Raw genomic sequence first — 57671 nt, forward strand, 5'->3', positions numbered from 1 at the left:
GCGCTATTCAATGCACATCGGTCTGCGTCGCCCGCTCTATTGCACGGCTGCGGGACGCGTACTGCTGGCCCACGCACCGGACGCTTTCGTTACCGATTACATGAAGTCGGTCAAGTTCGAGCGCCGCACGCCGCAAACGATCGCAACGAAGAAGGCGCTGCGTGACGAACTCGATCATATTCTCCAAAGCGGCCTGTCGGTGAGTCGCGGCGAACTGCTGCCGGATTCCGCCGGTGTGTCGTCGCCGATCTTCGGGCCGAATGGCAATGTGATCGCGGCGATGGCGATTGGTGCGCCGCTCGAGCGCTTCGACCGCGAACGTCATCGACTCGAAGAGAACATGATCAGAGTCGCTCAGCGGGCGTCCGCGTTGGGGCAAGCAGAAGAGGAGTGACTGGCCAGGCGGTCGGCTGCGCGGTGAAGCGCGTGCTTCACCGCGCAGTGGGCGTGGCGCAGTTTGAGATGCGTTGCACCTAAGCCCAACGCATCGATCGAAACGACAATCAGTTGGTACGACGCTTCGGCAGCATGGAAGCGATCAGCAGTCCGGCAATCGAACTGCAGGCAATGTAGACGAATACCGAAACATAGCCGCTATCGGCGGGAAACGATGCACCGCTGTGTCCGGCCGTCGCGCTGCGCAGTAGTGAAAAGACCGCCTGGGCGCCTACCGCGAAGAAACACGAGAAGAACACGTAGAGCATGCCCGTTGCCTCGCCTGTCTGATGTGCAGGCGTCGTTTCCACGATCTGGTTGTACAGCGCAGTGCTCGTAAAGGCGAGGCCGAACGAGCACAGCACCGCACCTGGCACGAAGAGCAGCAGGTTGCGATGAAGCACGATCAGTGAGGCCCAGGCCAGGGCCAGTATGAGCATGCCGATCATGGCAGCGGGGCGGGCCTTGTAGCGGGCCGCAACACGGCCGCTCCACGGGCTTGCGACCAGCGCGACGATGTTGATGCTAAACATCAGCAGTCCAGCCGTCGTTGCGCTCAGCCCGAATCCGGCGTGCGTGCCGGCAGGTTGCTGGGCGAGCAGCGAGAAAACCTGTCCCAACTGCATGGCGCCAGCCGCGAGGAATGCCATGCATGCATTCGCCAATACGACTTCGCGCATTTTCAGCAGACGTACGTTGATGAGCGGATGACGGGCTCCGAGTTGATGGCGTGCCCAGAGTCCGAGCACGATCATCCCGCCAACGATCAAAGCCCATAGCCGCACATCGCCGAGTCCCCACGCGCGGATTTCCTGCACTGCGAAGAGGATGGCACACAGTGCCGGAGCGAACGCAAGGCCTCGAATGTAGTCGATCCGGACGCCGGGATTCGGCGGAGACGGTGGTGCCCACGCGCGTACGGCGGCGACGGCGACGACGCACAGCGCGACTTTGAACCAGAAGCCGCCCTGCCACGAATAATGATCCACGACGACGCCCGCGCAGATGTAAATCAGCCCCGCCGACACCATTCCCGCCGCACTGATCAATCCGACCGCGGCAGGCACCCTGGCGGGTGGCAGGTTCTCACGAACCAACCCGATTGAGAGCGGCGTGATGCCTGCCGCGATCGATTGCATCGCACAACCCGCGACGAGTATGCCGACGTCGGTCGCGCACGCCGCGACGACTGCGCCGACCGCAGCGACAGACATCACCACCAGCAGGATTCTGCGGTAGCCCAACAGGTCACCGAGTCGCCCACTCACCGCTGCAAAGGCGGCCGAGCCGAGCCAGTATGCGGTCACGGTCCAGCTCACGGAGTTCGACGCAGGAAAGGCCTTGTAGAGCGTGACCAGCACCGTATAGATGACGGTGATGCCAGACGAAGCCGCTACCGCGGCAAGCAGGATCGCGATCGTGAACCCACGTGGTGGTCCCGCTACGCGTTGCGCTCGGTGTGCCTGCGGGGAGAGTACTTCTGCTTGCATGAACGTCTCCGGTTGCATGTATCGTTTCGATTATACTTATATACGAACACTGTTCGCATTGATGTTTTTGTACGAGCGATCGATGCAGGCGACAAGGATGGTGAGGGCGCTCCCCGATATCAAATCGATATCGACGCTTTTGAGTTCGATATGAGAGTTTTTCGGTCGATGGCTTGACCCGATACTTCTCTCAAGGGCGCTCGTTCAGCAGCGCTCTCCACGATCAGGAGATAGAACATGCAAGCGTATCAAGGGAAGATCTACGACGCGGACACGCACTTCTACGAAGTCGAGGACGCATTCAGCCGCTACTTGCCCGAGCAGTTCAAGAAGGACTGGTCGTTTACCAGCCGCGTGACGGCAGACGGCAATCGCTGCATGTATGTCGGTGACCGCAAGGTGGAAATCAGCGAGGGCTACACCTCGGCCGAGGGGCACGTGCCGCCGCCGGGCAAACTGCATGAATGGTTGCGCGCGATGAAGGAAGGCAAAGATAACGTCGATATGCGGGTGCCCCCGACCCCGGACATGTTCAACCGCGACGCGCGTTTGCAGAAGATGGACCAATTCGGTGTCGAGGCCTGCACGATGTACATCGGCGAAATGGTCGCGTGTATTTCATATCTCAACGAGCCGGTCGCGGCCAACGCGGTTCTGCATGCGTACAACCGCTGGATGCTCGAAGACTGGGGTTTCAACTATAAGGATCGCATCTACACGACGCCGGTCATCACGCTCGACGATCTCGATGCCGCTGTCGCCGAGGCCAAGTGGCTCGTGGCGAACGGCGTGCGCGTGGTCCTGATGCCGATGGGGCCGTTCAATGGCCGTGCGCCGGCGGACCCGTACTTCGATCCGTTCTGGTCGATTCTGAACGAGGCTGGCGTGCGCGTGACGTTCCACGTGTCGGAAGCGATCTACATGAAGGATCACATGGCGGTGTGGGGCGAGCCGGTGCAGCAGTCGCGCCAGCGTCAGACCGCCTTCGTCTGGATGCACGGCTACGGCGAGCGTCCCGTGATCGAGACGCTGTCGTCGTTCATCTTCTATAACTTCTTCGAGCGTTTCCCGCGCGTCAAGCTGTGCAGCGCGGAAAACGGCGCGGAATGGGTGCCGTCGATGCTCGTCAAAATGGACAAGTGCCGCGGGATGGCGAAGAATGGTTACTGGCCGTGCGGTCAGTTGAAGAAACGGCCGAGTCAGATCTTCAAGGAAAACGTCTTCGTGGTCGCGTATCCGGAGGACAACATCGCCCAGATCATCGCTCAAACGGATTCGTCGGACTTCCTTTTGATGGGCTCCGACTATCCGCACGCGGAAGGGGTGCCGGAACCGAAGGACTTTGCGTCGGAAGCATGCAATGCGTTGTCCGAAGAGGACACGCGCAAGATCATGTACGACAACGGTCGCAGGTTCATTCCGCTGCACGTGTGACCGCTCTTGCGCTGGGCGCCGGGTGTGCGCTGGTCGGCGTCATGCATTCGCGCGGCAGCGCGAATGCAGCGTCCGACGACGGCGGCAGACTGTCCTGCCGTCCCGCCGGATTTCTTCATTGTGAATAGGTTAGCCATGAATATTTCGGACTATAAGGCGTTATTGCTCGAACGCGATGGCGGCATCCTTACCGTCACGCTCAACCGCCCTGAAACGTTGAACGCGTTCGACGAGCAGATGGACATCGAGATGTCGCGGCTTTTTCCCGATGTCGCCGAAGATGATGAAACCCGGGTCGTCGTGTTGACTGGCGCAGGGCGCGCTTTTAGCGCGGGTGGCGATATCGAGCACATGCAGCAGGTCATCGACAACCCGACGCTGTTTCTCGAAGGCATGCAGCGCGCGAAGAAAATTGTCTTCTCGATGCTCGATTGTCCGAAGCCGGTCATCGCAAAGATCAACGGTCATGCAATTGGCCTCGGCGCGACGATCGCGCTATTCTCGGATCTGAGCTACGCGGCCAATCACGCGAAGATCGGTGATCCGCACGTGAAAGTCGGCTTCGTGGCGGGCGATGGCGGCGCGGTGATCTGGCCGCAGCTGGTGGGCTATGCGAAGGCCAAGGAATACCTGTTGACGGGCGACCTCGTCACCGCGGAAGAGGCAGCACGACTGGGTCTCATCAATCATGCGGTGCCGGCCGACGAGCTGGATGCCGTGGTCGACGCCATGGCGAAGCGTCTCGCCAACGGCGCTTCGCGCGCGATCCAGTGGACCAAGGCGTCGATCAACATCGGCCTGAAGCAGCTTGCGCATTCCATTCTCGACGCGTCGATCGCATACGAGGCGTTGTCGAACCTGACGGAAGACCATCAAGAGGCGGTCAACGCGTTTCGCGAGAAGCGCGGGCCGGTGTTCAAGGGACGTTGAGCTTTTTACTGCGTCCGGTGTTAGCGATGTAGGCGGCGGGCGCGGGCAGGGAGATCTGACATGCAACGGGTTGTGGCGGTAACGGGGGGATTCGGCGCGCTTGGGCGCACGGTTGGTCGCGTGTTTGCTGAGAACGGCTGGGAGGTTGCGCTGATCGACAAGGCGCCTGCGCCAGAGAACGCGAGCGCGGAGCAATTGCACGCTTCGTGGTGGCGTGGCGGCGTCGAGCTAACTGATCTCGATTCGGCGCGCTCGGCGATCTCGGATCTCGTCGAGCAGCTTGGCAAGCTCGATGCGATCGTCAACATAGCGGGGGGCTTTCGCTGGGAGACGTTGGCGGACGGCAGTCTGGACACGTGGGATCTGATGTACCAGATGAACGTGCGCACGGCAGCGACTGCGTCGAAAGCCGCGCTCGACTATATTGCCAACAGCGCGGAAGGCGGACGCATCATCAATATCGGAGCCGGCGCTGCACTGAAGGCGGGCGCGGGCATGGGAGCGTATACGGCTTCGAAGTCGGGGGTGATGCGTTTGACCGAGGCGCTGGCCGAGGAACTCAAGGGCCGCTCCGTTACCGTCAACGCTATCTTGCCAGGCATCATCGATACGCCGCAAAACCGCAAGGATATGCCGGACGCCGACTTTTCCCGTTGGGTGCGGGCTGAAGAAATCGCCAACGTGATTCTCTTTCTCGCGTCGGGTGCCGCGTCGGGGGTAACCGGCGCGTTGATTCCGGTGACCGGGCGCACGTAAAAAAACCGCACGCGATGGTCCAGCGGGCAGTCAGGCGAGATGTCCCGAGCGTTTTCTGTCTCGCTGGATGGTCAAACAGGCCACACCAAATGCAGTTCAAGCATACCGTTGACTAGTCCGCTGCTGGCGACGGCATTCTTCGCCGGATCGAGGCGGACCTCCGGGATGGCCCTGGTCCACTCCTCGACCATGATCGCCACTTCGCTGCGCGCAAGGCCGGCGCCCGGGCAGGTGTGTACGCCTTTCGCGGCGTTCGCTCATCCAGCCTTGAAACTCAGTTGATCGATCTGACTTGGCCGCCATCGACACGATAGTTGGCACCGGTCATGTAACCGGATAGCGGACTGGCCAGCAGGGTGACCATGCGGCCGATATCCTCCGGCTCGCCGAACTTGCCGGCCGAATTGACGAAGATCTGGGAAGTAAAGCGGCGCTCCACCTCTACCCAGTCATCGACATCCCAACCCTGCTTCATTGCGAGATCGGTAAACGTACTTTTGACCGCAGGCGACATGATGATGCCGGGCGTCACGGTGTTGACCGTGATCCCTGTCGCGGCGAGTGTCTTGGCAAGCGATGCGCTCATGTTGACCATCGCCGCCTTGATGGCCTGATATTCGGCAAGATCGGGCTCCGCTTGTGTGGCGGCCGCGCTTCCGATATTGATGATGCGCCCGAAGCCGCGCTCCTTCATTCCTGGAACGAGCTTCTGGATAAGCCTGACGGCCGCGCCGACATTCTGCTCGAAGGTCCAGAGCCAATCGGTCCAAGGCGTCTCGAGCCAGGCTGGATTCATCGCACCACCTTTGCCGTCCATACGATGTGAGCTGGCACGGCCGCCGGCGTTGTTCACCAGGATGTCAACTCCGCCGAGCCGCTCGATGATCTGATCCGCGACGCCGTTGCAAGCCGCCTCATCGGATAAGTCACCCACGACATAAGAAACCTTGCCTCCGGCAGTCGTGATTGCTTCTGCCACGTTCCGGCAACGTCCTTCATTGCGGCCGTGCACGACCACGACGGCGCCCTCGCGAGCCAGGACTTTTGCGATGCCTTCGCCAATTCCAGAGTTGCTGCCGGTGACCAGTGCGCGCTTGCCTCCAAGCTGCAGATCCATTGTCAGTTTCTCCCGCTCATAGAAAATTTCCTCATCGTGTCGCCGCTTGCCCAGAAGCGGCGATCTCGGCCGCCGTGGGATTGCGCCGGAGCGTGAGTCCGCCAGTGACATGAGGGCAGTGCGAACAATGCACTTTAAGTTAGTCGTGCGAGCGAATCGTTGCTGAATCCGAGGAACGGCTCGCCAAGCCGCGCGCGCCGCGCCCAGTTTGGATCATGCAGAAGCGAGCGTCCTACGCCAACAAGATCGAATTCGCCGCGCGAAAAGCGATCGAGCAGAGGGGTGAGATCGGGCTGCGCGGAGGTCTCGTCCCCGGCCATCGAATCGTAGTAGCCCTTGTTAATGCCGATTCCACCAACAGCCATCGAAAGCCTGCCGGTTACCTTCTTCACCCAACCGGCGAGATTCATTTCTGAGCCCGGGAATTCCGCCCGATTGAAGTACCGGGTGCTCGCCTCGAAGATGTCGACGCCCGCGTCCGCGAGCGGGGCGAGGATCTGTTCAAGCTCGTGCGGATCGTTGGCGAGACGCGCGCGGAAATCCTGCTGTTTCCACTGGGAGAAGCGGAACGTGATCGGCATCGTGGCGCCGATCGCTTCGCGAATTGCGCGAACGACTTCGGTGGCGAAGCGGCTGCGCGCTGCCAGATCTTTGCCCCATTGATCCGTGCGCTGATTGGTTTCGGCCCACAGAAACGCGTCGATCAGATAGCCGTGACCACCGTGAATCGCGATTCCGTCGAAGCCGGCGGCCTTCGCATAGCGGGCGCTTCGACCATAGGCCGCAATGACGTCCGCGATCTCGGTGTCGGTCATCGGGCGAGTTGGCGTCATGACCCGCTCCATGTAGCCTGCGTTCAGCGATGTCGTTCGTCCCGCCGGTCCCCACAATCCGGAGGGGCGCAGCGGTGCCGCAGCCGGGAAGGGGCCCGTATTCGCTTCCTTCATCGGACCCATGTGCCACAACTGAGGAAAGATGATGCCGCCACTTGCATGCACTTCGTCCGTCACGCGGCGCCAGGCGGTAACGGATTCGTCGTCGACCAGCACCGGGATCGAATTTTCGCCTAGTCCCGCTTCGCCAAGTGCTGCCGGATGATCGACACCAACGCCTTCCGTGATGATGAGACCTGTCTCGCCCTGCGCACGGCGCTTGTAGTAGGACGCGACGTCACTGCCAGGCAGTCCATTGGGTGAAAAGCCGCGGGTCATGGGTGACATGACGATACGGTTGGCAAGCGTGACGCCCCGTACGGTGAGGGGCGTAAAGAGCGATCCGATATCCATGGGGCGTTCATATAATTGACTTTCGTGCGAATAATGATACGCTATCTTTGATTGAGGAAGAAAGAAAATCTGCCGCCGTGTTACATCCGGCGTCGAAGAGGAGAATTGCATTGGAGCAAACAGACGCACTGGCCGTCTTCTGCGGGCAAGCATATGACGAAGGGCCCATTCCAGAAGGATTTGCGTTGATGCCGGCGTTTGGGCCCTTCCATCAGATGTTCGGACCAACGTACTTTCGTAAGACCGAGCGCGGACACGTGATTGGGATGTATGTCCGCGAGGCGCATCGCAACCTCGGTCAGATGATGCACGGCGGCGCGGTTTGCATGCTCGCTGATACGGCCATTACATGGGCGAGCAAGCATTCGCGCGAGCCGGCGGTGAAAGTGTTGACGACGAGCTTGACCGTCAACTTCATGGGCAACGCTGAGCCCGGCGATTGGGTTGAAGCTCGTGTCGACGTTTTGCGTTCGGGAAGGCGAGTGATTTTCTCGGACTGTCAAATCTGGGCGAATGCAAAGTGCATTGCCCAGGCGTCGGGGCAGTTCCAGGTGATGGGGGCGTTTGACAACTAGTCCTTCGCGGGACTAGAGAATGTAGCGCCCCACGTTACGGCATTGATCTGCCCCGAACCTTGTCCAGAGTCGCCCGATATTTCCACGCCGTCAACACGAACCGATGAATGCGTTCGGCCCGGCGTTTGCGTTCTGCACGCGTGGTTTGTATCGCAAGGTGGACTTCGGGCGCACCGGTGACCAACGTCAGCAGATCGCGCGCCGAGTTCGCAGGGTCGTCGATCTCGATCACTCCGCTGGCCGCGGCGGATTCGAGCGCGCTCGCGAGGGGCGCCAGCATCGTAGCTGTGTATTGCAGAAATTGTTTTGCGATGTCCGGGAAGCGCATCGCTTCGCCGATCACCAGTCGGGAAGTGTGCATGCTGTCCGGCGTCGCCATGTGCTCGACGAGCGCGTCGATGAGGGATGCCAGGTTCGTCGAAAAATCGCGGCCCGGCTCGACATGCTGTGAAATCTTGCCGCGCAAATCAGCCATCCCGCGCCAGACGATGGCGCGAAACAACTCTTCCTTGGTTCCGAACTGACGGTAAATCGTCGTCTTGCTGACGCCCGCGATCGACGCGATTTCTTCGACTCTGGCAGCGCCGAAACCTTCTCTCATGAAGACCGATTTGGCGGCATCGAGGAGGCTCTCGCGCATCTGGAGCGCATCGTCGTGAGTGGGCCGGCCGGCCGTTCGCTGTTTGCCCGCGGCAGCGAGCCGCGAAGCTCCGTCGGGAGCAAGAACTGCCATAGGTTTGAACATCGGTGAGTGTTTTATGACGGATACAGGCCGCCAGTATACTCACGTGTCCCGGGGGGCGCCACTGACGGCGCCCCTCGGTTCCAAGGTCAGTGCGCGAGGCTCAAACGTTGATCATGCCGCGTACATACGACTCCATCGTACCTGCGCACGAAAGTTTGTCTTCGCCTTCTTCGAGATCCGCATACCGGCCGACCTGCCTGACTAGCGGTCCCCGCAGTCCGTCGGTGTTGCCGGTCGGCGAAAAGTCGACGGTGACCTTGTCGCCGGTAATGAAACCGCCCCAGTATCCTTCGGCCAGCAGATCGAAGAACGCGAACCGCCCTTCGACGACACCCTGACCATCGGAAGGATTCAGCAGGTGCTCACCCGATTTGTCGAGAACGAACGGAACGATCCACGGGCAGATAGCGTAGCCCTGCGCAACGTCCGACCAGGGACCGGTGCCGATCATCTCGGTCATGCCATAGCTGTTCTGAACGTTCTCCGGCCGGATACCGTAAAAGCGGATGATCTGCTCGCGGTAGTCGGCGGGCGCGGCAGTGCCTTTCAATCCGCCTCCGGCCGTGATCACCGTGTCGGGGTGGCAGATTCCATCCGCTATCCCGCGCTGGCGGGCGCGCTCCACGAGAGTCCAGTGCAACGACCAGTTGCCTTGCACGAGCACGGGGACTTCCCGGCGCGCGGTAAGCTTGTCGAGAAACCGGTCGATCATCGCGCCTGTGTGTCGCTGGCGTGCCACCGCCTGCTCCTGGAATGCCGCGACTTCACTTGGCTTGGCGGAGCCATCGGCCATTGCACGACGCATGCGGCCCATCGAGATCGTTGAAGATGCGAGCACCGGGTCGTCGAACATCAAGGTGCTTTCGGCGCCGAGTCGCTTTGCTGCGTTCAGTACCGGCTCAATATGCCGATGCGCCCCGCCCGGCGGCATCATCAGGAATACCGGACGTTTGCCGAAGTCTCTTTGGATCAATGCGTTGCCGTACACGCCCAGCTTCACGCAGGACTCGGTGACATTGTCGAGATCGGCTCGCGTCTGGCTGACGAAGCTGCACTTGCCGGACGTGCCGCTCGAGCTGAACACGTGATGACCTGCGTCGCGCAATCGATCCATCCACGCGTCGACGTTATTGACGCTGTTGACCTCGACGTCACCAACGCGTTTGCTCGATAGTGTCTGCAGCCAGACGGACAGATGCTTCCAGCGGCCGTTGTCGATGAACTGCTCAGGGTAGCTCTTGTAGATTTGATGCGCGAACAGCAGCGGCACCATGTCTGCGTGACGGTTGACGTCTGCGATGCCGACATCGTCCGCTCTGCGGCGCAGCAGCTTGATCTGCTCGCGGCGCTCGGCGAAGCGCTCTTTCATGGCTGCGAGCTGAAGCTCACGGAGATTCTCGGGGTGATTGCGGAAAGGGTCGCTTTCGCCACGAAGCATTGCGTAGAACGGGTCCAGAGCGGACATGTTGTCTCCTCTGCAGGAAATTGCTGCGATTTTATTGATCGAAATTGGTGGAACTCGAGACTTCAAGCCATGTTTCGAGGTTGTCCTGTACCGATGCGAGCTTTTTGCGGACGACGTCGACGGCGTCGGGACCGAGCGGCAGACGCAGCGGCGGCGCGTCTGCCGACACCGCGCGGACGATGGCCTCGGCGGCCTTCGCGGGGTCGCCCGCCTGGGTGCCGTGGTAGCTGCTCATATATCGGCGCATTTGCCCCACTGTCTCCGAGTAGTCGGGCAATTCGTTCTCGCTCCACTTCAGCGATCCACCCGCGAAGTTCGTGCGGAAACCGCCCGGCTCGACGAGGGTCACACCGATGCCAAACGGGTGGAGTTCCTGAGCCAGCGATTCTGAAAGCCCTTCGACCGCGTGCTTCGACGCGCAATAGAAGCTGCAGCCAGCGATGCCGATCACGCCGGCGACCGACGAGAAATTCACGATATGGCCGCGCTTACGCGCGCGAAAGTGGGGCAGCACCGCTCGTATCACATTGACCGTGCCAAAGACGTTGGTATCGAATAGTTCCCGCGCTTCCGCGTCGGAAACCTCTTCGAGTGCGCCAAACAGGCCATAGCCGGCATTGTTGACGAGTATGTCGATAGCGCCAGTGCGCTCGAGTGCCTGCCCAACGGCGCGTGGTACCGCCGCCGCATCGGTGACGTCGAGCAGCAGGCCGTGTGCGCGGCCGGGCGCAAGATTTTCAAAGGAGGCGATTTGCGTTTCATTGCGTACAGTGCCGACCACTTTGTCGCCGCGAGCGAGAACCGCCTCGGCCAGGGAGCGGCCGAAGCCGGACGAAACACCGGTGATAAACCACACGGCCGGACTTGTCGTTTGTTGTGTCATCGTTGAGCAGGTTCTGTAGATTTAATCGGGAGATAAGATCATCCGGCGGTGCGAGCCTCAGTCATGTCTGCTACTTCTCCGCGGACATAGGCGTCGATCGTTCCGGCGCAAGACAGCTTGTCGTCGCCGCCGGGCAGATCCTTGTAGCGAACGACGTCGCGAATGATGGGCGTGCGCACGCCGTCGATGCCATGACCAAACTCGACAGTGACCTTGTCGCCGCTGATGACCCCGCCCCAGCGACCATCCGCCAGCAAGTCGATCATCGCGAGCCGTCCTTCGACAACGCCTTTTCCATCGGGCGGATTGAGAAGTTCTTCGCCTTTGGAGTCGAGCACCAGCGGGACCAGCCACGGCGGTACGGCCCACGCCTTCGCTTCATGGAACCACGGGCAAAAGCCTGACACTTCGCCCATTCCGTAGCCGTCGTTGAAATTGGCCGAGTTGAAATTGAAGAAGCGTTCGCACTGCTGCTGGAAATCCTCGGGCAAGTTCGCGCCTTTTTTGCCGCCTCCGATACTGATGATCGTATCGGGATGGAACTCGCCGTCGGCGATGCCGCGTTCGCGGCCGGTGGCCACGATCTGGTACAGCATGCCCAGCATGCCCATGATGAACATGGGCTCACGGCGCCGGTCGAGCAATTGGTCGATGAAAAGCCGGAAATCGGCTTGTACGCGCTCGCTACGTTCCCGGCTCTCGTTCTGGAACGCCTCGATTTCACTTGGCAGCGCGGTACCGTCCGCGATCGCGCGTCGCATGCGTGCCATGCGCGTCGTGTGCGCGGCACTCTGCGGTACATCGGACATGTAGTGGAGGTCGCCGGGCACGGCAATGGATTCAGCGAACTTCGCCATCCGTTCCGTGCCGGTATAAGAGCCTGAAGAAGGCGTCAACAGAAACACCGGATAACGCCGCGACGGATCGCGCATGCCGCTCGCGGCCCACCGAATACCCTGGGCGAGCAGCCGCCATCCAAGTTCACGGTCGGCCTCGCTTTGGTATATGAAGGACTGCTTGCCCGACGTCCCGCTCGAACTCATCACGTAGTGTCCGTTGCGGCGCAACTCGTTGATCCAGTCATCGAGGTCGCGAATCGCGTCATATTGGAGTCCGTCGATCTTGCGCGTCGTGAGCGTTTGCAGCCACGCAGTGAGATGGCGCCATTTACCCTGCTCGATGAACGCATCCGGATAGCTTTTATATACGGCGTCGGCAAAGAGCAATGGCACGGCATCGCTGATGTTCTTCACTTCGGTAACGGCAGCCTCGCTGGCCCGCTTGTCGAGAATACGGATCTGCTGCCGTCGCTGTGCGAAGCGCTCGCCCACGGCCTGAAGCTGCATCGCGTGGAGGTTTTCGGGCGCATTCCGGAAAGGGTCGGCGACGTCCGTGAGTGGCAGTAGCTTAGAAAGGGCTTGCATCATCGAGTCCCCTCCTGATTCGGACCGGATTCCTCCGATACCCATTTCATGAATCGATGGATCGGGAACATGCCGTCATGGGGATAGCCGCCGACTCCGTCAGAAATCGATTCGCCCAGCGCCACCATGCGCTGGACACCAGCACAGGCGAGCGCATCGCGTACCTCCGTGACCCGGTGAGGCGGATAGATCCCCACCGTCTGCGTGGCGACCGTCGCGTGCCGCGCGCCATCGCGCAGGCTTGTTACAGGAACAACGTTGACGGTCTTGCAAATGGGGTGGAAATCCACCATTTCGTCAGAACGAATGACGAGCCCCTTGCCGTCATAGCCACCGAATACGCGATAGATCGGTTCCATTTCACGCAGCACGTCCACGGCCTCGCGAATGTCAGCGGGCACGAGCGGGCCTTGGCCGTCGCCGTACCGATAGTCTTCGCCGAGTGCGAGCGCTAGTTGCTCGCAGTAGCGGTCGGCGTCGTCTTCGTCGCCTTCGACGAATTGATACCGGCTAGCATTGCACGCGTCCTGATTGAACGACAGCACATCGGCTGCGCCCGCACGCGCGACCTCGCGCAGTACTTCGTCGGATGCAAAGGCCTCGCGGCCGATCAGCGAGATCGATACCTTCGGATCGAACGCGACCAGCTCGAGCCCGGGGCCGGCATAGCGCATCACATGCCGAACCGCGCTTTCGCCGCCCCACACGACGATTTTGTCGAAGTACTGCGGACGATAAAGAATCGACTCGACGTTTTCGTCGCCACCGCGCCAGTACGCGGCAGAGAACGACTGGGTAATCGGATGATCCGGGTCGATTTCGGCCATGGTGCGCAGGATTGCGGTGGCCGTGAAAAGATCGTTCGAAGGCAGCTTCAGCAGGTGAACACCCTTCGTCAGCGCCGCGCGCATGACCGTCATGGCTGCGACCATCGGCGAGTTGCCTGCGAGGATATGTACGAGGCGCGGGGGAAACGCGCGCAGACGACTCGGGCGCCCGCGCAGAGTACGTTCCACCCAACCGTCCACGAGGCGCGCGTCGCCGAGACTCACGCGCAGTTCGTCCTCGATCACTTCACGCAAGAAAAGATTGGGAATGTCGCGATAGCAGTTTTCGAGGATCCGTCGCCCGAGCGGACTGACCTTGATCATCGATTCGAGCGCCGCCTGCATCAGCGGATTGACGTCGAGGTGCAAACGCGGACCTAGTTCGACAAGAAAATCGATGATCTTCGCGACAGGAACATCGAAGGCAGGGCCGGATTCAGCGCGTGGCCACACCAAATCGTCTAATTCGATTTTAGGTGTGCAAAAGCCTTGCCCCAGATCGCGAGACACGTGTCTGAGCGCGCTTCCGGTGACGGTGCGCCCGCGGTATACGTGAGGAACCAGCAGCGGTGCGAGGCTGGCATCCTGCGCCGGGTCCGCGCTTTGCGTTACGGCTGCTTCGGTATGCTCCATGAACAACTCCTTTTCAGTAGCGGGTACGCGTCGACCTGAGCGCCGACGTGGATCGATCGGGGGGATCTGGCAGCTCAACTCAAGTTGGCGATCATCCGATCGAGCAGATTCCGGGCGGCTTCAACTTCATCCACTGTGAAGCCGTGAAGTTGGCGATTGCTTGTTTCGACGATGAGCGGCAGTGTCTCGCCTAACAGCTGTCGACCATCGTCTGTCAGTGCGAGCTCGACAGAACGTCTATCGGAAGTACTGCGGATCCGTTCAACCAATCCTCTTTTTTCGAGCGAATCGAGCTTGCGGGTCATGATGCTGCCGTCAGCGAGAAGTATTCGGCACAGGGCGGTAGGTGTACGAGCACGCTCGTCGAACAGCGCTTTCAAAATCCCCCACTGAATTGCAGAAAGTTTGCTCGCCGCGAGCTTCCGGTCGATTTCCGCGCCAAGCAGAAGATGAACCATGTTCATCTTGAACGCGACGCTTTCTTCTGTGCGGTACTCGTCCGGAGCAAGCGTATGCGCGAGTTCGGCGCTAGCCGGACGTCTCTGAAGTGCGGGGGATTCGAGTGGGGTCATCGATTACCTGCTAAAAAAATTTTTGCGTTTGCAAGCAACTATATGCACGTCATTCAAAATATGCAACGCACCGAGGGGTGTGGTTTTCCCCATGTTGCGACCGAATGGCTGTCTGCGCGACGATGCGCACGCGTCTTTCATCCGCAATATTCGGGAGGAACCTTGTCTGAATCTGGTGTGGTAAGTGACATGAAGTTGCCTGTCACTGTCGGGGAAGTGACGGCAGAGTGGCTTACTTCAGCGCTGGGATTCCGCTTCAGCGGCGTCGAAGTGCTCTCGTGCGAACACGTGGATGTACTGCCGGGCACGTCGACCAAGGTCCGAGTGGCTCTGGAGTACAACGACGCGGGACATGCGATGGCACTACCGTCGCGCATGATCGTGAAGGGCGGTTTCGAGGAACATAGTCCGTCGATGAAGGAGATGTATCGCAACGAAATGCGCTTCTATCGGGACGTACTGCCGTTCATAAACATGAACGCGCCGAAATGTTTTTATGCGGGCGCCGATCCTGACGCCTGGCAGGCGGTCGTAGTGATGGAAGACCTGGTCGAGCGTAACGTTCGGTTCTGTCGTGCTCAGCAGCCGCAGGGCTACGAACAGGTGGCTTTGCGTTTGAGCGCAATGGCGCGCTATCACGCGCAAACATGGAATAGCCGGGAGTTCGACAAGGGCGGGCGGCTTGATTGGGTTGGGGAGCGCTTTTCGGATTGGTCGTTGGAATATCAGAACCGCTACCTCGAGCCGGATGTCTGGGCGCACTACGTATCGCTGCCGAGAGGGGCCGCGGTAAGCCGGCATCTGCACGATCGCGACTGGATGGTGGCAGCGCTCGGGCGCATTGCGCGCGAACACAAGGGCAAACCGGTGTGTCTGATCCATGGCGATACGCACCTTGGAAATCTCTACGTCGAAGCTGATGGAGCGCCGGGTTTTTTCGATGCTCAGGTTAGCCGGGCGCCTTGGAGTCTCGAGGTCGCTTATCACATAGGGTGCGCGCTCGATATCGAAGACCGGCGCTCGTGGGAGCGGTCGCTACTAGAGCACTATCTTTCCCAATTGGCGATTAACGGGATTCAGGCACCAGACTTCGACGAAGCATGGGGCGACTATCGACGCGATCTCGCATACGGATTCTTCATCTTTGCGATCAACGAAACGCGCTTCCAGACCGAGGCGGTGAACACGGCGTATGCAGCGCGCTTTGGTGCGGCATTGGTGGATCATGGCGAAGTGGGATAACCGATTGGATCGAAGGCCAATAATGCAACTATATGTTGCATTATTGGCCTGACGAGACTAAGCTCAAGCATCAGTGACGTCCTCGCGAGCGAGGAATTGAGCGCTAACGAATACCCGCTCGATCGAACGCTCCAGACGACGATCGTTCTACCTCAACCGGCTACAGCATGCCCGCTCTGAAAGTCTTTCATCAACGTTTAAACGGCAAGATCGCGATCGTGACCGGCGCAGGATCGCTCGGTCAGGGTTTCGGCACGGGCAAGGCAATTGCCTGTCTTTTCGCCGCGGAGGGCGCGTCCGTCTGTCTCGTCGATCAGCAATACGAGCGGGCAGCGGAAACGCTCGCGCTGATCACGGAGGCGGGCGGCAGCGCGTTCGTCTCGACCGGCAATGTCACCGACGGTGCGGTCTGTGCGCGCATTGTCGACGAGACCGTCGAGAGGTACGGTGGCCTCGACATTCTCGTCAACAACGTCGGTATCTCGGGCGCGCCGGGGCGGTTGCAGGACGTCGACGAGGCGTCCTGGGATCGCGTGATCGACGTCAATCTGAAAAGTGCCTTCTTGATGAGCCGAAGTGCGGTGCCGAAGATCGTGGCGCGCGGAGGCGGGGCAATCGTCAACATCGGTTCGGTCGCGGGCATCCGCAGCCACGGGTCAGCCGCATACGGCTCATCGAAAGCGGGCATGGTCGGCTTTACGCGTGAACTCGCGGTGATGTACGGCCGCGATTATGTTCGTGCCAACGCGATTGCTCCGGGGCATATTTTTACGCCGATGGTCGAAAGCATGCTCAATGACAAGGCCCGCGAACGCCGCCGCAAAATCGCGCCCCTTCCTTTGGAAGGGGATGCGTGGGACGTCGCGGCCGCCGCGTTGTTTCTCTGCTGCGATGAATCGCGATTCATTACCGGCACGTGCCTACCCGTAGACGGCGGTGTGACACAGGTCGCCGCGCTTGCGGCATACGACCTGGTTCAACAATAGCCGTCGATCTGGCCAGTGTGCGCCTCGCCACGTGAAGCGTGTCTATTAGCACAGAGCTTACAGGGCGTGTTTTCTGGTAACTTAGCGTGGCTGAATTGACCCGCGTGACAGGAAACGGCACCTGTAGGGCGCTCGCACGGACCGCTGAGTCGCGGTCCATGCCGATCGCCTGTTTGCTCGACAACGCGTATTTGCTGTCCGGCAAGCGGGGGTCCGAACCAATCGATAATCGCATGGGTGCTCGCAAGACCGCAGACTCGCTATTCGCCGCGTTAGCGGATGCTTCCCGACGACAACTCCTGTCTCTGCTGAATGCGGGTCCTCAAAGCGCACCCTCATTGGCGCGTGAGCTGAAAATATCGCGTGCGAGCGTGATCGAGCACCTGAACGAACTTGGCGAGGCCGGCTGGGTCGACGTCGCTTTCGGGGACGACGGCGAGGCGTCCTATTCGAAACGTTCTCAAGCTGAAGCACAATTTCTGGCGGAATGCGAGGCGTTGCAGAAGCCCGTGTGCTCAGAGGCTAGCGATGCGTTGGACGAACAGGCTGCGGCTTGGGCGCGCGAGTGGCCAGCGGAAGACCCGAATGTCTATCTGATCGGGCAACGACTCCTACGACTATCTGCTCACATCGACCGGGCGCTCAAGGAAGCCGCCGCGAGTCAGGGCCTGCTGGCAGCCGAACTGTTGCTATTGGATGCGCTTCTGGTTTCCGGTCCGCCTTACACGCAGTCTCCGACGCAACTTCAAAAACCGCTGGCAATGACGCTGGGCGGCATCACGAAGTGTGTCGGCAGGCTCGAACAGATGGGCTTGGTGGAGCGCATGCCGGACCCGGCGGATGGTCGTGGAATACTCGTACGAATGAAGTCACAGGCACGCAAAGTATTGAGGAACATCCTCCATCAGGGGGCGTACGGCACTGACTGGGTGGCATCCAGTCATATGGCGCCTGAACGGCGAGCGGCACTCTCGACCTTGTTGCGGGAACTACATGTCTTTGCAGACGCGGAGGCCGCACGTCGGGGTGCCGAGCGCGGCTGACATAGCTTCGGTAATCACCATTTCGACAGCAAACCCCTAAGCCATCGTCATCGCTGCTCGCAATCAGCGCGCAAGACACAAAACCCATCCCGGGCCTGCGCTCTCAGCAGGCCTTCTCTCCCGTCTTTCGTTGCCATCGACGCATCCGGTGGCATATGGCCAATCCCGCATAACGCTATGTTCGTGAGCGAAAGCTCAGGGGAACACATTGGCGCGTTTGCTTCCAGTGCCGTCTCGGTATAAACACCTGGACACCGCAATTTACTTTCCCAGTAAAGTATATTTCAGATGTTCGATGACGGGCAGCACATTGACGCCAAACGGAGACTCAAGCGATGAGGGCCGCATATTTCACGAAGGTAGGTTCGCCTCTAGAAGTTAGGGGTGTTGCCGATCCCACTCCAGCATCGGGAGAAGTTGTGCTGAAGATTCACCGCTGCGGTATCTGCGGATCGGATCTACACATGACGGATGGACACGCACCGCATTTCACGCTTCCAGAAAATTCGACCCTAGGTCACGAATTTGCCGGCGAGGTGGTCGCCTTAGGTAAGGGCGTTGAGAAGCTGAAGATTGGCGATGCTGTAACCGCGCTGCCGTTTGTCGGATGCGGGCATTGCGCGACCTGTCTTTCCGGGAAGCCGAACTTCTGCGCGCAATTCAAGGGCGCCGCCGCCGGCTTCGCTCAATATGCAGTCGTTGCCGAGCGCGTAACGACCCGGCTTCCGAAGACGCTGAGCATGGAGGACGGCGCACTGATCGAACCAATGGCCGTCGGCTTGCACGGAGTTGCGCTGGCAAAGCTCACGCCGGGCGCGAAAGTGCTCGTGATTGGCGCGGGTCCCGTTGGACTGGCCGCCACGTTCTGGGCTCGCCGCCTCGGCGCTGGTCGCATTGTTGCGACTGCTTCGTCGCAGCGCCGCGAAGCGCTCGCGCGACACATGGGGGCTGACGAATTTGTGGTTCCGCAGGATGGGCAGGATCTGGCGGCGCTAGCTGCCGATGCTCTCAAGGGTCCACCAGACGTCGTGTTCGAATGCGCAGGGCAGAAAGATCTGATTGCAAAGGCGATTCATTGCGTCAAGCCGCAGGGCGACGTCGTAGTGCTCGGCTTCTGCACGGTGCCGGACCAATTCATTCCGGCAGTAGCGGTATGGAAGGAAGTGCGAATTCAGTTCGCTGTCACCTACAGTATGCAAGAGTTCACTCATGTCGCGAACGTGTTCGACGCGGGCTGTGTCGAACCGCGCGCGATGATTACCGACCGGGTCTCGCTTGACGCGCTACCCGATGCATTTGAAGCACTGCGTGAACGGTCGACGCAATGCAAGGTAATGGTGAACCCATGGCTCAGCTGAAATCCTGGAGCGACTATCTCTCCCAGTTGGCAAACGCGGAGAGTCTGCTCGAATTGACCGAGACACCGCGCGATCCTCAAACGCGCGCGGAGCTGTATCGGCAGTTTCAGATGAATCTCTCGCTTGCCTACTTCATCTACTTCCAATCCGATCCGCTTCATCCTGACTGGTTGCCTTTCCTTAACTCGGTCTTCATGCTGCAGCCGAATCCCGACGACACCTATTTCGTCGCACCGTTGCGAGGTGACCTGCGATATCGGCTAGTTGGAGAGCGCGGCAGCGTGCATTTGCTGACGCTGGATATCGGCCGCGGCATCATGGGTACTACCGATAAAATCCACCCTCCGCTAGGTCAGTTCGACCTGGACGACCTCGAGATCGGCGAGGACGGCAGCTTCGAAGTTCTGTTGAGCGCACGGCGTCCCGCCGGTTATCACGGCAACTGGCTCGAGTTGCACCCCGAGGCTGACTTCGCAATGCTGCGCCAGCGATCGTATGCGTGGGGAGCGGAACGTGACGCACGAATCGCTATCGAGTGCCTCGACGCTCGCCGGACGAAACCGCCAATGGGCCACGAGGAGATCGCGAGGCGTACCGGCGAGCTGATGGACTACGCGGAGCGTCTGTCACGTCGCTGGCTCACGCACATGCAGCAACTGCGCACGCGGATCAACGTGAACGAGTTCGAGTTTTTCGCTTTCGGTGGTGGCCTCGCGAAACAGGCGTACTGGCAAGCGATTTTCGATTTCGGTGACGACGAAGCGCTCATTCTCGAAACCGCACTGCCGCAGACACGCCGCTATTGGAACGTGCAATTGAACGACGCTCTGTTCAACGCGCTTGACTATATCGATCACCAAAGCAGCCTCAATGGGCATCAGGCGCACGTCGACGAAGACGGCTATTTCCGCGCCGTGATTGCGCACCGTGATCCGGGTGTCGCGAACTGGCTGGATACATGCGGGGTCAATCGGGGGACCGCAATAGGCAGATGGTATGGGTGCAGTTCGGCGCCGGTTCCGACGCTCAAGCGTGTGCCGGTGTCTGAGTTGCGCAATCACTTGCCGACAGGGACTCGCTTCGTTGACGCAACCGAACGCGAGAGACTCTTGCGCGAGAGACGCATAGGTGCGCAGCTGAGACGGCGGTGGTAAGCGCGATTAAGGGATCTTCAGGAGACGATAGATGTCGCCATCAAAACGATTTTCGGGTGCGGAGGATGAGCTTCATGCAGTCGCGAGTGCCGTTACTGGCTCGAGCGATTTCGGCTCCAGCGCCGAATACATGCCCGGCCTGACGCAACTTCTGAACGCTTTCGACGAAGATGGCCCGCGCTTCGCGCCAGGGGGCCGGGAATTTGCGTGGAACGCAGTTGTCGGTGCTTTGGTCTCGCGCCTGACGCTAGTGGAGGGCCTGCGCAAGCATGCCGATGTCTTGTCCCAGACTCCGCGGCGTCCGCTCGTCATCACCGGGATACCTCGGACCGGCACGACCGCATTGCACAAGTTGCTTTCGGTCGACCCGCAATTTCAGGGTTTGGAAAAGTGGCTGACGGTCTTTCCGCAGCCACGGCCGCCGCGCGACACCTGGATCAACTACGTTCAGTTCCAGGCGACCGCGGCCGGACTGGAGGCCTTTTTCAGGTCGGCGCCAGAGATGCGGGCAGCGCATAACATCGTCGCCGACGAGGTCGATGAATGCCTCGAAATACTCAAACAGGGCTTTTGCAGCAACTTGTGGGGATCGTCCTTCCGCGTACCTCAATACGATCGCTGGTGGCGCGAGCAGAGCGAATTACCTGCCTATCGCTATTTTGCAAAGACGCTCAGTCTGATCGGCGCGCGCGACCGCGAAAAAACGTGGCTCCTGAAAAATCCCGGCCACCTGATGCAGTTGCCCGCACTGTTCGAGGTTTTTCCCGATGCATGCGTGGTCCAGACACATCGGAATCCCGTGGAGGCGCTGCCTTCGCTCGCGAGCGTGCTGGCGATGGCGCGTCGAATTTCCGAGGGCGAGCAAGTCGACAGGCACGAGATCGGCGCGCGCGAACTCGATAATTGGGCATGGGCCAGCGAAGCAGCAATGGCGGCGCGCGCGTCCTTGCCGAAGAAGCAGTTCCTAGATATCAGCCAAGCCGACCTTCACGCCGATCCGATTGGTACGATGCGGCGGATTTACGGTCACTTCGGCTTTCAACTGACCGAGGAAACGATGGAAGCAATGCGCCGGCGAGTTGAGCAGAGCCCTGAACGCGCTCATGGTGTGCATAAATATACCCAAGCCGAATTCGGCCTTGCAACCGAGGCGATCCGGGAGCGATTCTCCCGCTACATGACTACCTATGGACTGCAATGATGAGCACGCTCTCACTTTCTCCGTTTTCCGGCTTTCTGCAGATTGCGTACGTCACCACCGACGTGGACAAGGCAATTGACTACTTTTGCAGGGAACAGAATGTGCGGACGTGGGCGCGCTTGCCCGGCATTGAAATCGAGTCGATCGCCGGGCATCACTGCAAGCTGAACATCGCGCTTGCATTCGTCGGATCGGTTCAGCTCGAACTCATCGAGCCGTTATCCGGCGACGACCGTGTGTATCGTGATGCGCTGCCGCGAGACGGATCCGCGGTTCGCCATCACCACATCGCGCAGTTGATCGGTAGCGAAGCGGCGTTCGAAACGCAGCGTAGCGAAATGGCTGCCGCGGGCGTGCCCATCGTCATCGACGGTCAGTCGCCTGGGTCCGCCCGGTACTTCTACACAGATCACAGGGCAACGCTGGGTCACTATATCGAACACATCTGGTACACACCAGCGGGTCTCGCCGCGATGGAACAGGTGCCTCGCAATGGAGCGGTTCGATGAACACGGCTGGCCCCGTGCATGCGGTTGACGACGATCACCGCCTGGCCGTGCACATTGCTACGGCGGCCGGAGCTGCGTTGAACGCGATACGCGCGTCGGCGGTCCTTGCGGGCAAACCACTGGGAGCAGCGGGCGATGCCACGGCAAACGAGCTGATCACGCACATTCTCGCTCACACCAGACCGGCAGACGGCTTCCTGTCGGAAGAGTCCGCACCGGATCCAAAGCGGCTAGCCCTCGATCGTGTATGGATCATCGACCCGCTCGATGGCACGCGCGAGTATGGCGAATGCCTCGAGCGGCGCGACGACTGGGCGGTCCATGTCGCACTGACGGTTTGCGGCGAGCCGCGCGCTTGTGCTGTCGCGCTTCCGGCTCGTGGCGTCACGTTCGGAACTTTATCGCCGCCTGAGTTGCCCCCAGCGCCTGAGGGGCGTCTAAAAATTCTCGTGAGCCGTTCCCGCGCCCCCGAACTGGCACTACGGGTTGCCCAGCGCTTGAATGCCGAACTCGTGCCGATGGGTTCGGCAGGCGCAAAGGCAATGGCAGTGCTGCGTGGCGAGGCGCACGCATATCTTCATGCCGGCGGGCAATATGAATGGGATTCGTGCGCTCCGGTAGGGGTCGCGCTTGCGGCCGGACTTCATGCGAGCCGCATCGACGGTAGTCCATGCATCTATAACGGGTCGGACGTTTCGATGCCCGATCTGCTCATATGTCGAGCGGAGATCGCCGAACTGATGCTGGCCGCCATCGCAGCCGCGCAGTGAATCGCCTTTGTAAAAGGATTTGCCATGCCCACATTGACTCACCTGCGGCGGCTCGAAGCCGAGAGCATTCATATCATGCGAGAAGTCGTCGCTGAGTCACAGCGCCCTGTGATGCTTTACTCGATCGGCAAGGACAGCGCCTGCATGCTCCATCTGGCAAAAAAGGCGTTTTACCCGGCGCCGCCCCCGTTTCCGCTCCTGCATGTCGATACCACGTGGAAGTTTCGCGACATGTACACGATGCGTGACCGGATGGCTCGCGAGGCCGGAATGGAGCTAATCGTCCACCAGAATCCGGAAGCGAAAGAGCTTGGAATCAATCCGTTCGATCATGGTTCGCAGATTCACACCGACATGTGGAAGACACAGGGCCTGAAGCAGGCGCTCGATAAGTACGGCTTCGACGCCGCTTTGGGGGGCGCTCGCAGGGACGAAGAGAAATCGCGTGCGAAGGAGCGAATTTTTTCATTCCGTACAGCTAGCCATCAATGGGACCCGAAGAGTCAACGACCCGAACTGTGGCGCCTTTATAACGCGCGCAAGAACCATGGCGAGTCGATCCGCGTGTTTGCCATCTCAAACTGGACCGAGCTGGACATCTGGCAGTACATCTACCTCGAGAACATCTCGATCGTGCCGCTATATTTCGCGGCGCGGCGACCCGTAGTGAATCGGGGCGGCACGCTGGTGATGGTGGACGACGACCGCATGCCGCTTTCGCCGCACGAAAAGGCAGAGCACAGAATGGTGCGTTTTCGCACGCTGGGTTGCTATCCGCTGACCGGTGCGGTCGAGTCGAACGCCACGACATTGCCGCAAATCATTCAGGAAATGCTCTTGACGACGACCTCAGAGCGCCAGGGTCGCGTGATCGATCACGACGGCGCCGCATCGATGGAGCGGAAGAAACAGGAGGGGTACTTTTAATGGCACACGTCTCTGAGCTGATCGGGACCGATATCGAAGGGTACCTGAAGCAGCATGAAAAGAAGAGCCTTCTGCGTTTCATCACATGCGGGAGCGTGGATGACGGCAAGAGCACGTTGATTGGCCGTTTGCTCTATGAATCCAGGATGCTATTCGAGGATCAGCTTGCCGCGCTCGAAGCCGATTCGAAGAAGGTCGGTACGCGTGGTGGGGAAATAGACTACGCGCTGCTGCTCGACGGTCTGGCTGCCGAGCGCGAGCAGGGCATCACCATCGACGTCGCCTACCGGTTTTTCTCGACGGACCGCCGCAAGTTCATCGTTGCCGATACGCCCGGGCATGAGCAGTACACCCGCAACATGATAACGGGGGCTTCCACGGCGGATCTCGCCATCATCCTCGTCGATTCACGCAAAGGCTTGTTGCAGCAAACGCGACGGCATAGCTATCTCGTGTCGTTGATCGGCATTCGCAACGTGGTTCTTGCGGTGAACAAGATGGACCTGGTTGATTACTCCCGTGAGCGGTTCGACGAAATTTCACGCGAGTATTGCGAATTTGCAAAAAAAATCGGTATATCCGATGTGACGGCAATTCCGATTTCGGGCGTAAATGGCGACAACGTTGTTGAAAGGAGCACTAAGACGCCATGGTACGACGGGCCGTCCTTGATGCATCACCTCGATACTGTCGAGATCGACGAAGCCCGTTTGCAGACCCTGCCATTGCGTTTCCCGGTGCAGTGGGTCAACCGCCCGAACCTTGATTTCCGTGGGTTTGCAGGAACTATTGCGTCCGGTGTCGTACGCGTCGGGCAGCGTGTGCAAGTTCAGCCGTCAGGGCGGGAAACCACCGTCGCAAGAATCGTGACGGCCGATGGAGATCTCGACGAGGCCTTCGCGGAACAGTCGGTGACGCTTCTGCTCGCCGACGAAGTGGATGTCTCTCGTGGCGATCTGATTTCAGCGGCCGATTCGCCAGCGCAGGTTGCCGACCAGTTCGAAGCAACGCTCGTATGGATGAGCGATCAACCGATGCTCCGGGGGCGCAGCTACCTGCTGAAGATCGGCACTCGGACCGTCACGGCAACGATATTGCCGCTGAAATACAAGCTCAATGTCGAGACGCTCGATCACGTCGCCGCTGAGACTCTCGCCTTGAACGAAATCGGCGTCGCCGAACTGGAGTTTGACCGTCCGATCGCTTTCGATCCATACGAGCGGGACCACGAGACGGGCGGTTTCATCGTTATTGACCGCATGACCAATAGCACGGTCGGTGCGGGTATGCTGCGCTTCGCACTGCGCCGTGCGAGCAATATTCGCTGGCAGACGCTGGAAGTCGACAAACATGCGCGACGGACCCTCAATGGGCATCAGAGCGGCGTCGTCTGGCTGACAGGGCTTTCTGGTGCGGGTAAATCGACGATTGCGAATCTGCTCGAGAAACGCTTGCATGCAATGGGCAAGCGAACCTATCTGCTCGATGGGGACAATGTTCGGCATGGATTGAACAAGGATCTCGGCTTCACGGCCGAAGACCGCGTCGAAAATATCCGGCGCATTGCCGAGGTGGCGAAATTGATGGCCGACGCCGGCGTGATCGTCATTACCGCATTCATTTCGCCGTTTCGTGCAGAGCGCGCACTGGCGCGCGAGCTCATGGAGGAGGGTGAATTCATCGAGGTCTTCATCGACACGCCATTGGAAGTGGCTGAGCAGCGCGATCCGAAAGGACTCTACAAGAAAGCGCGTCGCGGAGAGTTGAAGAACTTCACTGGCATCGATTCACCCTACGAGGCGCCGGTGAAGCCCGAAATGCACATCAATACCACGACCAGTTCTGCCGAGGTTGCTGTAGAGACGATCTTCCAGAAGTTGCAGACCGCGGGATTCCTTGACGTGTCGAGGGGATCGCCGCTCTGAGACGTCGCGGGGCGGCGTGCCTCGCGCGTCTTGCGTTCATATTGTTATACGCCATTCATTTATATATACTCCCTGCTGTCGACCACGGGAGACGCAGAGCGCAATTCCCGTGTCGACATCGCCCACTCGGGCGACAGTCCAACAGGTATCGGGACGTTTCGACGCGTCAAGGAGGCAGTGGGGATGGCGGAAAGCAATCAGCAAGGCTATGGGCCGCGCGAGTCGATGGAATACGACGTGGTCATCGTCGGCGGCGGTCCCGCAGGCCTCTCCGCGGCGATCCGCCTGAAGCAGCTGGCAGCCGAAAAGAACGCCGAGATTGGCGTCTGTGTGCTGGAGAAAGGCTCGGAGATCGGAGCGCATATCCTCTCGGGCGCGGTCATGGACCCACGCGCGCTCGATGAACTGATACCCGACTGGAAGGAACAGGGCGCGCCGCTGAACGTCGCCGTGACCGAAGACAAGTTCCTTTTCCTTTCGGAAACTGGTGCGAAGTCGGTCCCGAACTGGGCATTACCGGACAACTTCAAGAACCACGGCAACTTCGTGATCAGCCTCGCGAATGTCACGCGCTGGCTTGGGACAATGGCCGAGGCACAGGGCGTGGAGATTTTCCCGGGCTTTCCGGCCGCTGAAGTCCTCTACAACGAGGACGGCTCGGTCAAAGGCGTCGCCACCGGCAACATGGGCATTGGCAAAGACGGCGAGCCCACCGAGAACTTCCAGCTCGGGATGGAGTTGCACGCGAAGTACACGCTGTTCTGCGAAGGCTGCCGCGGTCATCTTGGCCGTCAGCTCGACGAGAATTTCAATCTCGGCAAGAACGCCGATCCACAGGTCTATGGCATCGGCATCAAGGAGCTGTGGGAAATCGATCCTTCGAAACATCAGCCGGGTCTGGTGGTTCACACGGCTGGCTGGCCGCTGGAATCGGACACCTATGGCGGCTCGTTTCTGTACCACATCGACAACAACCAGGTGATGGTGGGTTTTGTCGTCGGTCTCGCGTATCAGAACCCCTATCTTTCGCCATTCGAGGAGTTCCAGCGGTACAAGACGCACCCCGAAATCCGCAAGTTCCTGCAGGGCGGCAAGCGCGTGTCGTATGGTGCGCGTGCGATCACAGCCGGTGGCCTGATGTCGATGCCTAAGCTGGTATTCCCGGGCGGCGCACTCGTGGGTGACGATGCCGGCTTCCTGAACGCATCGCGCATCAAGGGCAGTCACGCAGCGATCAAGACCGGCATGCTGGCCGCGGATGCCGCCTTCGATGCGTTGCAGGCTGGCCGCCAGCACGACGAACTCGCGGCCTATCCGGAGGCGTTCAAGCAGTCGTGGCTCTACACGGAGCTGTACAAGGCGCGCAACTTCAAGCAGTGGATGAGCAAAGGCCTGTACCTCGGCACGCTGATGGTGGGCATCGAGCAGAAAGTGCTGGGCGGGAATGTGCCCTGGACGCTGCATCACCGGCATCGCGATCACGAAATGCTGAAACCCGCCTCGCAGTGCAAGCCGATCGAGTATCCAAAGCCGGACGGCAAACTCACGTTCGACCGTCTGTCGTCCGTTTTCATTTCGAATACGAATCACGAAGAGAATCAGCCGGCGCATCTCACGCTCAGGGACGCGAGTGTGCCGGTGAACGTCAATCTGCGAACGTATGCAGGCCCAGAAACCCGCTTCTGTCCAGCAGGCGTCTACGAGTACGTGAAGGACGAGCAGGACGAGGACCGTCTGCAAATCAACGCGCAGAATTGCGTGCACTGTAAGACCTGCGACATCAAGGACCCGACCCAGAACATCGTGTGGGTCACGCCGGAAGGCGGCGGCGGTCCGAACTATCCAAACATGTAGGCAGATGTCAGCCAGGTCTCAGAGGTAAGTCTCAGAATGAAACTGATTCGGTCAATCGACGAGCTGCGCGCGCAGTTGCGCGGGCAAAACCGTACCGCATTCGTGCCGACCATGGGCAATTTGCACGAAGGGCATTTGTCGCTTATCCGGCTCGCCCGACAGCATGGGGATCCTGTCGTCACGAGCATCTTCGTCAATCCGCTGCAGTTCGGGCCGGAGGAGGATTTTGCGCGCTATCCGCGAACGCTGGAGGCGGACATCGAGAAGCTCCAGAAGGAGAACGTCTATGTCGTCTTTGCCCCTACGGAAGAGGATCTATACCCTCAGCCGCAGGAGTATCGAGTGCAGCCGCCTGGCGGCATTGGCGACATGCTGGAGGGTGAATTCCGGCGCGGGTTTTTCCAGGGTGTGTGCACGGTGGTGATGAAGCTGATGTTGTGCGCCCAACCGCGTGTCGCCGTTTTCGGGAAAAAGGACTACCAGCAATTGATGATTGTTCGGGAGATGTGCAAGCAGTTCGCGATGCCGACGGACGTGATAGCGGGCGAAACCATCCGTGATTGCGACGGTCTTGCCTTATCGTCTCGCAATCGTTTCCTGACGCCCGAGGAGCGGGTCGAGGCGCCAACGTTGTATCGGCTCCTGAACCAGATCCGCGACAAGGTTTTGAGCGGAGAGAAAGATATTCAGGGTATCGAACGACGCGCGTTCTCCACGTTGGTCGATCGTGGCTGGCAGCCGGATTACATCTCGGTGCGCAAGCAGGCCAATCTGCGATCACCCAAGGCGCAGGAGGCCGATGACAGCAAGCTGGTTATCCTTGCCGCTGCGCGCCTCGGCAACACGCGACTGATCGACAACATGGAAATTTGAGTTCTCCATGCATAGCCCTTGCCGCGGCGCTTCTGGACCAGCAGGGCAGGGTGCCAATGCGAAGGCTAGTCACGTGCCTTCCCAATCCGGCCGTTTGACATGATCGAATCAGACTCGGATCACGGCGGGTCCTCCCGCCGCGCAGTACTCGTAACAGGCGCCGCCAGACGGATCGGGCGGGCGCTTGCGCTCGGTTTCGCTGCGCGAGGATGGGATGTCGCGGTGCACTATCATGAGTCAAAACAGGAAGCCCGAGAGGTTGTCGACCACATCAAGTCGCAGGGGCGCAGGTCGGTTGCCCTATGCGCTGATCTGGCGATCGAGGAACAGGTCAAGCAACTGGTACCGGCGTGCGTGAAGGCCTTCGGTCGACTTGACTGCGTGCTGAACTGTGCGTCACGGTTCGATGAAGATACCGCCCAAACATTCGATTATGCGCGGTTGCTCGAACTCATGGCGATCAACGTCGCCGCGCCGCTGGCGTTGGCGCGAGGACTCTTCGAGGTGGTGCCGGACAGCGCGGTATCGGACGAAGCGAAACGCGGTGTGGTGGTGAACGTGCTCGACCAGAAGCTGTTCAACATGAACCCCGACTACATCTCCTACACGGCGACCAAGGCTGCGCTAGCCAACGCGACCGTCGCACTCGCGCAGGCTCTCGCTCCGAAAATCAGAGTCGTGGGGCTGGCGTCGGGATTGACGTTAGTGTCGGGCGATCAAACACAGGCGCAATTCGACACAGTCCATAAGATGACGCCGCTTCTGCGCGGTTCGCGACCGGAGGATATCGTCGAAGCGGCGTCGTATCTCGTCAATGCCCATGGCGTCACGGGGACGACATTGGTCGTTGACGGAGGTCAGCATCTTGTATCGAGCAGCCGTGACGTAATGTTCATGGACTCGGTGTCGAAAGGCCGCGCTGCTGCTGAGTGTCTCTTCGCAGACCGTCAGTGAATCACTGGTGGCGAAGAAAATGTGCATCCGCCGACCGTCGAGGGCAAGCAATGAAGCGGAAATTGCAAGGACTCGCTACACGCGAGAGGCTACTCGATAGCGCGGAATGCCTTTTCTTCGAACGTGGTGTCGCGTCGACGACCCTCGAGGACATTGCTCGTGCGAGCGGTATGACTCGTGGCGCCATCTATGGTCACTTCACGAACAAGTGGTCGCTCGTAAGCGCGCTGTTCGAACGCTCGGAACTTCCGCTGGACGCATTCACTGTGTGCGGCGCAGAAGCCGCGATCGCAACCATCGATGCGTTGCGTGTCGAGCTCGAGCGGCGGTTGGTCGATGTGCTACGGATAGGGACAAAGCGGCGGTTGTATTCGATCGCGCTGTCCACTACGGAAATTGATGGCGATTGCACTTTGCCGGCATCGATGTTCAGGGAGTCGGCGCTTCTTGCACAGTACTCGATCGAGACGACCTTGGCACGCATCGCAAAGCCGCCAGGTACATCTGAGGATCTCGACTACGCGTTCGAGGCAACTTTTATTCATGCTTGCCTGACAGGATACTTCCGCCGCAGCTTGATCATTCCGCCTCCTGCAGGAGCCGAAAAACTGCTTGCCGGAAAGATCGTGCGAAAGGCCTTGTCATCATGATTTATAGAGAGCCCCTCGTTGTTCGCGACTCGCGGCGGGCTGGTGTCCGAAGCCGGCATTCGTCGATGAAATGGAACAAGATAACCTCGATCTTGCAAGGAGAGAACATATGATTTTCAAAACGCTAGCTGTAGTCGGTGCCGGAACAATGGGCAATGGCATCGCTCAGGTCGCCGCGGTGGCGGGTCTCCACGTAGTCGTGACCGATGTCAACGAGACGGCGCTCTCAAAGGGCCTGTCAACCTTGACGGCGAATCTCGGGCGTCTCGTCGACAAGGGAAAGCTGGACGCGGCGTCACGTGATTCTGCGCTACCCGTATCGAAACTTCCACTGACTATCAGCGCCTCTCGACTGCAGACATCATTATCGAAGCAGCAACCGAGAACGTTGATCTGAAGATGCGCATCCTGAAGCAAATCGAGTCCGTGGCGCGTGCCGATGCGATCATTGCGTCGAACACGTCGTCGATTTCAATCACCGCGCTTGGTGCGGTGCTTACTGATCCGACACGTTTCATCGGCATGCATTTCTTCAACCCTGTACCGCTAATGACGCTCGTGGAGGTCATCCGTGGACTGCAAACCACCGACTCCACTGTCAATGCGGTGCGCGAGTTGACTGAACGGCTCGGCAAGACTCCGATAGGCGTGACCAACTCGCCAGGCTTCGTAGTGAACCGTATCCTCGTGCCAATGATCAATGAGGCGTTTTTCGTGCTAGCGGAAGGCGTCGCCACCGCGGAAGAAATCGACGCTGGAATGAAGCTCGGTGCGAATCACCCGATCGGGCCACTCGCGCTCGCCGACCTGGTCGGGCTAGACGTTTGTCTTTCTGTCATGGATGTTTATCTGAAAGACTTCGGCGATTCCAAGTATCGCGCATGCCCGCTATTGCGGGAGCTGGTTGCGGCGGGACGGCTAGGGCGAAAAGCCGGTTGGGGGGTCTATAAGTACTGAAGCCGCCTGGCAGCGTAAGCTGAGTGGCAACAGGGATTTTGTGGCCGAATACGGATAACCGCTACTGATTTTGCTGCGGGTTTCAACTACCGCCTTGCGATTCAATCATTGTGGATGGAGGCATCAACTCGGCCTCCATGCGCACGGGGTGTCGCCGCAAGAGCAGCGGTCCGGCGAGCATCAGCAAGGCAGCGGCAGTTAGCGTCTTCGAGACACCAAATTGATCCGCACAAACACCCCATATCAATGCACCCAATGCCATTGAGCCTTGGAACGTGAGCAAAAAAACTGCTAACGCCCGAGCTCGCACCCAAGCGGGAAGAGTCGCCTGGAAGGCCGAGGAGACGGTGGAGTTGAATGTGATCCACGCGGCACCCCCGACGAGCAGGGACAGATATATAGGTGCGCTGTACTGCACATAGGCGGCGGTCAGCGTCGCAATGCCGAACAACACAGACGCACCGCAGACCAGACTATTGAGCGCCAGATAGCGGCGTACCCGACCAAGTGCAATTCCACCAGCCACGGCGCCTGCTCCCATACTCCCCAGCATCGTGCCGTACCCGCCGCCGCCCAAACCTGGATTATTTTTCGCTACGATCGGCAGTAGCGCCCACAACGCGCTTGCGCTAACTACAAAGGTGAATGTGCGAACCAGATGTCCGCGCAAAACACCGCAACCAAGCACGTAGCGTACGCCCACGCACATCGCGCTTACCAGACGCTCCTGCTTTGAAACGACTTGTTCTTTTTCCGGCTTGTACCAAAGCAAAAAGATGGTCACTGCGACCGCAAATAGCCCGGTCGTTAGTGCGAACACTGCATACGATCCTATCCCAGCGATAACTGCCCCTGCCAATGCGGGGCCCACTGCGCGCGCGCCATTGAAAGCGACTCCATTGAGAGCGATCGCAGAGAGCAACGCCGATCGAGGCACTGCTTCCGCGGTTGAGGATTGCCAGGCCGGAACTGATACGGCACTGCCTGAACCGAGCAAAAAGGTGAAGATCAGCAGTCTGACTGGATCGATTGCATCCAGCATCAACAGAACATAAAAAAAGATCGACGAGACCAGCATCCAACAGTGCGCGGCTAGCAAGAGGCGGCGCTTATCCATCGAATCGGCGAGTACTCCTGCCGGCATCCCGAGCAGGAAGGCCGGCATCGTGGTCGCAGCCTGGGTCAGTGCAATCATCACCGGGGACGTCGTGAGCGAAGTCATCAACCATGCTGCCCCAACGTTCTGCACCCAAGCGCCAAGGCTCGCCGCCAACATTGCCATCCATATTGCGCGAAACGGGCGATAGCGAAGCGGGCCGGGCTCGGGTTGTGGTTTCGTGGAAGACATTGGGGTTCAGGCTGTGGACATTACGCGTCTTGCTGGGTGCAGATCGCTTTACGTGGATGCCGGGATCGATGCACTTGGGTGCGAAAAATAGAATATGGTGCATAAATATGAACACGCCTGACGCAACCTGTCAATGCCGATTTTGATTTCCACCGTCGTGAGAAGAAGACGCCGGTGCTGACGTTCAAAGTCGGTGAAGCATCGCGCGCCCGTTCGACGTCAACGTTGACCGGCTCAGAAACTGATGTCACATTCCTCGTTGGAAACGACGAGGCTTCGGCCATTTCGTCTTGCAACCGATCCTGAGAGTTGCTCTGTTTCGCGTTTTGACTATGTCATTCGAATTCATCCAACCCGATCCGACCGTCCACGACCCCCTTCAGGCAGAGCACACACTGCTGGACTTAGCGGCGCGTGGCCGCACTGTTGCCCAATTATGGGAAGCGCCGAAGTCTTTGGTGGTACCGCGCAGCTATCTGCGTTACCCCCAGTTCGAATCTGCACGCTCCGCTTTTCTTCGCGGCGGATGCCCCGTCTGGCTACGCATGTCGGGCGGCGGCCTCGTACCGCAGGGTCCGGGGATTCTAAATTTGAGTCTGGCTTATTTCGTCGAGCAGCAGCCGAGCACAATGAGCGAGGCGGTGTACCTGCACTTATGCGAAGTCATCGGGAGCGCGCTGCGCGTGATCGGCGTCACGACCCATTACCAGGCAGTGGACGGTTCATTTTGCGACGGTCGCTTCAATTTGGCTTGGGGAGTCGACACTGACGCTCGCAAGATTGCTGGCACGGCGCAGTATTGGCGACAGGCGCCAGCCGCGATGCGGACGAGCGATGGACGGGGCCATCTGGTGCTCGCGCATGCCGTATTGCTTGTCAGTGCCGATCCGGATGAGGCGAACCAGCGGGCCAACGCCTTCGAAGAGGTAGTGGGCAGTGGCCGTCGATACGACGCAAACAAGATCGTCACTGTGCTGCAAGCGCTGGGAGGGGCGGGGATCGGCAGGGAGCCGCTGATGCCAGCCGTGTCGGCTGCGATCGAGGACAGTCTCACCGACATTCCACTGCCGACCGATACGCAGTAACCCGCTTGGCAGGACTCCCTCGGCTCAGTCGGTGTAGTGGGCGGCAAGCGGCGAGCAATTCTCCCTGATATCGAACGATGCCGCGCTCCGGCCGCACTGAACGGAGCGCGGCGGCTGTCAACGGAATGTAACCTGAAGTGCTTAAGTTTGAAGGTTCGAGCGATGGGCAGTCGTGCCGGGTGCGTAAAGCCGAGCAAAGGGCGCAACCTTCTGGAAACGCTCAATACAGACCCGGACGTGCTGGGGCGAATTGAAATGCATCATCGCAAGAACACCGCGCGCCCGCGCAAGCTGCGGGTGTCCAGCGCAAGTACCCTGGGCCCGCTGGATGCGTAGTTGAGGAATTGCGTCGCGGAGCGAAGCTTGCTGCAACCATTGATCCGGTCAGTCAATCTCGTGGAGGCAAACCATGCTGTTCAAACGAGGAATTGCAGTTCTTGCCGTTGCTCTACCCCTCGCGGCCGCGCAAGCGCAAACCGTCGACATCACCGGTGCGGGCAGCACTTTTGCAGCCCCGATCTATAACAAGTGGGCCGACGCCTACCATAAGGCGGGGGGCGGCAAGGTCAACTACCAGGGCATCGGGTCAGCGGGCGGCATCAAGCAGATCCTCGCGAAGACCGTGGATTTCGCAGGCTCCGACGCACCGATGAAGGACGACGAACTGGCGAAGACTGGCCTGTTCCAATTCCCGACGGTGGTGGGCGGCGTGGTGCCGGTCGTGAACCTGCCTGGCGTGAAGCCGGGTCAACTGGTTCTGTCGGGTGCCGTGCTCGGCGACATCTATCTGAACAAGATCAAGAAATGGAACGATCCGGCGATCGCCGCGCTGAATTCGGGCATGAAACTGCCGGATACGGACATCGCCGTGGTACGCCGCGCAGACGGTTCGGGCACGAGCTTCATCTGGACGAACTTTCTGTCGAAGGTGAACCCGGAGTGGAAGTCGAAGGTCGGCGAAGGCACGACGGTGAACTGGCCGACCGGTACGGGCGGCAAGGGCAATGACGGTGTTGCCGCCTTCGTGCAACGGCTGCCGGGCGCGGTCGGCTATGTCGAGTGGGCGTATGCGAAGCAGAACAACATGGTCTACGCCAGCCTGAAGAACTCGGCCGGTGCGGTGGTTGCGCCGAAAACCGAGACCTTCAAGGCGGCCGCCTCGGGCGCGGACTGGAAAACGTCGTTCTACCAGATCCTGACCAACGAGCCCGGCAAGGACGCATGGCCGGTCGTCGGCGCGACCTTCGTGCTGCTTCACGCGACGCAAGACAAGCCGGCGCAGGGCGCGGCAACGCTGAAGTTCTTCGACTGGGCGTTCAAGAACGGCGGGCAGGCCGCCAGCGATCTCGACTACATCTCGCTGCCGGATTCGGTCGTGTCGGAAATCCGCTCGCAGTGGAAGACCAAGGTCAAGGATGCGTCGGGAAAACCGGTGTTTCAGTGAAGGCCTCGTTGCGACCCGCCTCGAACAGCTCGTGGTCGGTCATGGGCGAAATCAATTGACTCAGATCAAGTAAAGGCCGCATCGAGGCGGGTAACGTGCGCGTGACGGTCTTTTATCACCGCACGCTGGGAGCCAGGCAATGGTCACGCGCAACGTCGAGGAAGTCATCAAGCAGATTGCCGCCGCTACCAACACGCCTGAGGAAAACGGTCTCGCAAATGTACGCGCGGATGTGGATCGAATACAGCGAAGGGGCACGAATCACGGACTACCTGACGGTTCTGGTCGCTCGTCGTGTGCGCGACAACCTACGCAGGCGACAACAGGCTTCGCATTGAGAGTGGGTTGGTCAAGCGCCGTTGTGCGATGCCATTTCCGCGCCGAAGCGCTCGACCATAAATTCAATAAAGCTCCGAAGCTTCGGCGACGTCCGCCGCTCACGCAGATACAGCAAGTTCAGCGGCCGCTCGGGCGCGGCAAACGCCGGCAGCACTTCGACCAACCGCTTCGCTCGCAGATCCGCGGCCACCAGGACCTCGGGCAGCATGGCGATGCCCAGGCCGCGCAACACCGCCCGTCGCAGCGCTTCCGCATTGTCTATCCTCAGCCTGCCGTCGACGGGCACGCTCAGGCGGCCGTCAGGACCCTCCAAACTCCATTCGGCCTGCGCCGCGTGCCATTCCGAGCGCGGCGGATACGCGTACGTCAGGCACTGATGCGCGCGCAGCGCGTCGGGCGATGACGGCGTGCCATGCGTTGCCAGATACCCGCGTGACGCGCACAACACCAGACGGTACGGCTGCAGAGGCCGCGCGACGAGATCCGGATTGCCCAGCGCGCCGATCCGAACCGCCGCCTCGAAGCCGTCGTCGAGCAGGTCCGACAGCGCATCGGTGGCGACGATATCGAGCTTCACATCGGGATAGCGCTCGCAGTAGTCCGCGATCACCGGCATCAGGCATTCGTTGCTGAACACGACGGGCGCGGTTACGCGCAGCCGTCCGCGTGGCGTCGCGAGGTGATCGAGCGCGAGCCGTTCCGAATCGTCGATCAGCCCGAGGATCTCGATGCATCGTTCATAGTAGGCCTGCCCAAACGCGCTGATCTGCTGCTTGCGCGTGGTGCGATGGATGAGTGTCGCGCCTAGCCGCGTTTCCAGCGCCTGAAGGTGATTGCCGACCATCGTCGGCGACAGATCGCATGCCACCGCCGCCGCCGTCAGGCTGCCGCTTTCGACTACGCGCACGAACACAGTCATCGCTTTGAGGAGATCCATTCCCCAATAATAATTGGTTCTGTTGCTATTTGCCGTCCGTTTATCAATCTTCGCTGTGGGAATACAGTCCGCGTACACGACGCTTGCGGCCCATTCCGGTGCCGCATCGCCCGACTTCACGCACGGACATCATGCGCAAACAGCTCAGCTCACCGGCCCGGTCACCACGCCTTGCCTTGCTCGCGACGAGCCTCGGCTTCGTCATCATCTGTCTCGACGTCACGGTGGTGAACGTCGCGCTCGCACGAATGCGCGATGGCCTCGGCCTCGATTCGACGGCGCTGGAATGGGTCGTCAACGCGTACACGCTGGCGTTCGCAAGTCTGCTGCTGACCGCCGGCGCGTTGGCCGACCGGTTCGGCGCGCGCCGCATCTTTGTCGCCGGGTTCGTGGTGTTTACCTGCGCATCGGTGGGGTGCGGGCTGTCGGATGGCGCGGTGCTGCTGGTTGGGTCGCGGGTGGTGCAGGGCATCGGCGCGGCGCTGTGCGTGCCGTCGTCGCTGGCGCTGCTCGGCGCGGCGTTTCCGGAGCCGCATGCACGGGCCAGGGCGGTCAGCGTCTGGGCGGGCACGGCGGCGCTCGCGCTCGGGGCGGGTCCGCTCGTCGGCGGCGTGCTCGTCGACCGCTTCGGCTGGCCGGCCATTTTTCTGATCAACGTGCCCATTGGCGTCGCGGGCATCTGGCTGACCATCGCTCATGCACCCGACACGCAGGGTCATGCGACCCGTCGCATCGACCTGGCCGGCCAGACGCTTGCCGTCGTTGCGTTGGTCGGGCTGACGTATGCGGTTGTCGAAAGCGGCAGACTGGGCTGGACCAGCATGACCGTATTGACGGGAATGGCCGTCGCGGCCGTTGCGGGCGGGCTGTTCGTCATCGTCGAGGCGCGGCAGGCGCAGCCGCTTTTACCGCTCGCGCTGTTCCGCCATGCCGCGGTGAACGTCAGCGCGCTAACGGGGCTGTCGCTGAATTTTGGCTACTACGGATTGATGTTTGCGATGAGTCTGTTTTTCCAGAGCGCGCGTCACGACACGCCGCTCGAAACCGGCCTCGCGTTCCTGCCGATGACGGCGGTGGTCGCGGTCGCAAACGTCGCGTCGGGCTCGCTGACGGCGCGCTTCGGTTATCGCCTGCCGATGCTTGTCGGCCAGGCACTGGCCGCGCTCGGCTATGTTTCGCTTGCGTTCGTGCGGGTGGATAGCAGCGCGCTAGCAGTCGCGTTGCCTCTGCTGAGTGTTGGGGTCGGTGTGGCGCTCGCGGTGCCGTCGATCAACACCGCGGTGCTGGCGCACGTGGAACCGTCATACATGGGTATTGCATCCGGCGTGTTGAACACCGCGCGTCAGATTGGCGGCGTGCTCGGCGTGGGCTTGTTCGGCGCCCTTGTGCGGCCGGAGTTCGACCATCTTGCCGAAGGTCTGCATCTGGCCGCGATCCTGGCCGCTACTGTGACGCTTTTGAGCCTCCTGAGCATAGTCATGGGCCTCAAGACGTCCGGATCGATGGTCACGGACGGTGCGCGTTGAGAGCATTATCGCAGCCGCCTGCCTCATGCGCGGAAGCGCCGGCCATCACGCGCCAGCGGTCGCTGTCGAGCACGGCTCGAGCGTCGATCCGCCCGAACATGTCCAACAGAGGTGCGACGAGGCCCGTCCAGCCCGTCTGATGACTGGCCCCGAGCCCTGCACCGTTGTCGCCGTGGAAATACTCGTAGAACAGGATCAGGTCGCGCCAGTGCGGATCGTCCTAGTCCCACCGATGTTGAGCACATACGGATGCTCGAGGTGATAGCGGGAGAGCGAACGGATGCCATGCGGTCCGAGGAACTCGTTCTCGTCGAGCAGGTATCCGAGCACGCGTTCGAGCTTGCGTCTGTTCAGGATCGACAGGAGCCTGCGCTCCCGATGGCCGACGAAGCCCGTATCCGTCGGAGCCACGTGGGCGAGCAGCTCCGGGTAGCGTTTGCGGAATTGGGCGATCAGCTCCATCAGTTTCGGATACCGCGTCACCGGATCTGCTTCCGTCAGCGATTTCGGCGCGATGCTCACATACGCGTGGAATGCGTCTTTCACATAGGGCGAAGCAATGGGTTGATTCCACAGACGCCGTGCATTGCTTTCGTTCTCCGTGAACAGCAGTTCGGTCGCGCCTTCGCAATAGAGCCAGTAGTCGCCCAGTTCATGATGGCGCGCTCGAATGACGCCTGGCGCCTCTTCGCACAGCGACGGCCTGGGATCGTCGTGGTTCTCCGACCATGTATTGCGAAACCATAGCGTTGGCAGGATTCGAAGCTGCGCGGCGTCCCGTCCGCGGTTGTGCATGCAAATCCGCACCAGGATGTCTTGTGGATCGCGCTTCGCGTACTCGACGAACACATCGAAATAGCGGTCGTCATCGAACACGCCGGTATCGAGCAGTTCGTACTTGAGTTCTTCTCGCGATCGCTTGCGGTTCGTCTCGACCAGGTCGAGGTACGGATATTCCTGCTGCGGGTACTTGTACAGATACTTCATGTACGAGTGCGTGGGCGTGTTGTCGACATAGAAGTAATACTCTTTCACGTCCTCGCCATGATTGCCTTCGCTATTGGTGAGCGCGAACAGGCGTTCCTTCAGAATCGGGTCGCGCCCGTTCCAGAGTGCGAGCGCGAAGCAGAGTCGCTGCTGGTCGTCGGATAGTCCGCCGAGCCCGTCTTCTCCCCACCTGTAGGCGCGCGAGCGCGCCTGATCGTGGGTGAAATAGTTCCAGGCGTCGCCATCATCGCTGTAGTCCTCGCGGACGGTTCCCCATTGCCGCTCGCTCAAGTACGGCCCCCACTGCTTCCACGGCACCTGCGCCGCATGCGCGTCGTTCAAGCGTTTTTGTTCCCTGACATCGACGTCTGCGAGAGCCATTTCTGCCTCCGTAACGGCCGGATGAACCTGCAACAGGCGGGCGGTCGCCCTACGACGATCGCCCGGCGAGCCCGGTGGATACGTGCTGCTGCGAAGCAATCCTGATGTGCGAGACGAACCACGCCGCGAGCACGAACCACCCCGCTGCGACGACGAACGCGACGACGTAGGCGGTTCCGGCACCAGCAAGCGCCTTGACCCACGACAGCATCCACCCGGTCGCGGCGGGGCCGAGGATCTGCGGCAGCACCATCGACACTTGCCAGATGCCCATGTCCTTGCCGCTGGATGCATCGTCTGGCAACACTTGCAGTGCGAGCGCCCAGTCGACGGCTTGATAGGTCCCGTAAGCGGCGCAGAAAACGAGTCCGACTGCGATCACCAGCAACAGGTTCGGATGCACCGCCAGCATGACAAAGCCGATTGCGGCTCCGGCCATGATCCAGCTTGTCAGGCGGACGACGGGGACCGCGCCGTGGCGGTCGGCGAGCCTTGCGCCCAACAGGCTGGCCGGGATCGCCAGCACCACGCCGACACCAAGAAGCCCGTTCATCACACCGGTCGGATGACGAATGCCGATCACGTCCTGCAGGTAGTACAACATGAAGGTGAAGATCGACCAGATTCCCATGTTGCCGAACAGACGGGTCACCAGCACCCAGTAAAAGTTTCGGTGGAGGCGCGGATCGAGATAGAACGAGCGCATGAACGCGAGGAGTTCGAACCGTTCATGGGATCTGACAGGCGTCGGCTCGCGCGAGCCGCGAATCGTCAGCCAAAGGCAGAGCAGCATGATCGCAATGAACGTGGCCACCGTCGGATACAGGCGGCCCGGCGAATAGAGCACGACGAGCACCACGTTGCCACTGATGGTGCCGAGCACGGACATCACGTTGAGCCACGCGCTCGCGCGGTTGGTTTCCCGTTTTGGCACGACATCGGGCACCAGCCCGGCATACGGACCCGCCGCCCAGTTCCACCAGAACTGCAGGTGCAGGAACGCGAGTGCATAAAGCCATACGCTCGCCCCTCTGTTGAATGAAGCAAGCCATACCAGGGCAACCGCAGTGCCGAACACGCCGGTGACGAGAAACGATCGCCGACGTCCATGTTTTGCGATGGAGCGATCTGACAGGGCGCCGGCCAGCGGCGCCACGATCATTGCAACGAATGCGCCGCACGCAATGACGGAGCCGGCCACACCTTCCTTCAATGCGGCATCGCGTCCGAGCATTTCGGCGACCTGTGACGGCACCAGCACCGGAACGACCGTCATCCATTGGGTAAACAGCGCAAACCACAGCGACGCGATCTGTATGTGACTGAGCGTCGTCAGGCGAGGGGCGGGCGGTCTGGTCGACACATTCCGGGCTGGACTGGATAGCGGCATGTCAGAGGTCCATGGGCGTCGCGCATTTTGCTGCCCGGTCAATGCTTGCTAGCTTACGGGGCTGCAGAGAAAGATTAGAACATTTGATCTGGCTTATGCATGCGAGGGCAGTGCGTTCCTTGCCGTCGGGCGAGTACCCACGTCAAACGCAGCGCCGGCACGTCGTATGGCTGAATGTCCGCGAACGAGGTGAGATATTGAATCAGCAGCCGCCGTCGCACGTCGGCCAACTTGCTGTCTGCGATGCCCAAGCCGACGCGTCCCCAGCTCAAGCGACGAGGTGTTGCCGCAGATACACGGCCGTGCGGCTTTCCTTCGCGCTGCCTGGGAGGGCCGCGCAAACGGTGGTGTGGGAGCACAGACTATGCCAGACACAGAGACGCATGGCATCAGGCGCGCAATGTGCTTGCAGATAGACCCGTGGATCAAGGAGAAAAACGATGACCCTGCTCATCTATCTGGTCGGATGGATCATTTTCATTGGCGGCGTCGCGTGGGGATTGATGGCGCTGCATGTCGCGCAGCACATCATTGCCATCGTGGCCGTGATTCTGCTCGGCATCGCGGTGATTACGGGCGCTACGCGAGCGCGTAATCGAGACCGGTCGTCATAGCGAAGTTCCCTCGTGCGTGACGGCGCTCAGGTACGCTACGGCGCGCTCGCGATGTACCATTTCCGCGTGGAGTCTCACGCCGGGCATCGTGGAGTACATCATGGGAAGCGCATGGAAACGCCGCTTCAAACTGCTTGTCCAGCGTTTCTGGCAGCCAACCAGCGCGTGCATGACCTGTATGCCGGGGAGCTGGGGCAACGTCATGAGCCTCACGCACTGGGCGATCGCATTCAAGACCGGGCTGCTCACCGGTGTGCTCGCGCTGCTGCTCACCTTCACGCCGGCGGCGAAGTGGTACGGGAATCGCTATAGCAACGCACTGCTCGTCGGTTGCCTGACCGCCATCGGCGATGCCTACTCTCATCTGAGCCACTACCGCTTTCACGCTCTCGAACACATCGCGACGGGGATCATGTCCGGCCTGTTTGCGCTCGCTGCGTCGTACCTGTTCGAGGATCGCGCGCGCCGCGTGCGCGCGGTATGGTCGCGTTTGTTCGGACAATCAGTGCGGTGACGAAAGCAGCTTGAAGCGCTTCCACAGCTTCTTCAACGTCCGATGATCGGCAGCGACCCGTGACGCGAGAAAGCCGCGTGCGAAGGCCGCGCCCGAGGCGGCCTCGGGCGCCGTCGTCAGCAGCGACTTCAGCAGCTGATCGGCGACGACGGCATCGTTGCGCCAGCCGAGATCGTCCTGAAGCGCGGTGAGCGCTTCGACATAGTGGCGGACGACCCGCCGCGGGCATAACGACGCGAAGAACTCGGTGGCGTATCGAACCTTCTTCGCCGCGATGCGGGCGCGGTGACGGCTGTGATCGTCGAGATCGGCCAAACCCTTGCCACGTTTGATCAGTTTCTTGTGCCGACGGCGCAGAACATCGGCGGCGAACGGCTTCACTGGGCTGCCGATCACGTCGCGCTGTTCGTCGGACATCTCATCTCGCCAACCCTTGCGGCTCAACCAGAGCGCCAACTGGAGCGCGAGCCGCGTATAGCGAACCGATTCGACCGCGGCCGCCGCGCGCTGCCGGTTGTCGACGGCATTCTGCTCGCAGGCCTCTCTGACGGGGCGGATCTCGTCCGTATTGCCGTCGGCGCCGGCATGTTCGAGCGTCGATCCCGCGAGCACTTCCCAGTCGCGCGCGGTGCCGAGTTCCGAGGCAATCCAGCGCAACTCCTCGTCGAAGCCGGGAGCGGCGGGGATGACCTTCGCAAACAGGTCGAGAGCCGAACGCAAGCGGCGAAGCCCCACGCGCATCTGATGGACGCTCGATGGATCGTGGCCCGACACGACGCCCAGTTCATTCGCGTGGACCTGGTCCAGACAGTTGCGCACAATGACGCAGAATGCATCCTCGATCGAATCGCGCTTGTCCAGTTGCACCGGTTGCGCTTTCACCGCCTCTCTGTGCTCGGCTACCAGCAGTGCATACCCGATATCGGCCTTGCTGCTACGATCGATATGGAGTGGCACGGTTTCGAGCATTTCCAGCGCGACGCGGTACAGCATGTCCGGATCGCCCTGTTTCAATTCCAGTTCCACGGCGGCGAGCTGCACCGAACCCGACTCCGCCTCGATGGTTCCTTCGTCGAGAGCAAGCTCGAGTTCGTCTCCGGACGGCTGGCGCAGTTCAAACGCCGAGCGGTTGATCCGCGTGACGAACACTGGCTTCAGTTGGGCGGGAACGGTGTCGTCGTGAATCAGCTTCCCGCAGTCGCTGTTCTCGGGGATCTGGTCGCACAGCAGCTTCAGATCGGGCGTGTCGCTATTCACGGGCATCTCGAACTCGTCCCGGTCGAACAGCCCCGCCTTGGCCGATCCTTCGAGCTTCAGCGTCTGGATTTTCTCCTTGCCGACGCTGCGCACGCGCAGCGAAGCCCCGCACCAGTGAAATGAAAACTCGGGCGTATCGAAATAGGTGCTCGTCAGCAGGCGAGGCGCCCCCGCGGTGGCTTCCGATTGCGCCAGTATCGACGCGTTACGCAACTTGCCCAGATCTTCGTTCGCAACGCGCAGCTTTAGCTCCCGTTCCATGCCGCCTCCGAAATGAGCACCATACCGTCAGACTACACCGGATTCGCTGGGCTGCGTCGCAGCCGATCGTCCCAAGTGGCCGCTCCGAACCCGACGTTTCCTGGAGACGGGGTGGGTTAGCAGCGCAAGCAGGCATTCGTGCAAAACTTGTCCACCGTCTTAGCCACCTCTTCTGTGCACAACTTTCGTCGTGCTTAAAACGGTGATGCACGTCGACCCGATACAAGCTCACAACGACAAATAGCGAGTGTTCCAAAGTAAATCGGGGAAAACGGTATGCGCAACTATGGACCGACATGTTGGAACCGCCAGGCTAACGGCCCGCATTTCTGGTCGACGCCATTTGGGTCGGAATGAGGATGTGCAACTTGACAGCATTTTGCAAATTCCCCCGAGGATATAGGGTATGCTGAAAAAAGACTCAAGAAACTCCCAGAAGTCGGCCCAAAAATATTTTCAGAAATGACATTAGAGCGCGTTACCCCAATTCTTCGAAAGAGTAGGGGAATCATATGCCGCACAGAGTAAAAACGATCACTCTCATCGCGCGGTAACGACATTAATCGATGTGATGCAACGCGCCACCAGGCGATGCCCGTAACGCAAGCAGAGCGCCAAACAGGTGAACGAATACGAGCAGCTCATAAGCAATAATTCGAAAAAGAAGATCAATACATATATCTATGGCGGAAGGGCCGTCGATAACGAAACACTTTTCATTTGCATCGCAACGGAAGAAGCTTGCAAACACTTTGGAATTATAAATGATGCCACCACCGGAAGTTTCGGCTGAGCTGGAGGAATTCTTGCGGGAGAAAATCGGAATTCCGCCAAAATAGCAATAAAGCCATTCAGTTCTTTAGAAGACGATTTTGGCGTCACGGGCGACGATGCGAGCAAGCTTATCAACACGTTCGCAATAACATTTAACGTTCAACCCGGCGACTTCGAATTTCTCAGATATTTTAATATGGAAGGATTCAGCGTTTGGCCATTTTCGATTCTTGCCCGGTATCTTCTAAAACTCAGAGGCGTGAAGGACTACAAAAATAAAGCCAATTACAGTCGGAATGCTGCAGCGTGCGATTGAGCTAGGCGTGTGGGACAGCCAACGCGTATGGGAAGCGCGAAGCGCGTCGCCCAGGGAGTGACCGCCAATGGAAGTCATTGCGGCCTGCTGTCGATAAGGTCTCACCTCGCGCCATACAGTAAGAATGCCGTACAAAACTCGCCCGAAGGAAGCGCCTTACCCTAGGGTTTGCACGGCTCGACGCACCCCGAGTTCGCGATTCTCACAACCGTCCACCCGGGGACATCTTGATTAGGAAATGATCATTTCCTATAATCGCGCCATGACCACACGCCACCATCCTGCCAGACAGCCTCGAGCTCCAGGCCGTCCTCGCGAATTCGATATGGACATCGCGCTGGACGGCGCAATCCGGATTTTTCGCGAACGCGGCTATCAAGGGACGTCTCTTGGCGATCTCGGTGCCGCGATGGGCCTCACGGCCGGCAGTATCTACAAGGCGTTCACTGATAAGCGAGCGGTGTTCCTTGCCGCGCTCGAGCGCTACATCCGTCTACGAAATGGCCAGTTGCAAAGCCTGCTCGACGCGGAGCAAACCGGCCGCGACAAGGTGCGGGCCGTTCTGCGGTTTTATGCCGAGTCCGCAGTTGGCGACGAGGGCAAGCGGGGCTGTCTCGTAGTCGGAAGCGCAATCGATCTGCTCGCTTTCGATGATGAGGTCGCGGGTCATGTCGCCGCTTCTTTGCAGCGAACGGAGCGTCTGTTGTGCCGTCTGATCCGGCTGGGCCAGACAGACGGTTCGATCGCGTCCGCCGTGGATGCGGACGCTACCGGCCGCGCCCTGCTGAGTTTGACGCAAGGTTTGAGGGTCGTCGGCAAAGTTGGGCGGCCCCGGGCGCACATAATGGCGGCGGCGGAGCAGGCCATGCGTCTGCTCGACTAAGCACAGCAAGATATAGCATCGCATCAGTTACCAGTGCTGCTCGCCAAATTAGGAAATAAATATTTCCTAACGTAATCTGCCGATGAGAAACAGCCGTTCAACGATGTAATCACTCAACCCAAAGGAGTCTCACTCGTGAAAGCACTTCACTCGCCCATGCCATCTGGGAGTTCCGAAATCGTAAGCACGCTGCCAGCATCAAGGCCCGTTCCGGGGTTAGAAGGATTCGAGCACAAGTTCGCGACCGTAGACGGACTGAGACTGCACTACGTCACCGGTGGAAACCCGCAGGGCGATGTGATCGTGTTGCTCGCGGGCTTTCCGCAGAGCTGGTTCGCGTGGCGCAACGTGATGGCGCTGCTTGCAAAGACCTACCGGATCGTCGCACCGGACCTGCCCGGACAAGGTGATTCGGATCGTCCGATGGACGGCTACGACACACAGACCCTTGCGAGCCATGTCCACGGTTTGCTCCGGCAACTCGGAGTGACCCGGTACTTTCTCGCCGGACACGACATTGGAGCGTGGGTGGCTTTTCCGTACGCCGTGATGTTCGCCGACGAGGTCCGTCGCCTCGCGCTGCTGGATGCGGGGATCCCCGGCGTGACCTTGCCCGATGCGTTGCCGATTTCACCCGAGCGTGCATGGCGTACCTGGCATTTTGCGTTTCACGTCCTACCTGACCTGCCGGAAGTGCTGCTGGCCGGCAAGGAACGCGAATACCTCGACTGGTTTTTGCGGCGAAAGACGGCCAATCCCGATACTTTCACTGAAGCCGATATCGATGAATATCTGCGCATTCTGAAGAAAGACGGCGGCTTACGCGCCGGCCTTGCGTATTACCGCGCCGCGCACGTGTCCGCCCGGCAGAACGCGGAATTGAAGCAGCGAGGCATGCTCGATTTGCCACTGCTGACGCTCGGCTCCGATCAAGGGTCCATCGCCGATATGGCGACCCCTCTGCGAGCGTTCTTCACCGACGTCCAAGGCCGCACCATTGGTCACTGCGGGCACTTCATTCCAGAAGAACAACCGCGCGCGGTCGCCGACGAACTCACGGCATTCTTTGGCAGCGCGTAGGGGTAACGGGGCAGGTGGACGCGGACCGCCGGGCACGGCTCAGACGATGCGGGCGTGCTGTACGACGATCCACGCGGACCACGCAAGCAACGCGACGCCGAGCGGCTTGCCGATGGACCTGCCCCAGCGGAAGTTCTTCTCGGCCGACATGATCCCGCCCAGCGCCAGCATCCAGCCGACGCTGCCGGTGCCGACCGCGAACATCAGCAACATCAGCGCCCAACAGCAGCCGACGCAGAACGCGCCGTGACTGATGCCGAGCACGAAGCTCTCGCGGCGCGCGCTTTTGCCCCGCCAATGCCCGGTGATGAACATCAGCGGCGAGCGGCATTTGTCGAGACATCGATGTTTGAGGCTGCTGAACTGATAGAGGCCCGCGAGCGCGACGATCGCGGCGCCGATCAGCCAGCCGTTGGCAAGCAAGCTCGGAACTTGCTCGGCGACCAGATGGAGCGCCGCGTCGAAGCCGTGCGCGACTACGCCGAACAGCGCCCACGTCGTCGCATAACCGACGATCAGAAGCGCTATCAGCGTGCGCCGGTTTTCGCGCGCGACGGTCATCCGCCGGAAGGTGTCGAACAGCGGGAAGGCGCTCGGCAGCATCATCGCCGCGATCATCAGCAGCCATGCGGCGCTGTGCAGCAGCGCCGCGATGGTGACGCTGGCACCGGGCACCGCGCGGCATATCGGGCCGACGAGCGGCAGTTCGGCCCAGCTCGCGTGACGCAGGTAACGCGCATAGGGACCCGCGTCCCACACCCATAACGCGATCCACGCGCTGCTCGTCAATGCGACGAAGAGCGGCGCGAACAGCCGCGAGCGTGCTTGCATCTTCACGACGCGAAGTTGAACGATCCCTGAATGGCGTTATGTCCGCTCAAGGCGAGGTCGAGATCGAGCTTTTCGTGCCGCAGGCGGAAAGAGTTCGCCTTGCCGACGAAAGCAGGGGAGCCCGGTATCGTCGAAAAGATGCTTTCGACCAGCTTGGTCGGCTCGCCGGTCGGGCCGCGATAGGGCTCCAACTCGGCGTCGATTGCTTCGCCGACTTTCATCCTGCCCTTGCCGTCGACGACCATGTATTCGATCGGCACGCGTTCCACGGACACGACTTCGCCGATCAACTGCACGAGATCCGCGAGGGGGCCGCCGCGCTCGCCACGGTGCACGCTCACCAGAGCGTCGAATTGCGCGTCGCTCGCGCGCTCGTCGACGAACATCGCGACGCGCCAGCCACCTTTGAGCACATTGCCGGGAATGAACGCCGCGAACGCGATAGTCAGGCCCGACACATCGACGCCGTCGATCGTGCCTCGCTCGTAGTGGTATGCAAGCGCGCTGCGGCAAACGCCGTTGTCGGGATCTTCTCCGATCCAGCACGGACACAGCACCTTGCATTCGCACACTTCGAGGATGCTGCCCATCAGTTGATAGCTCATTTGCGCCTCCGCTGCCGGTTGAATCCGGCCGGGAAGAACATCGCCGGACATCCTCTGTTGTAGGCGTTACGGGGGCAGTAATCAAAGCATTCGAGGGACGGCGAATGATTGAAACGGCTTACACAGTCGGTGCTTTTGCGGTGGCGGGCAGGCGTGCGCACAGCACCCGAAGCGCATCGCGCATCGCCGCTTTACAGGGCCCAACTCTTATATAAGACATAAGACATTTGACCGTGGAGGGGTATTGCAATTAAAATCGCGATCGAAGCAGTGCCCGGCACAGCTTGGAGTGCCTAAAAAGCCTTTCCCTGAAACGCAAATACCAGCAGGTCCCCCATGCTTGAAAACTTTCGTGCTCACGTGGCCGCACGCGCCGCGCTCGGCATTCCTCCCCTGCCGCTGACGGCTCAGCAGACCGCCGAGCTGGTCGAACTCCTGACCAACCCGCCCGCTGGCGAAGAGCAGACGCTGCTCGACCTGATCACCAATCGCGTGCCCGCCGGCGTGGACGAAGCCGCCCGCGTGAAGGCAGGTTTCCTCGCCGCCGTGGCCAAAGGCGAGACCGCCTGCGCGCTGATCTCGCGCGCCCGTGCCACCGAACTGCTCGGCACGATGCTGGGCGGCTACAACATCCAGCCGCTGATCGAACTGCTGTCCGACGCCGAAGTGGGCACCGTGGCCGCCGACGCGCTTAAGAAGACCCTGCTGATGTTCGACCAGTTCCACGACGTCAAGGAACTGGCCGACAAGGGCAACGCCAACGCAAAGGCCGTGATGCAAAGCTGGGCCGACGCCGAATGGTTCACGAGCCGTCCCGAAGTGCCGCAAAGCCTGACCATCACCGTGTTCAAGGTGACAGGCGAAACCAATACCGACGACCTGTCCCCGGCCCCGGACGCGACCACCCGCCCGGACATCCCGCTGCACGCGCTGGCGATGCTGAAGAACGCGCGCCCCGGCATCACGCCGGAAGAAGACGGCAAGCGCGGCCCGGTCAAGTTCATCGAGTCGCTGAAGGAAAAGGGCCACCTGGTCGCGTACGTTGGCGACGTGGTCGGCACCGGCTCCTCGCGCAAGTCGGCCACCAACTCGGTGCTGTGGTTCACGGGCGAAGACATCCCCTTCATCCCGAACAAGCGCTTCGGCGGCGTGTGCCTCGGCGGCAAGATCGCCCCGATCTTCTACAACACGATGGAAGACGCCGGCGCGCTGCCGATCGAACTCGACGTGTCGAAGATGGAAATGGGCGACGTGGTCGAACTGCGCCCGTACGAAGGCCGTGCGCTGAAGAACGGCGAAGTGATCGCCGAGTTCCAGGTCAAGTCCGACGTGCTGTTCGACGAAGTGCGCGCCGGCGGCCGCATTCCGCTGATCGTCGGCCGCGGCCTGACCGCCAAGGCGCGTGAAGCGCTGGGTCTCGCTCCGTCGACGCTGTTCCGCCTGCCGCAGCAGCCGGCCAACAGCGGCAAGGGCTTCTCGCTGGCGCAGAAGATGGTCGGCCGTGCTTGCGGTCTGCCGGAAGGCCAGGGCGTCCGCCCGGGCACGTACTGCGAACCGAAGATGACCTCGGTCGGCTCGCAGGACACCACGGGCCCCATGACCCGCGACGAACTGAAGGACCTGGCGTGCCTCGGCTTCTCGGCCGATCTCGTGATGCAGTCGTTCTGCCACACCGCCGCTTATCCGAAGCCGGTGGACGTGAAGACCCACCAGACGCTGCCGAACTTCATCAGCAACCGTGGCGGCATCGCGCTGCGCCCGGGCGACGGCGTGATCCACTCGTGGCTGAATCGCATGCTGCTGCCCGACACCGTCGGCACCGGCGGCGACTCGCACACGCGCTTCCCGATCGGTATCAGCTTCCCGGCCGGTTCGGGTCTGGTCGCCTTCGCGGCCGCCACCGGCACGATGCCGCTGGACATGCCCGAATCGGTGCTGGTCCGCTTCAAGGGCAAGATGCAGCCGGGCGTGACCCTGCGCGACCTCGTCAACGCGATTCCGCTGTACGCGATCAAGCAAGGCACGCTGACGGTTGCCAAGCAAGGCAAGAAGAACATCTTCTCCGGCCGCATTCTCGAAATCGAAGGCCTGCCCGATCTTAAGGTCGAGCAAGCGTTCGAACTGTCGGATGCTTCCGCCGAGCGTTCGGCCGCCGGTTGCACGGTGCACCTGAACAAGGAACCGATCATCGAATACCTGAACAGCAACGTCACGCTGCTGAAGTGGATGATCGCCCAGGGCTACCAGGACCCGCGCAGCCTGCAGCGCCGCATCAAGGCGATGGAGCAGTGGCTGGCCGACCCGCAACTGCTGTCGCCGGATGCCGACGCCGAGTATGCAGCCGTCATCGAGATCGATCTCGCCGACATCCACGAGCCGATCGTGGCTTGCCCGAACGATCCGGACGACGTGAAGACGCTGTCGGACGTGGCGGGTGCCAAGATCGACGAAGTGTTCATCGGCTCGTGCATGACCAACATCGGTCACTTCCGCGCCGCGTCGAAGCTGCTCGAAGGCAAGCGCGACATTCCGGTCAAGCTGTGGGTGGCTCCGCCGACCAAGATGGATCAGAAGCAGCTGACCGAGGAAGGCCACTACGGCGTGTTCGGCACGGCTGGTGCGCGTACCGAAATGCCGGGCTGCTCGCTGTGCATGGGTAACCAGGCCCAGGTGCGCGAAGGCGCGACGGTCATGTCGACCTCGACCCGCAACTTCCCGAACCGCCTCGGCAAGAACACGAACGTGTACCTCGGCTCGGCGGAACTGGCGGCGATCTGCTCGCGTCTGGGCAAGATCCCGACTAGGGAAGAGTACATGGCCGACATGGGCGTGCTCAATGCCAACGGCGACAAGATCTATCAATACATGAACTTCGACCAGATCGAGGACTTCAAGGAAGTCGCCGACGGCGTGACGATGTAAGTGTGTTGTCGGGCTACGGCGTGTTGTTCGCGTCGTAGCGCCACGAAATGGCGCCGCGGGCTGAATGCCTGCGGCGCCATTTTTTTGTGCGTCGCAATGGGAATCAATAGAACTCGCGCATGGGTTGAGACTCTCTCAAAATTCCCCAAACCATTTCCTCGCAGATTTTCCTTCGGTCTGCTTGACATAGCCTTTCGTGGTGTTTACGATTCGTCCGTTTTCAACGATTGGGGCTAATGCCTTGGAACCCTGTAGTAGTCGATCTTCGAGCAGTTTGACCGCCTGACCGGCAGGACGTCCGCCCCATCAAGCCGCCGTCCCGCCATCAGGCGGGCCGGTGCGCGTCGCAGTATTCGTCGCAGTACCCCCCTCGCACCTTCAAATAGCTACGCACAAACCGGCGCCATTGCGCTCGTTCGTGCTTCCCGCGTTGCGCACTTCGATTCGCGCAGCGTTGTCCGTTCACGTCCGTACGGTCCTTGTAATCAGTACGGGTCTTGATTGAATAAACGCGCTCGTGCATCTGGCACGAGGAAGGAGCCCCCTATGCCCGAAGGTGACTCTTGTCCCTTACCTCCATCCAGTTTTTCTTCCGCCTGAGCGGAGGCTGCACCGTTTCCCGTCACTCGAGCATTGAGCATTGACGTCATGGTTCAGGCCTTCGGCCAGGCAAACCGGAACGACGCTCCGGGCCATAGCCCGGACGGAGAAACATCATGCACTTCGCTCTTCTTGTATCGAACCTGCCTCATATTCAAGAGGCACGCCCGTACTATGACTCGCTGCTCACTCTGCGTACCGGCGAGCATCAAAACATCACATTGATCGGAAAGTGTTGGGCCGCAGTCCGCGCCCGGTTCCGCTGACTTTCTGCATTAAACATCAACCTTTTGAGGCCGCGACAGGGGTCGGCTAGCGCTCGCCCCTGCCCGGGATAATCCATGCAAAAACAACCCTCGCATCATCACGAATCTCGTCTCAGACAGAAGGGATTTCTAAGTGCATCCTCGTCCAGGGATCGCAACAGGATTTCCGCGCAGATTGCCAGCGAAGCCGGAAACAGCATCGAAGCCACCTTGCTGCATACGCAAAGCTCCGTTGACGGCCTGGTCGACGCCGATGCCGAACAGCGCCTGCGCAGCACGGGTCCGAACGAGGTCGCGCACGACAAGCCGCCACACGCGCTGATCCAGGTGCTGCATGCTTTTTACAACCCGTTTGTGATCGTGCTGCTCGTGCTCGCCGGCATCAGCTATTGCACAGACGTCTACTTTGCCGCGGCAGGAGATCGCGACTGGACCGGCGTGAGCATCCTGCTCACGATGGTCACGGTGAGCAGCCTGCTGCGCTTCTTCCAGGAATACCGGTCGAACAAGGCAGCGGAACGGCTCAAGTCGATGGTGCGGACCACGGCTACCGTCGTGCGCCGTGCGTCGAAGGCCGGGAAGTCGGTGAAGCGCGAGATTCCGATGTCCAATCTCGTGGTCGGCGATATCGTTACGCTGCAAGCGGGCGACATGATTCCCGCCGATATTCGCCTCGTCAAGTCGCGCGATCTGTTCATCAGCCAGGCCGCGCTTACGGGCGAAGCACTGCCGGTCGAGAAGTACGACACGCTCGGCGCCGTGATGCAGAAGTCGGCCGATGTCGCCGATGCGGGCCCGGCCGATCCGCTCGAACTGGCGAACGTCTGTTTCATGGGCACCAATGTGGTCAGCGGCACGGCAATGGCAGTTGTCGTCGCGACCGGTGCCGATACTTACTTCGGCGCACTCGCGAAGAACGTGACTAGCCAGAAGCGGATCGAAACGAGCTTCGATCGCGGCGTGAACAGCGTTTCGTGGCTACTGATCCGCTTCATGCTCGTCATGGTGCCCGTCGTATTCCTGATCAACGGGCTGCTCAAAGGTGACTGGCTTTCCGCTCTGACGTTCGCGCTTGCCGTCGCGGTTGGCCTTACGCCGGAAATGCTGCCGATGATCGTTTCGGCGAATCTTGCGAAAGGCGCTGTGGCTATGGCACGACGCAAGGTGGTGGTCAAACGCCTGAACTCTGTCCAGAACTTCGGCGCGATGGACGTGTTGTGCACCGACAAGACCGGCACTCTCACGCAGGACCGGATCATCCTCGAACATCATCTGGACATCGAGGGCCGCCGCGACGACCATATCCTCGAGCTGGCATGGCTCAACAGCTTCCATCAGAGCGGGCAGAAGAATCTGATTGACATTGCGATCGTGAGCCATGCGGAGGCGGCCGGCGTGCCACCCACGCAGGCCCACTTCGCGAAGGTCGACGAACTGCCGTTCGACTTCGTGCGCCGACGTCTGTCCGTGGTCGTCGAGCGCGCCGACGGCAGCCAACTGATGGTGTCCAAAGGCGCAGTGGAGGAGATGCTTGCAGCCTGCACGCAGGTGCAGCAGGGCGATGTCGTTTGCGAGCTCGACGAGGCCGCGCGCAGTGCGATGATTGTCAGATCGCAGGAATACAACGCGGAAGGCTACCGCGTACTGGTCGTCGCCACGCGCGAAATCTCGCGAGCCGAAGCGAAACCGCAGTACCGGAACGCCGACGAAGAGCGCCTCGTGGTTCGCGGTTTCCTGACCTTTTTCGATCCACCGAAGGACTCTGCCGCAGAAGCGATCCGCGCGCTGAACGAACATGGCGTGACGATCAAGGTGCTCACGGGCGACAACCCGATCGTGACGGCGAAGGTCTGCCGGGACGTCGGCCTTGATCCGGGTGTCCCGGTGCTGGGGCGCGACGTCGAGCAGATGAACGACGACGAACTCTGTGCGGCGGTCGAGTGCACGACAGTCTTCGCGAAGCTCACGCCGTTGCAGAAGGCCCGCGTGGTCAAGGCTTTGCAGACCAACGACCATACGGTGGGCTTCCTCGGCGACGGCATCAACGACGCGCCCGCGCTGCGCGACGCGGACGTGGGCATTTCGGTCGACACGGGCACCGACATCGCCAAGGAAACCGCCGACATCATCCTGCTCGAAAAGAGCCTGATGGTGCTCGAAGAAGGCGTCATCAAGGGCCGGGAAACGTTCGGCAATATCCTCAAGTACCTGAACATGACTGCCAGCTCGAACTTCGGCAATGTGTTCTCGTTGCTGGTGGCGAGTGCGTTCCTGCCGTGGGAGCCGATGCTCGCAATGCAACTGCTGGTCCAGAACCTGATCTACGACCTGTCGCAAATGTTCCTGCCCTGGGACAGGATGGACCCTGAATTCCTCAGGAAGCCCCGCAAGTGGGATGCCGGCAACATCAAACGTTTCATGATCTGGCTTGGGCCGACGTCGTCCGTATTCGACATCACGACCTTTTGGCTGATGTGGACGGTGTTCGGCGCCGGCGCCGCTTATCACGCCGATGGCGGCGGCCAGATCATCATGAATTCCGGCTGGTTCATCGAAGGTCTCGTGTCGCAGACGCTGGTCGTGCACATGCTGCGCACGCATCGGATTCCGTTCCTGCAGAGCATGGCAGCACTGCCGGTCACGCTGTCGACGACCATTGCGATCCTCGTTGGCTGCTGGCTGCCGTTCTCGCCATTCGCATCGGCGCTTGGGTTCCAGGCGCTGGATCACCGCTACTGGGGATGGCTCGTCGCGACCATCGCCAGCTACATGCTGCTTACCCAACTCGTCAAGACCGTCTATATCCGGCGCTATGGCCGGTGGTACTGACACGGCGATTCCGCTGACGTCCGGGCGCGTCAGCGGTTGATGCAGGGCGCGGCGGCAACCGCCTGCCCGCCCGTTCCATTCACGACTTTCAGGAAGATGGTTGCATGTCGACAACAACAAAAGCAGTCCTGGACGGTTTCACAGCTGGCGCAATGGCGCTTGCGGCTTTGACAACCAACGCACAAGCCCAGAGCAGCGTGACGATGTACGGTGAACTCGACACTGGCCTAGCATGGCTGAACAACGTGGGCGGTCATGCGCAGTACAAGGCAACGAGCGGTCTAATCGACGGCAGCTTCTGGGCACTCCAGGGCAGCGAAGATCTCGGCGGCGGCAACAAGGCCATTTTTATGCTCGAACGCGGCTTCTCGATCACGACAGGGGAGCAATTCGATGATCACCCGTCCTACGTCGGGCTGAGCAGCGACGCGTGGGGGACGGTAACGCTCGGCCATCAGTACGATTCGGTCCACGACTTCTTCGCTCCGGTAACACTGACGGGCGGAGCGGGCGGCACCGCGTTCGCTCATCCGTTCGACAACGACAACGCCAACAACTCGTACTTGGCACGCAACTCGGTGAAGTACGCGAGTCCGTCATTCGGCGGTTTGACCGTTGGCGGTATGTACGCACTATCGAATGCTGCCGGTCAGTTCGCAAACAACCGCGCGTATAGCCTTGGCATCAGCTACCAGAATGGTCCGTTCAACGCCGGGGCAGCGTGGCTGCATGCGAGCGGGCGTGGTGCGACCAGCACCGGTGCGTACGATGCGGTCATTGTGCCAGGCGGTGCTCGCCGCACGTTTGACGCGTTCGCGCAGACGCAGAACACATACGGTGTGGGGGCGAACTACGCGATCGGCGACCTTACGCTCGGAGCAGCGTGGTCGCGCTCCACATTCAGCGGTCTGGTCGATGCGGCCACCGGCAACCCTGCTCCTTCGGCGCAGTTCAACAACTACGAGGTCAACGCGCAATATCAGCTGATGCCGACGCTGTCGCTTGCCGGCATGTACAACTATACGAACGGTTCGGACCAGCACTGGCACCAGGCCGGCTTGCAGGCGGCTTACCTGCTATCGACGCGTACCGATACATACGTCGAGACGGTCTACCAGCGGGCCTCGACGGACGCGCCGGCAGTGATCAACAGCGCGGAGCCGTCATCCGGCCGTAACCAGCTGCTCATTGGCGCGGGAATCCGGCATCGGTTCTGATTGAACTGTCCACCAAGGATCGATACCCGGCCGAGGTCCGTCAACAGGGAGAACTGCGTGAATCAAACAGGCGAGACGAATGGGAGTGGCAATGTCATGCGACATGCGTTCATGATGCATGAGATACCGCGCTTGCATACGGTGCTTCACCTTATCGGCGACATCGCAGACGGACCGGGCCGGCCTGATGCCCTGGCGGAGATCGCCCGGTTGGCGCGCTGCGCGCTGGTCGTTTCAGTGCCGCCTGATCCTCGGATTGTCGAACGCGACGATGCATGCAGGAGTACGCTCAATCCGTGATGATCGAACGGCAAGGGACAGCGGTTCCACATCGCTGCGCCGCAAGCGAATCCCGAGTCGACAACGCGCGTCGAGCGCCCGACAATGTTTCACGAAACACGGTCGAACGGGCAGCAATCCGGTCATTTTTTCCCACCGCAGCGTGGCTGCTGGCGCCGATGCGCGATTATTTGATGCACGTTGTCCATCAGCATGCGGCCTGCGCGTCATTGTGATGGCGGCCGATGCAATTCATCCGCCTCAACCCCATGACGGAGGCTCAAATGGAATACCTGTTGATGATCTACTCGGAAGAAAACAGCTGGAACAAGATGACCGACAGCGAGCGGCAGCAAGGCGTTGCCGCCTATCACGCGTACACCGAATCGTTGAAGAAATCGGGCGCTCTGGTGGGCGCCAACCGGCTGCAGCACTCGAACACGGCCACCACGGTGCGGCTCGTCGACGGCAAGCCGCAGGTGCTCGATGGCCCGTTTTCCGATTCGAAGGAGCAACTCGCCGGCTACTACCTGATCGACGTGCCTAACCTCGACGCTGCGATGACGTGGGCGTCGCGCTGTCCCGGCGCGGCGCACGGCGTGATGGAGGTGCGCCCGGTCTGGACCGCTCCGTACGAAGCGCCGTCTGCATGAGCTCGTCCCGCGACGCCCGAGGCGATGACGGCGTCGCGCGGTCGATCGCCGAGGCGGTCGCTCGCCGCAGCTACGGCAAGCTCGTCGCGCTGCTGGCAATGCGCACGCGCGACGTCGCCGCGGCCGAGGACGCGCTCGCCGACGCATTCGCGGCGGCGCTCGCGGACTGGCCGGAGCACGGCTGTCCGGCGAGTCCTGAAGCGTGGCTGATGACGGTTGCGCGCCGCCGGGCGATCGACGGCGCGCGTCATCGCCAGGTCGGCGACGACGTGGCGAACCAGCTGCTGATTCTCGCCGACGAAATCGACGAGTGCTCGACAGACGCGTTGCCCGACCGGCGGCTGGCGCTGCTGTTCGCGTGCACGCACCCTGCGCTCGAAGCCCCGATTCGCACGCCGCTGATGCTGCAAGTGGTGTTGGGGCTGGAAGCGAAGACGATTGCGTCGGCGTTCCTGATGTCGCCCGCCGCGATGAGCAAGCGCCTCGTGCGGGCGAAGACCAAGATCCGCGAAGCGGGCATTCCGTTCAGCGTGCCCGAGCGCGAGGAGCTGGCCGGGCGGCTCGACGCGGTGCTCGAAGCGGTCTATGCGGCGTACGCGGAAGGGTGGACGGACCCGATCGGCGGCGATACCGAGCGGCGCGAGCTCGCCGACGAGGCGCTGTATCTCGCGCAACTGCTCGTCGAGCTGCTTCCGGAAGAACCTGAGACGCTGGGCCTGCTCGCGCTGATGCTGTTTGCACAGGCCCGGCGTGATGCGCGACGCGATGCGGCTGGCGACTACGTGCCGCTGTCGGCACAAGACCCTGCAACCTGGAACGCGCCGATGATCGAAACGGCGAACGCACTGCTGCGGCGCGCGAACGCGTTCAACGCAATCGGCCGCTTTCAGCTCGAGGCCGCGCTGCAATCGGCGCATGTGGATCGCTGCCGGACGGGGCGCCCGAACTGGGACGAGATCGTGCAGCTCTACGATGGGCTGCTTTCGATTGCGGCGTCGCCGGTAGTCGCAGTGAACCGCGCCCTCGCGGTGGCGGAGCGTGACGGCCCGCAGGCGGCGCTCGATGCGCTGGCGCCTTATGCGGACGATCCGAGGCTCACCGACTACCAGCCCTACTGGGCTGCACGCGCCAATCTGCTCGCGCGTGCCGGCGCGACGGCACAAGCCCTCAGTGCGTACGATCTGGCGATAGGTCTCGAGCGTGACCCGGCCGTGCGCCGGTTCCTGCAGCGCAAGCGGATGGAGCTTGCATCAGCGGGGAGTTAGCGGAGCGCGGTGCGCTGGCAAACACCCGCCGCGCCCGCGCCTGAACCTCATCGCTCCGGCTGCAACAGCCCCCAGCTGACGAGAATCGCCTGA

The 57671-nt window shown here is 60.7% G+C and carries 50 protein-coding genes and 3 pseudogenes (2 of these 53 cut by a window edge); 36 read left to right on the forward strand and 17 right to left on the reverse strand.

Going from position 1 to position 57671, the window contains the following annotated elements; genetic code table 11:
* Positions 1 to 394, forward strand: the 3' portion of a protein-coding gene (locus tag AB3X94_RS13255; RefSeq protein ID WP_176111329.1) for an IclR family transcriptional regulator. 401 nt of this gene lie to the left of the window's left edge; the window shows 394 of its 795 coding nt (coding positions 402-795); its start codon lies off the left edge, out of view; the stop codon is at positions 392 to 394.
* A 109-nt stretch (positions 395 to 503) separates the two neighbouring features.
* Here the strand turns inward: AB3X94_RS13255 and AB3X94_RS13260 are convergent, their stop codons facing one another.
* Positions 504 to 1943, reverse strand: coding sequence for an MFS transporter (locus tag AB3X94_RS13260; protein ID WP_368611767.1), 1440 nt, complete (start codon positions 1941 to 1943; stop codon positions 504 to 506).
* Positions 1944 to 2162: 219 nt separating this feature from the next.
* Between AB3X94_RS13260 and AB3X94_RS13265 the strand changes: the two genes are divergently transcribed.
* From AB3X94_RS13265 to AB3X94_RS13275, 3 genes are all read left to right on the forward strand, one after another.
* Positions 2163 to 3359, forward strand: a complete 1197-nt coding sequence (locus AB3X94_RS13265; RefSeq protein WP_368611768.1) for an amidohydrolase family protein — start codon at positions 2163 to 2165, stop codon at positions 3357 to 3359.
* Between the two features lie 135 nt (positions 3360 to 3494).
* Complete coding sequence (locus AB3X94_RS13270; protein WP_368611769.1) at positions 3495 to 4289, forward strand: enoyl-CoA hydratase/isomerase family protein; 795 nt, start codon at positions 3495 to 3497, stop codon at positions 4287 to 4289.
* Positions 4290 to 4349: 60 nt separating this feature from the next.
* Complete coding sequence (locus AB3X94_RS13275) at positions 4350 to 5045, forward strand: SDR family NAD(P)-dependent oxidoreductase (RefSeq protein ID WP_368611770.1); 696 nt, start codon at positions 4350 to 4352, stop codon at positions 5043 to 5045.
* 274 nt (positions 5046 to 5319) lie between these two features.
* On the opposite strand, the gene AB3X94_RS13280 is transcribed toward AB3X94_RS13275, so the two are convergent.
* Together AB3X94_RS13280 and AB3X94_RS13285 are read right to left on the reverse strand one after the other, a co-directional pair.
* Positions 5320 to 6162 (reverse strand): SDR family NAD(P)-dependent oxidoreductase, encoded by an 843-nt coding sequence (locus tag AB3X94_RS13280; protein ID WP_368611771.1) that lies wholly within the window; start codon positions 6160 to 6162, stop codon positions 5320 to 5322.
* Between the two features lie 134 nt (positions 6163 to 6296).
* Complete coding sequence (locus AB3X94_RS13285; RefSeq protein ID WP_176122667.1) at positions 6297 to 7448, reverse strand: NADH:flavin oxidoreductase; 1152 nt, start codon at positions 7446 to 7448, stop codon at positions 6297 to 6299.
* Positions 7449 to 7558: 110 nt separating this feature from the next.
* On the opposite strand from AB3X94_RS13285, the gene AB3X94_RS13290 reads away from it, so the two are divergent.
* Positions 7559 to 8023 (forward strand): PaaI family thioesterase, encoded by a 465-nt coding sequence (locus AB3X94_RS13290; RefSeq protein ID WP_176111324.1) that lies wholly within the window; start codon positions 7559 to 7561, stop codon positions 8021 to 8023.
* A gap of 34 nt (positions 8024 to 8057) precedes the next feature.
* Here AB3X94_RS13290 and AB3X94_RS13295 read toward each other — a convergent pair whose 3' ends face one another.
* From AB3X94_RS13295 to AB3X94_RS13310, 4 genes are all read right to left on the reverse strand, one after another.
* Positions 8058 to 8663 carry a TetR/AcrR family transcriptional regulator gene (locus AB3X94_RS13295; protein WP_368611772.1) on the reverse strand — a complete coding sequence of 202 codons (606 nt, stop codon included), beginning with the start codon at positions 8661 to 8663 and terminating at the stop codon, positions 8058 to 8060.
* A gap of 205 nt (positions 8664 to 8868) precedes the next feature.
* Positions 8869 to 10233 carry a hypothetical protein gene (locus AB3X94_RS13300; RefSeq protein WP_368611773.1) on the reverse strand — a complete coding sequence of 455 codons (1365 nt, stop codon included), beginning with the start codon at positions 10231 to 10233 and terminating at the stop codon, positions 8869 to 8871.
* Between the two features lie 31 nt (positions 10234 to 10264).
* Entirely contained in the window at positions 10265 to 11116 is an 852-nt protein-coding gene (locus tag AB3X94_RS13305; protein ID WP_176111321.1) for an oxidoreductase, read from the reverse strand.
* 38 nt (positions 11117 to 11154) lie between these two features.
* Entirely contained in the window at positions 11155 to 12048 is an 894-nt protein-coding gene (locus AB3X94_RS13310; protein WP_368611774.1) for a hypothetical protein, read from the reverse strand.
* 117 nt (positions 12049 to 12165) lie between these two features.
* Between AB3X94_RS13310 and AB3X94_RS13315 the strand changes: the two genes are divergently transcribed.
* Positions 12166 to 12522: a hypothetical protein gene (locus AB3X94_RS13315; protein WP_368611775.1), complete on the forward strand. Its 357-nt coding sequence runs from the start codon at positions 12166 to 12168 to the stop codon at positions 12520 to 12522.
* 17 nt (positions 12523 to 12539) lie between these two features.
* Here the strand turns inward: AB3X94_RS13315 and AB3X94_RS13320 are convergent, their stop codons facing one another.
* Positions 12540 to 14000 carry an acyl-CoA reductase gene (locus AB3X94_RS13320; RefSeq protein ID WP_176111319.1) on the reverse strand — a complete coding sequence of 487 codons (1461 nt, stop codon included), beginning with the start codon at positions 13998 to 14000 and terminating at the stop codon, positions 12540 to 12542.
* 74 nt (positions 14001 to 14074) lie between these two features.
* Complete coding sequence (locus tag AB3X94_RS13325; protein ID WP_176111318.1) at positions 14075 to 14572, reverse strand: MarR family winged helix-turn-helix transcriptional regulator; 498 nt, start codon at positions 14570 to 14572, stop codon at positions 14075 to 14077.
* Positions 14573 to 14614: 42 nt separating this feature from the next.
* On the opposite strand from AB3X94_RS13325, the gene AB3X94_RS13330 reads away from it, so the two are divergent.
* The 15 genes and pseudogenes from AB3X94_RS13330 to AB3X94_RS13400 all read left to right on the forward strand — a co-directional run bounded on the left by AB3X94_RS13330 (position 14615) and on the right by AB3X94_RS13400 (position 30975).
* Complete coding sequence (locus tag AB3X94_RS13330) at positions 14615 to 15814, forward strand: hypothetical protein (RefSeq protein WP_368611776.1); 1200 nt, start codon at positions 14615 to 14617, stop codon at positions 15812 to 15814.
* 167 nt (positions 15815 to 15981) lie between these two features.
* On the forward strand, positions 15982 to 16800 hold the full coding sequence (locus AB3X94_RS13335; RefSeq protein WP_368611777.1) for an SDR family NAD(P)-dependent oxidoreductase: 819 nt from the start codon (positions 15982 to 15984) through the stop codon (positions 16798 to 16800).
* A 158-nt stretch (positions 16801 to 16958) separates the two neighbouring features.
* Complete coding sequence (locus AB3X94_RS13340; RefSeq protein WP_246392284.1) at positions 16959 to 17843, forward strand: MarR family transcriptional regulator; 885 nt, start codon at positions 16959 to 16961, stop codon at positions 17841 to 17843.
* 419 nt (positions 17844 to 18262) lie between these two features.
* Positions 18263 to 19201 carry an alcohol dehydrogenase catalytic domain-containing protein gene (locus AB3X94_RS13345; protein ID WP_368591508.1) on the forward strand — a complete coding sequence of 313 codons (939 nt, stop codon included), beginning with the start codon at positions 18263 to 18265 and terminating at the stop codon, positions 19199 to 19201.
* Positions 19189 to 20355, forward strand: coding sequence for a DUF1214 domain-containing protein (locus AB3X94_RS13350; RefSeq protein ID WP_176111315.1), 1167 nt, complete (start codon positions 19189 to 19191; stop codon positions 20353 to 20355). The genes AB3X94_RS13345 and AB3X94_RS13350 overlap by 13 nt, the downstream gene beginning before the upstream one ends.
* Positions 20356 to 20386: 31 nt before the next feature.
* The gene (locus tag AB3X94_RS13355; RefSeq protein WP_176111314.1) at positions 20387 to 21556 is read left to right on the forward strand and encodes a sulfotransferase; all 1170 of its coding nucleotides are present in this window, start codon (positions 20387 to 20389) and stop codon (positions 21554 to 21556) included.
* On the forward strand, positions 21556 to 22065 hold the full coding sequence (locus AB3X94_RS13360) for a VOC family protein (protein WP_368611778.1): 510 nt from the start codon (positions 21556 to 21558) through the stop codon (positions 22063 to 22065). The genes AB3X94_RS13355 and AB3X94_RS13360 overlap by 1 nt, the downstream gene beginning before the upstream one ends.
* Complete coding sequence (locus tag AB3X94_RS13365) at positions 22062 to 22835, forward strand: 3'(2'),5'-bisphosphate nucleotidase CysQ (RefSeq protein WP_368611779.1); 774 nt, start codon at positions 22062 to 22064, stop codon at positions 22833 to 22835. Before AB3X94_RS13360 ends, AB3X94_RS13365 begins: the two co-directional genes overlap by 4 nt.
* A gap of 24 nt (positions 22836 to 22859) precedes the next feature.
* A complete protein-coding gene (gene cysD, locus AB3X94_RS13370; RefSeq protein WP_368611780.1) occupies positions 22860 to 23762 on the forward strand; it encodes a sulfate adenylyltransferase subunit CysD in 903 nt (300 codons plus the stop codon).
* A complete protein-coding gene (gene cysN / locus AB3X94_RS13375; protein WP_368611781.1) occupies positions 23762 to 25687 on the forward strand; it encodes a sulfate adenylyltransferase subunit CysN in 1926 nt (641 codons plus the stop codon). The genes cysD and cysN overlap by 1 nt, the downstream gene beginning before the upstream one ends.
* Positions 25688 to 25870: 183 nt before the next feature.
* A complete protein-coding gene (locus AB3X94_RS13380) occupies positions 25871 to 27541 on the forward strand; it encodes an electron transfer flavoprotein-ubiquinone oxidoreductase (protein WP_368611782.1) in 1671 nt (556 codons plus the stop codon).
* 36 nt (positions 27542 to 27577) lie between these two features.
* Entirely contained in the window at positions 27578 to 28414 is an 837-nt protein-coding gene (gene panC / locus AB3X94_RS13385) for a pantoate--beta-alanine ligase (RefSeq protein ID WP_368611783.1), read from the forward strand.
* A 99-nt stretch (positions 28415 to 28513) separates the two neighbouring features.
* Positions 28514 to 29368: an SDR family oxidoreductase gene (locus tag AB3X94_RS13390; RefSeq protein ID WP_368611784.1), complete on the forward strand. Its 855-nt coding sequence runs from the start codon at positions 28514 to 28516 to the stop codon at positions 29366 to 29368.
* Between the two features lie 50 nt (positions 29369 to 29418).
* A complete protein-coding gene (locus tag AB3X94_RS13395; protein ID WP_368611785.1) occupies positions 29419 to 30018 on the forward strand; it encodes a TetR family transcriptional regulator in 600 nt (199 codons plus the stop codon).
* Between the two features lie 109 nt (positions 30019 to 30127).
* Positions 30128 to 30975: pseudogene (locus AB3X94_RS13400) on the forward strand (3-hydroxybutyryl-CoA dehydrogenase).
* An 82-nt stretch (positions 30976 to 31057) separates the two neighbouring features.
* Here the strand turns inward: AB3X94_RS13400 and AB3X94_RS13405 are convergent.
* Entirely contained in the window at positions 31058 to 32323 is a 1266-nt protein-coding gene (locus AB3X94_RS13405) for an MFS transporter (RefSeq protein ID WP_368611786.1), read from the reverse strand.
* A gap of 332 nt (positions 32324 to 32655) precedes the next feature.
* On the opposite strand from AB3X94_RS13405, the gene AB3X94_RS13410 reads away from it, so the two are divergent.
* From AB3X94_RS13410 to AB3X94_RS13420, 3 genes and pseudogenes are all read left to right on the forward strand, one after another.
* A complete protein-coding gene (locus AB3X94_RS13410; RefSeq protein WP_368611787.1) occupies positions 32656 to 33408 on the forward strand; it encodes a lipoate--protein ligase family protein in 753 nt (250 codons plus the stop codon).
* Between the two features lie 409 nt (positions 33409 to 33817).
* Positions 33818 to 34852 (forward strand): phosphate ABC transporter substrate-binding protein PstS, encoded by a 1035-nt coding sequence (gene pstS, locus AB3X94_RS13415; RefSeq protein WP_368611788.1) that lies wholly within the window; start codon positions 33818 to 33820, stop codon positions 34850 to 34852.
* Positions 34853 to 34991: 139 nt separating this feature from the next.
* A pseudogene (locus AB3X94_RS13420) lies at positions 34992 to 35190 on the forward strand (DUF3562 domain-containing protein).
* 11 nt (positions 35191 to 35201) lie between these two features.
* Here the strand turns inward: AB3X94_RS13420 and AB3X94_RS13425 are convergent.
* The gene (locus tag AB3X94_RS13425; RefSeq protein ID WP_368611789.1) at positions 35202 to 36128 is read right to left on the reverse strand and encodes a LysR family transcriptional regulator; all 927 of its coding nucleotides are present in this window, start codon (positions 36126 to 36128) and stop codon (positions 35202 to 35204) included.
* Positions 36129 to 36259: 131 nt separating this feature from the next.
* Between AB3X94_RS13425 and AB3X94_RS13430 the strand changes: the two genes are divergently transcribed.
* Positions 36260 to 37654, forward strand: coding sequence for an MFS transporter (locus AB3X94_RS13430; protein ID WP_368611790.1), 1395 nt, complete (start codon positions 36260 to 36262; stop codon positions 37652 to 37654).
* Here AB3X94_RS13430 and AB3X94_RS13435 read toward each other — a convergent pair.
* Positions 37635 to 39022 (reverse strand): annotated as a pseudogene (locus AB3X94_RS13435) (hypothetical protein). The gene AB3X94_RS13430 and the pseudogene AB3X94_RS13435 overlap by 20 nt on opposite strands.
* Before the next feature lie 49 nt (positions 39023 to 39071).
* Positions 39072 to 40412 carry an MFS transporter gene (locus AB3X94_RS13440; protein ID WP_368611791.1) on the reverse strand — a complete coding sequence of 447 codons (1341 nt, stop codon included), beginning with the start codon at positions 40410 to 40412 and terminating at the stop codon, positions 39072 to 39074.
* 440 nt (positions 40413 to 40852) lie between these two features.
* Here AB3X94_RS13440 and AB3X94_RS13445 point away from each other — a divergent pair, with 440 nt between their 5' ends.
* Complete coding sequence (locus AB3X94_RS13445) at positions 40853 to 41026, forward strand: hypothetical protein (RefSeq protein ID WP_013093753.1); 174 nt, start codon at positions 40853 to 40855, stop codon at positions 41024 to 41026.
* Between the two features lie 100 nt (positions 41027 to 41126).
* Positions 41127 to 41540 (forward strand): hypothetical protein, encoded by a 414-nt coding sequence (locus AB3X94_RS13450; protein ID WP_176111297.1) that lies wholly within the window; start codon positions 41127 to 41129, stop codon positions 41538 to 41540.
* Here the strand turns inward: AB3X94_RS13450 and AB3X94_RS13455 are convergent.
* Positions 41529 to 43058 (reverse strand): CYTH and CHAD domain-containing protein, encoded by a 1530-nt coding sequence (locus AB3X94_RS13455; protein WP_176111296.1) that lies wholly within the window; start codon positions 43056 to 43058, stop codon positions 41529 to 41531. The two genes, AB3X94_RS13450 and AB3X94_RS13455, sit on opposite strands and share 12 nt — an antisense overlap.
* A gap of 841 nt (positions 43059 to 43899) precedes the next feature.
* Here AB3X94_RS13455 and AB3X94_RS13460 point away from each other — a divergent pair.
* The 3 genes from AB3X94_RS13460 to AB3X94_RS13470 all read left to right on the forward strand — a co-directional run bounded on the left by AB3X94_RS13460 (position 43900) and on the right by AB3X94_RS13470 (position 46111).
* A complete protein-coding gene (locus tag AB3X94_RS13460) occupies positions 43900 to 44148 on the forward strand; it encodes a DUF1493 family protein (RefSeq protein ID WP_368611906.1) in 249 nt (82 codons plus the stop codon).
* Between the two features lie 325 nt (positions 44149 to 44473).
* Entirely contained in the window at positions 44474 to 45031 is a 558-nt protein-coding gene (locus tag AB3X94_RS13465; protein ID WP_368611792.1) for a TetR/AcrR family transcriptional regulator, read from the forward strand.
* Between the two features lie 297 nt (positions 45032 to 45328).
* Entirely contained in the window at positions 45329 to 46111 is a 783-nt protein-coding gene (locus AB3X94_RS13470) for an alpha/beta fold hydrolase (protein ID WP_368611907.1), read from the forward strand.
* Positions 46112 to 46150: 39 nt separating this feature from the next.
* Here the strand turns inward: AB3X94_RS13470 and AB3X94_RS13475 are convergent, their stop codons facing one another.
* Positions 46151 to 46942, reverse strand: a complete 792-nt coding sequence (locus AB3X94_RS13475) for a DUF2182 domain-containing protein (RefSeq protein WP_368611793.1) — start codon at positions 46940 to 46942, stop codon at positions 46151 to 46153.
* 2 nt (positions 46943 to 46944) lie between these two features.
* On the reverse strand, positions 46945 to 47547 hold the full coding sequence (locus AB3X94_RS13480; protein ID WP_368611794.1) for a DUF1326 domain-containing protein: 603 nt from the start codon (positions 47545 to 47547) through the stop codon (positions 46945 to 46947).
* 336 nt (positions 47548 to 47883) lie between these two features.
* On the opposite strand from AB3X94_RS13480, the gene acnB reads away from it, so the two are divergent.
* From acnB to AB3X94_RS13510, 6 genes are all read left to right on the forward strand, one after another.
* Positions 47884 to 50469: a bifunctional aconitate hydratase 2/2-methylisocitrate dehydratase gene (gene acnB, locus AB3X94_RS13485; protein WP_176111292.1), complete on the forward strand. Its 2586-nt coding sequence runs from the start codon at positions 47884 to 47886 to the stop codon at positions 50467 to 50469.
* A gap of 941 nt (positions 50470 to 51410) precedes the next feature.
* The gene (gene mgtA, locus AB3X94_RS13490) at positions 51411 to 54164 is read left to right on the forward strand and encodes a magnesium-translocating P-type ATPase (protein WP_368611795.1); all 2754 of its coding nucleotides are present in this window, start codon (positions 51411 to 51413) and stop codon (positions 54162 to 54164) included.
* A gap of 152 nt (positions 54165 to 54316) precedes the next feature.
* A complete protein-coding gene (locus tag AB3X94_RS13495) occupies positions 54317 to 55381 on the forward strand; it encodes a porin (RefSeq protein ID WP_176111971.1) in 1065 nt (354 codons plus the stop codon).
* Between the two features lie 57 nt (positions 55382 to 55438).
* Positions 55439 to 55681 (forward strand): hypothetical protein, encoded by a 243-nt coding sequence (locus tag AB3X94_RS13500; RefSeq protein ID WP_176111290.1) that lies wholly within the window; start codon positions 55439 to 55441, stop codon positions 55679 to 55681.
* A gap of 263 nt (positions 55682 to 55944) precedes the next feature.
* Complete coding sequence (locus AB3X94_RS13505) at positions 55945 to 56313, forward strand: YciI family protein (RefSeq protein ID WP_176111289.1); 369 nt, start codon at positions 55945 to 55947, stop codon at positions 56311 to 56313.
* Positions 56310 to 57578 (forward strand): RNA polymerase sigma factor, encoded by a 1269-nt coding sequence (locus tag AB3X94_RS13510; protein ID WP_368611796.1) that lies wholly within the window; start codon positions 56310 to 56312, stop codon positions 57576 to 57578. The genes AB3X94_RS13505 and AB3X94_RS13510 overlap by 4 nt, the downstream gene beginning before the upstream one ends.
* Before the next feature lie 47 nt (positions 57579 to 57625).
* Here the strand turns inward: AB3X94_RS13510 and AB3X94_RS13515 are convergent, their stop codons facing one another.
* Positions 57626 to 57671, reverse strand: partial view of a lytic transglycosylase domain-containing protein gene (locus AB3X94_RS13515; protein WP_368611797.1) — the 3' end only. 446 nt of this gene lie beyond the right edge of the window; only the last 46 of its 492 coding nucleotides appear in the window; its start codon lies beyond the right edge, outside the window; the stop codon is at positions 57626 to 57628.

The sequence above is a fragment of the Paraburkholderia sp. BR10923 genome (genome assembly GCF_040948765.1).
Classification (GTDB): domain Bacteria; phylum Pseudomonadota; class Gammaproteobacteria; order Burkholderiales; family Burkholderiaceae; genus Paraburkholderia; species Paraburkholderia youngii.

What these genes read in the sequence shown, in the direction of transcription:
- AB3X94_RS13260 (WP_368611767.1), bottom strand. Translation starts at nt 1,943, where the DNA reads ATGCAACCGGAGACGTTCATGCAAGCAGAAGTACTCTCCCCGCAGGCA.
- AB3X94_RS13265 (WP_368611768.1), top strand. Translation starts at nt 2,163, where the DNA reads ATGCAAGCGTATCAAGGGAAGATCTACGACGCGGACACGCACTTCTAC.
- AB3X94_RS13270 (WP_368611769.1), top strand. Translation starts at nt 3,495, where the DNA reads ATGAATATTTCGGACTATAAGGCGTTATTGCTCGAACGCGATGGCGGC.
- AB3X94_RS13275 (WP_368611770.1), top strand. Translation starts at nt 4,350, where the DNA reads ATGCAACGGGTTGTGGCGGTAACGGGGGGATTCGGCGCGCTTGGGCGC.
- AB3X94_RS13280 (WP_368611771.1), bottom strand. Translation starts at nt 6,162, where the DNA reads ATGGATCTGCAGCTTGGAGGCAAGCGCGCACTGGTCACCGGCAGCAAC.
- AB3X94_RS13285 (WP_176122667.1), bottom strand. Translation starts at nt 7,448, where the DNA reads ATGGATATCGGATCGCTCTTTACGCCCCTCACCGTACGGGGCGTCACG.
- AB3X94_RS13295 (WP_368611772.1), bottom strand. Translation starts at nt 8,663, where the DNA reads ATGCGCGAGAGCCTCCTCGATGCCGCCAAATCGGTCTTCATGAGAGAA.
- AB3X94_RS13300 (WP_368611773.1), bottom strand. Translation starts at nt 10,233, where the DNA reads ATGTCCGCTCTGGACCCGTTCTACGCAATGCTTCGTGGCGAAAGCGAC.
- AB3X94_RS13305 (WP_176111321.1), bottom strand. Translation starts at nt 11,116, where the DNA reads ATGACACAACAAACGACAAGTCCGGCCGTGTGGTTTATCACCGGTGTT.
- AB3X94_RS13310 (WP_368611774.1), bottom strand. Translation starts at nt 12,048, where the DNA reads ATGCGCGATCCGTCGCGGCGTTATCCGGTGTTTCTGTTGACGCCTTCT.
- AB3X94_RS13320 (WP_176111319.1), bottom strand. Translation starts at nt 14,000, where the DNA reads ATGGAGCATACCGAAGCAGCCGTAACGCAAAGCGCGGACCCGGCGCAG.
- AB3X94_RS13325 (WP_176111318.1), bottom strand. Translation starts at nt 14,572, where the DNA reads ATGACCCCACTCGAATCCCCCGCACTTCAGAGACGTCCGGCTAGCGCC.
- AB3X94_RS13330 (WP_368611776.1), top strand. Translation starts at nt 14,615, where the DNA reads ATGCACGTCATTCAAAATATGCAACGCACCGAGGGGTGTGGTTTTCCC.
- AB3X94_RS13335 (WP_368611777.1), top strand. Translation starts at nt 15,982, where the DNA reads ATGCCCGCTCTGAAAGTCTTTCATCAACGTTTAAACGGCAAGATCGCG.
- AB3X94_RS13340 (WP_246392284.1), top strand. Translation starts at nt 16,959, where the DNA reads ATGCCGATCGCCTGTTTGCTCGACAACGCGTATTTGCTGTCCGGCAAG.
- AB3X94_RS13350 (WP_176111315.1), top strand. Translation starts at nt 19,189, where the DNA reads ATGGCTCAGCTGAAATCCTGGAGCGACTATCTCTCCCAGTTGGCAAAC.
- AB3X94_RS13355 (WP_176111314.1), top strand. Translation starts at nt 20,387, where the DNA reads ATGTCGCCATCAAAACGATTTTCGGGTGCGGAGGATGAGCTTCATGCA.
- AB3X94_RS13360 (WP_368611778.1), top strand. Translation starts at nt 21,556, where the DNA reads ATGAGCACGCTCTCACTTTCTCCGTTTTCCGGCTTTCTGCAGATTGCG.
- AB3X94_RS13365 (WP_368611779.1), top strand. Translation starts at nt 22,062, where the DNA reads ATGAACACGGCTGGCCCCGTGCATGCGGTTGACGACGATCACCGCCTG.
- cysD (WP_368611780.1), top strand. Translation starts at nt 22,860, where the DNA reads ATGCCCACATTGACTCACCTGCGGCGGCTCGAAGCCGAGAGCATTCAT.
- cysN (WP_368611781.1), top strand. Translation starts at nt 23,762, where the DNA reads ATGGCACACGTCTCTGAGCTGATCGGGACCGATATCGAAGGGTACCTG.
- AB3X94_RS13380 (WP_368611782.1), top strand. Translation starts at nt 25,871, where the DNA reads ATGGCGGAAAGCAATCAGCAAGGCTATGGGCCGCGCGAGTCGATGGAA.
- panC (WP_368611783.1), top strand. Translation starts at nt 27,578, where the DNA reads ATGAAACTGATTCGGTCAATCGACGAGCTGCGCGCGCAGTTGCGCGGG.
- AB3X94_RS13390 (WP_368611784.1), top strand. Translation starts at nt 28,514, where the DNA reads ATGATCGAATCAGACTCGGATCACGGCGGGTCCTCCCGCCGCGCAGTA.
- AB3X94_RS13395 (WP_368611785.1), top strand. Translation starts at nt 29,419, where the DNA reads ATGAAGCGGAAATTGCAAGGACTCGCTACACGCGAGAGGCTACTCGAT.
- AB3X94_RS13405 (WP_368611786.1), bottom strand. Translation starts at nt 32,323, where the DNA reads ATGTCTTCCACGAAACCACAACCCGAGCCCGGCCCGCTTCGCTATCGC.
- AB3X94_RS13410 (WP_368611787.1), top strand. Translation starts at nt 32,656, where the DNA reads ATGTCATTCGAATTCATCCAACCCGATCCGACCGTCCACGACCCCCTT.
- pstS (WP_368611788.1), top strand. Translation starts at nt 33,818, where the DNA reads ATGCTGTTCAAACGAGGAATTGCAGTTCTTGCCGTTGCTCTACCCCTC.
- AB3X94_RS13425 (WP_368611789.1), bottom strand. Translation starts at nt 36,128, where the DNA reads ATGGATCTCCTCAAAGCGATGACTGTGTTCGTGCGCGTAGTCGAAAGC.
- AB3X94_RS13430 (WP_368611790.1), top strand. Translation starts at nt 36,260, where the DNA reads ATGCGCAAACAGCTCAGCTCACCGGCCCGGTCACCACGCCTTGCCTTG.
- AB3X94_RS13440 (WP_368611791.1), bottom strand. Translation starts at nt 40,412, where the DNA reads ATGCCGCTATCCAGTCCAGCCCGGAATGTGTCGACCAGACCGCCCGCC.
- AB3X94_RS13445 (WP_013093753.1), top strand. Translation starts at nt 40,853, where the DNA reads ATGACCCTGCTCATCTATCTGGTCGGATGGATCATTTTCATTGGCGGC.
- AB3X94_RS13450 (WP_176111297.1), top strand. Translation starts at nt 41,127, where the DNA reads ATGGGAAGCGCATGGAAACGCCGCTTCAAACTGCTTGTCCAGCGTTTC.
- AB3X94_RS13455 (WP_176111296.1), bottom strand. Translation starts at nt 43,058, where the DNA reads ATGGAACGGGAGCTAAAGCTGCGCGTTGCGAACGAAGATCTGGGCAAG.
- AB3X94_RS13465 (WP_368611792.1), top strand. Translation starts at nt 44,474, where the DNA reads ATGGACATCGCGCTGGACGGCGCAATCCGGATTTTTCGCGAACGCGGC.
- AB3X94_RS13475 (WP_368611793.1), bottom strand. Translation starts at nt 46,942, where the DNA reads ATGCAAGCACGCTCGCGGCTGTTCGCGCCGCTCTTCGTCGCATTGACG.
- AB3X94_RS13480 (WP_368611794.1), bottom strand. Translation starts at nt 47,547, where the DNA reads ATGAGCTATCAACTGATGGGCAGCATCCTCGAAGTGTGCGAATGCAAG.
- acnB (WP_176111292.1), top strand. Translation starts at nt 47,884, where the DNA reads ATGCTTGAAAACTTTCGTGCTCACGTGGCCGCACGCGCCGCGCTCGGC.
- mgtA (WP_368611795.1), top strand. Translation starts at nt 51,411, where the DNA reads ATGCAAAAACAACCCTCGCATCATCACGAATCTCGTCTCAGACAGAAG.
- AB3X94_RS13495 (WP_176111971.1), top strand. Translation starts at nt 54,317, where the DNA reads ATGGCGCTTGCGGCTTTGACAACCAACGCACAAGCCCAGAGCAGCGTG.
- AB3X94_RS13505 (WP_176111289.1), top strand. Translation starts at nt 55,945, where the DNA reads ATGGAATACCTGTTGATGATCTACTCGGAAGAAAACAGCTGGAACAAG.
- AB3X94_RS13510 (WP_368611796.1), top strand. Translation starts at nt 56,310, where the DNA reads ATGAGCTCGTCCCGCGACGCCCGAGGCGATGACGGCGTCGCGCGGTCG.